This window comes from Streptomyces sp. NPDC030893 (assembly GCF_055571535.1).
On the sequence record NZ_JBVIFC010000001.1, the window covers coordinates 562,416 to 617,735 of the forward strand.

At 71.6% G+C, this 55,320-nt stretch carries 57 protein-coding genes (2 of these 57 running past the window's edge); 30 read left to right on the forward strand and 27 right to left on the reverse strand.

Annotation, left to right across the window (positions count from 1 at the left end; translation table 11 throughout):
- The 3 genes in view from ACZ434_RS02410 to ACZ434_RS02420 are tightly spaced (at most 20 nt apart) and all read left to right on the forward strand, a layout consistent with a single transcriptional unit that may run on beyond the window.
- Positions 1-51 carry the final stretch of a histidine triad nucleotide-binding protein gene (locus ACZ434_RS02410; RefSeq protein WP_468450906.1) on the forward strand. It extends 303 nt beyond the left edge of the window, so 51 of the gene's 354 nt are visible here — the last part of the coding sequence; its start codon lies off the left edge, out of view; the stop codon is at positions 49-51.
- 6 nt (positions 52-57) lie between these two features.
- Complete coding sequence (locus tag ACZ434_RS02415; RefSeq protein ID WP_468450908.1) at positions 58-963, forward strand: ribonuclease Z; 906 nt, start codon at positions 58-60, stop codon at positions 961-963.
- Positions 964-983: 20 nt separating this feature from the next.
- Positions 984-1,976, forward strand: coding sequence for an adenosine deaminase (locus ACZ434_RS02420; RefSeq protein WP_468450910.1), 993 nt, complete (start codon positions 984-986; stop codon positions 1,974-1,976).
- A gap of 424 nt (positions 1,977-2,400) precedes the next feature.
- Here ACZ434_RS02420 and ACZ434_RS02425 read toward each other — a convergent pair whose 3' ends face one another.
- Positions 2,401-3,732, reverse strand: a complete 1,332-nt coding sequence (locus ACZ434_RS02425; RefSeq protein WP_468450912.1) for an MFS transporter — start codon at positions 3,730-3,732, stop codon at positions 2,401-2,403.
- Between the two features lie 421 nt (positions 3,733-4,153).
- Between ACZ434_RS02425 and ACZ434_RS02430 the strand changes: the two genes are divergently transcribed.
- The 8 genes from ACZ434_RS02430 (at position 4,154) to era (ending at position 11,301) form a co-directional block, all read left to right on the forward strand.
- Positions 4,154-5,275 (forward strand): carbohydrate kinase family protein, encoded by a 1,122-nt coding sequence (locus tag ACZ434_RS02430; protein WP_468450914.1) that lies wholly within the window; start codon positions 4,154-4,156, stop codon positions 5,273-5,275.
- A 662-nt stretch (positions 5,276-5,937) separates the two neighbouring features.
- A complete protein-coding gene (locus tag ACZ434_RS02435) occupies positions 5,938-7,008 on the forward strand; it encodes a PhoH family protein (RefSeq protein ID WP_468450916.1) in 1,071 nt (356 codons plus the stop codon).
- 12 nt (positions 7,009-7,020) lie between these two features.
- The gene (gene ybeY, locus ACZ434_RS02440; RefSeq protein ID WP_468450918.1) at positions 7,021-7,518 is read left to right on the forward strand and encodes an rRNA maturation RNase YbeY; all 498 of its coding nucleotides are present in this window, start codon (positions 7,021-7,023) and stop codon (positions 7,516-7,518) included.
- On the forward strand, positions 7,515-8,831 hold the full coding sequence (locus tag ACZ434_RS02445; RefSeq protein ID WP_468450920.1) for a hemolysin family protein: 1,317 nt from the start codon (positions 7,515-7,517) through the stop codon (positions 8,829-8,831). The genes ybeY and ACZ434_RS02445 overlap by 4 nt, the downstream gene beginning before the upstream one ends.
- The gene (locus tag ACZ434_RS02450) at positions 8,828-9,187 is read left to right on the forward strand and encodes an MmcQ/YjbR family DNA-binding protein (protein WP_468450922.1); all 360 of its coding nucleotides are present in this window, start codon (positions 8,828-8,830) and stop codon (positions 9,185-9,187) included. Before ACZ434_RS02445 ends, ACZ434_RS02450 begins: the two co-directional genes overlap by 4 nt.
- Positions 9,188-9,218: 31 nt before the next feature.
- Positions 9,219-9,572: a cytidine deaminase gene (locus ACZ434_RS02455; RefSeq protein ID WP_468450924.1), complete on the forward strand. Its 354-nt coding sequence runs from the start codon at positions 9,219-9,221 to the stop codon at positions 9,570-9,572.
- 170 nt (positions 9,573-9,742) lie between these two features.
- Positions 9,743-10,222 (forward strand): hypothetical protein, encoded by a 480-nt coding sequence (locus tag ACZ434_RS02460; protein WP_468450926.1) that lies wholly within the window; start codon positions 9,743-9,745, stop codon positions 10,220-10,222.
- A 125-nt stretch (positions 10,223-10,347) separates the two neighbouring features.
- Positions 10,348-11,301 carry a GTPase Era gene (gene era / locus ACZ434_RS02465; RefSeq protein ID WP_468450928.1) on the forward strand — a complete coding sequence of 318 codons (954 nt, stop codon included), beginning with the start codon at positions 10,348-10,350 and terminating at the stop codon, positions 11,299-11,301.
- 133 nt (positions 11,302-11,434) lie between these two features.
- Here era and ACZ434_RS02470 read toward each other — a convergent pair whose 3' ends face one another.
- Genes ACZ434_RS02470 through ACZ434_RS02480 form a run of 3 tightly spaced genes read right to left on the reverse strand, consistent with a single transcriptional unit; the run spans position 11,435 to position 14,165 of the window.
- Positions 11,435-12,748 (reverse strand): GH1 family beta-glucosidase, encoded by a 1,314-nt coding sequence (locus ACZ434_RS02470; protein ID WP_468450930.1) that lies wholly within the window; start codon positions 12,746-12,748, stop codon positions 11,435-11,437.
- Positions 12,749-12,806: 58 nt separating this feature from the next.
- A complete protein-coding gene (locus ACZ434_RS02475; protein ID WP_468450932.1) occupies positions 12,807-13,073 on the reverse strand; it encodes a protealysin inhibitor emfourin in 267 nt (88 codons plus the stop codon).
- Between the two features lie 21 nt (positions 13,074-13,094).
- Positions 13,095-14,165, reverse strand: coding sequence for a M4 family metallopeptidase (locus tag ACZ434_RS02480; protein WP_468450934.1), 1,071 nt, complete (start codon positions 14,163-14,165; stop codon positions 13,095-13,097).
- 329 nt (positions 14,166-14,494) lie between these two features.
- On the opposite strand from ACZ434_RS02480, the gene leuA reads away from it, so the two are divergent.
- A complete protein-coding gene (gene leuA, locus ACZ434_RS02485) occupies positions 14,495-16,216 on the forward strand; it encodes a 2-isopropylmalate synthase (RefSeq protein WP_468450936.1) in 1,722 nt (573 codons plus the stop codon).
- 186 nt (positions 16,217-16,402) lie between these two features.
- Positions 16,403-17,104, forward strand: coding sequence for a TerB family tellurite resistance protein (locus tag ACZ434_RS02490; protein ID WP_468450938.1), 702 nt, complete (start codon positions 16,403-16,405; stop codon positions 17,102-17,104).
- A gap of 25 nt (positions 17,105-17,129) precedes the next feature.
- On the opposite strand, the gene ACZ434_RS02495 is transcribed toward ACZ434_RS02490, so the two are convergent.
- Positions 17,130-17,678: a GNAT family N-acetyltransferase gene (locus ACZ434_RS02495; protein WP_468450941.1), complete on the reverse strand. Its 549-nt coding sequence runs from the start codon at positions 17,676-17,678 to the stop codon at positions 17,130-17,132.
- A 335-nt stretch (positions 17,679-18,013) separates the two neighbouring features.
- Between ACZ434_RS02495 and ACZ434_RS02500 the strand changes: the two genes are divergently transcribed.
- The 6 genes from ACZ434_RS02500 (at position 18,014) to ACZ434_RS02525 (ending at position 24,836) form a co-directional block, all read left to right on the forward strand.
- The gene (locus ACZ434_RS02500; protein ID WP_468450943.1) at positions 18,014-18,766 is read left to right on the forward strand and encodes an SCO2525 family SAM-dependent methyltransferase; all 753 of its coding nucleotides are present in this window, start codon (positions 18,014-18,016) and stop codon (positions 18,764-18,766) included.
- 51 nt (positions 18,767-18,817) lie between these two features.
- Complete coding sequence (locus ACZ434_RS02505) at positions 18,818-20,662, forward strand: SCO2524 family protein (protein ID WP_468450945.1); 1,845 nt, start codon at positions 18,818-18,820, stop codon at positions 20,660-20,662.
- A gap of 3 nt (positions 20,663-20,665) precedes the next feature.
- Positions 20,666-21,583 carry an SCO2523 family variant P-loop protein gene (locus tag ACZ434_RS02510; RefSeq protein ID WP_468450947.1) on the forward strand — a complete coding sequence of 306 codons (918 nt, stop codon included), beginning with the start codon at positions 20,666-20,668 and terminating at the stop codon, positions 21,581-21,583.
- A complete protein-coding gene (locus ACZ434_RS02515) occupies positions 21,580-22,545 on the forward strand; it encodes an SCO2522 family protein (RefSeq protein ID WP_468450949.1) in 966 nt (321 codons plus the stop codon). Before ACZ434_RS02510 ends, ACZ434_RS02515 begins: the two co-directional genes overlap by 4 nt.
- Position 22,546: 1 nt before the next feature.
- On the forward strand, positions 22,547-23,548 hold the full coding sequence (locus ACZ434_RS02520; RefSeq protein WP_468450951.1) for an SCO2521 family protein: 1,002 nt from the start codon (positions 22,547-22,549) through the stop codon (positions 23,546-23,548).
- A 106-nt stretch (positions 23,549-23,654) separates the two neighbouring features.
- Complete coding sequence (locus tag ACZ434_RS02525; RefSeq protein WP_468450953.1) at positions 23,655-24,836, forward strand: hypothetical protein; 1,182 nt, start codon at positions 23,655-23,657, stop codon at positions 24,834-24,836.
- Positions 24,837-24,857: 21 nt separating this feature from the next.
- Here ACZ434_RS02525 and ACZ434_RS02530 read toward each other — a convergent pair whose 3' ends face one another.
- The 3 genes from ACZ434_RS02530 to ACZ434_RS02540 all read right to left on the reverse strand — a co-directional run bounded on the left by ACZ434_RS02530 (position 24,858) and on the right by ACZ434_RS02540 (position 26,375).
- On the reverse strand, positions 24,858-25,166 hold the full coding sequence (locus tag ACZ434_RS02530) for a hypothetical protein (protein WP_468450955.1): 309 nt from the start codon (positions 25,164-25,166) through the stop codon (positions 24,858-24,860).
- An 82-nt stretch (positions 25,167-25,248) separates the two neighbouring features.
- Positions 25,249-25,560 (reverse strand): DUF397 domain-containing protein, encoded by a 312-nt coding sequence (locus ACZ434_RS02535; RefSeq protein WP_468450957.1) that lies wholly within the window; start codon positions 25,558-25,560, stop codon positions 25,249-25,251.
- Positions 25,542-26,375, reverse strand: coding sequence for a helix-turn-helix domain-containing protein (locus ACZ434_RS02540; RefSeq protein ID WP_468450959.1), 834 nt, complete (start codon positions 26,373-26,375; stop codon positions 25,542-25,544). The genes ACZ434_RS02535 and ACZ434_RS02540 overlap by 19 nt, the downstream gene beginning before the upstream one ends.
- Before the next feature lie 116 nt (positions 26,376-26,491).
- Here ACZ434_RS02540 and ACZ434_RS02545 point away from each other — a divergent pair, with 116 nt between their 5' ends.
- From ACZ434_RS02545 to ACZ434_RS02560, 4 genes are read left to right on the forward strand one after another with little or no spacing between them, the layout of a single operon-like run.
- Complete coding sequence (locus ACZ434_RS02545; RefSeq protein ID WP_468451787.1) at positions 26,492-26,701, forward strand: hypothetical protein; 210 nt, start codon at positions 26,492-26,494, stop codon at positions 26,699-26,701.
- Positions 26,698-26,913 carry a hypothetical protein gene (locus ACZ434_RS02550; RefSeq protein WP_468450961.1) on the forward strand — a complete coding sequence of 72 codons (216 nt, stop codon included), beginning with the start codon at positions 26,698-26,700 and terminating at the stop codon, positions 26,911-26,913. The genes ACZ434_RS02545 and ACZ434_RS02550 overlap by 4 nt, the downstream gene beginning before the upstream one ends.
- A 21-nt stretch (positions 26,914-26,934) precedes the next feature.
- Entirely contained in the window at positions 26,935-27,681 is a 747-nt protein-coding gene (gene recO, locus ACZ434_RS02555; protein WP_468450963.1) for a DNA repair protein RecO, read from the forward strand.
- Positions 27,682-27,702: 21 nt separating this feature from the next.
- Positions 27,703-28,539, forward strand: a complete 837-nt coding sequence (locus tag ACZ434_RS02560) for an isoprenyl transferase (protein WP_468450965.1) — start codon at positions 27,703-27,705, stop codon at positions 28,537-28,539.
- A gap of 115 nt (positions 28,540-28,654) precedes the next feature.
- On the opposite strand, the gene ACZ434_RS02565 is transcribed toward ACZ434_RS02560, so the two are convergent.
- From ACZ434_RS02565 to ACZ434_RS02580, 4 genes are all read right to left on the reverse strand, one after another.
- Positions 28,655-29,065, reverse strand: a complete 411-nt coding sequence (locus tag ACZ434_RS02565; RefSeq protein WP_468450967.1) for a Fur family transcriptional regulator — start codon at positions 29,063-29,065, stop codon at positions 28,655-28,657.
- A 62-nt stretch (positions 29,066-29,127) separates the two neighbouring features.
- The gene (locus tag ACZ434_RS02570) at positions 29,128-30,030 is read right to left on the reverse strand and encodes a metal ABC transporter permease (protein WP_468450969.1); all 903 of its coding nucleotides are present in this window, start codon (positions 30,028-30,030) and stop codon (positions 29,128-29,130) included.
- A gap of 5 nt (positions 30,031-30,035) precedes the next feature.
- Positions 30,036-30,809 carry a metal ABC transporter ATP-binding protein gene (locus ACZ434_RS02575; protein ID WP_468450971.1) on the reverse strand — a complete coding sequence of 258 codons (774 nt, stop codon included), beginning with the start codon at positions 30,807-30,809 and terminating at the stop codon, positions 30,036-30,038.
- Between the two features lie 23 nt (positions 30,810-30,832).
- Positions 30,833-31,810, reverse strand: a complete 978-nt coding sequence (locus ACZ434_RS02580; RefSeq protein WP_468450973.1) for a metal ABC transporter substrate-binding protein — start codon at positions 31,808-31,810, stop codon at positions 30,833-30,835.
- 160 nt (positions 31,811-31,970) lie between these two features.
- Between ACZ434_RS02580 and ACZ434_RS02585 the strand changes: the two genes are divergently transcribed.
- On the forward strand, positions 31,971-33,353 hold the full coding sequence (locus ACZ434_RS02585) for a glycine--tRNA ligase (RefSeq protein ID WP_468450975.1): 1,383 nt from the start codon (positions 31,971-31,973) through the stop codon (positions 33,351-33,353).
- Positions 33,354-33,461: 108 nt separating this feature from the next.
- On the opposite strand, the gene ACZ434_RS02590 is transcribed toward ACZ434_RS02585, so the two are convergent.
- Positions 33,462-33,668 carry a hypothetical protein gene (locus ACZ434_RS02590; RefSeq protein ID WP_468450977.1) on the reverse strand — a complete coding sequence of 69 codons (207 nt, stop codon included), beginning with the start codon at positions 33,666-33,668 and terminating at the stop codon, positions 33,462-33,464.
- Positions 33,669-33,920: 252 nt separating this feature from the next.
- Positions 33,921-35,366, reverse strand: a complete 1,446-nt coding sequence (locus ACZ434_RS02595) for an MFS transporter (protein WP_468450979.1) — start codon at positions 35,364-35,366, stop codon at positions 33,921-33,923.
- Positions 35,367-35,463: 97 nt separating this feature from the next.
- On the opposite strand from ACZ434_RS02595, the gene dusB reads away from it, so the two are divergent.
- Positions 35,464-36,618: a tRNA dihydrouridine synthase DusB gene (gene dusB / locus ACZ434_RS02600; protein WP_468450981.1), complete on the forward strand. Its 1,155-nt coding sequence runs from the start codon at positions 35,464-35,466 to the stop codon at positions 36,616-36,618.
- Positions 36,619-36,981: 363 nt separating this feature from the next.
- Here the strand turns inward: dusB and ACZ434_RS02605 are convergent, their stop codons facing one another.
- Positions 36,982-38,766 (reverse strand): alkaline phosphatase family protein, encoded by a 1,785-nt coding sequence (locus ACZ434_RS02605; RefSeq protein ID WP_468450983.1) that lies wholly within the window; start codon positions 38,764-38,766, stop codon positions 36,982-36,984.
- Positions 38,767-39,313: 547 nt separating this feature from the next.
- Here ACZ434_RS02605 and ppdK point away from each other — a divergent pair.
- Together ppdK and ACZ434_RS02615 are read left to right on the forward strand one after the other, a co-directional pair.
- Positions 39,314-42,061: a pyruvate, phosphate dikinase gene (gene ppdK, locus ACZ434_RS02610; RefSeq protein ID WP_468450985.1), complete on the forward strand. Its 2,748-nt coding sequence runs from the start codon at positions 39,314-39,316 to the stop codon at positions 42,059-42,061.
- 205 nt (positions 42,062-42,266) lie between these two features.
- Positions 42,267-42,440 (forward strand): hypothetical protein, encoded by a 174-nt coding sequence (locus ACZ434_RS02615; RefSeq protein ID WP_468450987.1) that lies wholly within the window; start codon positions 42,267-42,269, stop codon positions 42,438-42,440.
- Between the two features lie 9 nt (positions 42,441-42,449).
- On the opposite strand, the gene ACZ434_RS02620 is transcribed toward ACZ434_RS02615, so the two are convergent.
- The gene (locus tag ACZ434_RS02620) at positions 42,450-42,893 is read right to left on the reverse strand and encodes a hypothetical protein (protein ID WP_468450989.1); all 444 of its coding nucleotides are present in this window, start codon (positions 42,891-42,893) and stop codon (positions 42,450-42,452) included.
- A 75-nt stretch (positions 42,894-42,968) separates the two neighbouring features.
- Here ACZ434_RS02620 and ACZ434_RS02625 point away from each other — a divergent pair, with 75 nt between their 5' ends.
- Positions 42,969-43,286, forward strand: coding sequence for a hypothetical protein (locus ACZ434_RS02625; protein WP_468450991.1), 318 nt, complete (start codon positions 42,969-42,971; stop codon positions 43,284-43,286).
- Here ACZ434_RS02625 and tgmC read toward each other — a convergent pair.
- The 5 genes from tgmC to ACZ434_RS02650 all read right to left on the reverse strand — a co-directional run bounded on the left by tgmC (position 43,273) and on the right by ACZ434_RS02650 (position 47,674).
- Positions 43,273-44,394: an ATP-grasp peptide maturase system methyltransferase gene (tgmC, locus tag ACZ434_RS02630; RefSeq protein WP_468450993.1), complete on the reverse strand. Its 1,122-nt coding sequence runs from the start codon at positions 44,392-44,394 to the stop codon at positions 43,273-43,275. The genes ACZ434_RS02625 and tgmC overlap by 14 nt on opposite strands.
- The gene (gene tgmB / locus ACZ434_RS02635; RefSeq protein WP_468450995.1) at positions 44,391-45,347 is read right to left on the reverse strand and encodes an ATP-grasp ribosomal peptide maturase; all 957 of its coding nucleotides are present in this window, start codon (positions 45,345-45,347) and stop codon (positions 44,391-44,393) included. Before tgmB ends, tgmC begins: the two co-directional genes overlap by 4 nt.
- 11 nt (positions 45,348-45,358) lie before the next feature.
- Entirely contained in the window at positions 45,359-45,631 is a 273-nt protein-coding gene (tgmA, locus tag ACZ434_RS02640) for a putative ATP-grasp-modified RiPP (protein WP_468450997.1), read from the reverse strand.
- Between the two features lie 281 nt (positions 45,632-45,912).
- Entirely contained in the window at positions 45,913-46,368 is a 456-nt protein-coding gene (locus ACZ434_RS02645) for a recombinase family protein (protein ID WP_468450999.1), read from the reverse strand.
- A 94-nt stretch (positions 46,369-46,462) separates the two neighbouring features.
- The gene (locus tag ACZ434_RS02650; protein WP_468451001.1) at positions 46,463-47,674 is read right to left on the reverse strand and encodes a helix-turn-helix domain-containing protein; all 1,212 of its coding nucleotides are present in this window, start codon (positions 47,672-47,674) and stop codon (positions 46,463-46,465) included.
- 111 nt (positions 47,675-47,785) lie between these two features.
- On the opposite strand from ACZ434_RS02650, the gene ACZ434_RS02655 reads away from it, so the two are divergent.
- Complete coding sequence (locus ACZ434_RS02655) at positions 47,786-48,454, forward strand: hypothetical protein (protein ID WP_468451003.1); 669 nt, start codon at positions 47,786-47,788, stop codon at positions 48,452-48,454.
- A 13-nt stretch (positions 48,455-48,467) separates the two neighbouring features.
- Here ACZ434_RS02655 and ACZ434_RS02660 read toward each other — a convergent pair whose 3' ends face one another.
- From ACZ434_RS02660 to ACZ434_RS02675, 4 genes are all read right to left on the reverse strand, one after another.
- The gene (locus tag ACZ434_RS02660) at positions 48,468-48,905 is read right to left on the reverse strand and encodes an excalibur calcium-binding domain-containing protein (protein WP_468451005.1); all 438 of its coding nucleotides are present in this window, start codon (positions 48,903-48,905) and stop codon (positions 48,468-48,470) included.
- Positions 48,906-49,060: 155 nt separating this feature from the next.
- Complete coding sequence (nirD, locus tag ACZ434_RS02665; protein ID WP_468451007.1) at positions 49,061-49,426, reverse strand: nitrite reductase small subunit NirD; 366 nt, start codon at positions 49,424-49,426, stop codon at positions 49,061-49,063.
- A complete protein-coding gene (nirB, locus tag ACZ434_RS02670; protein ID WP_468451009.1) occupies positions 49,423-52,038 on the reverse strand; it encodes a nitrite reductase large subunit NirB in 2,616 nt (871 codons plus the stop codon). The genes nirD and nirB overlap by 4 nt, the downstream gene beginning before the upstream one ends.
- Complete coding sequence (locus ACZ434_RS02675) at positions 52,038-53,255, reverse strand: NAD(P)/FAD-dependent oxidoreductase (protein WP_468451011.1); 1,218 nt, start codon at positions 53,253-53,255, stop codon at positions 52,038-52,040. The genes nirB and ACZ434_RS02675 overlap by 1 nt, the downstream gene beginning before the upstream one ends.
- A 174-nt stretch (positions 53,256-53,429) precedes the next feature.
- Between ACZ434_RS02675 and ACZ434_RS02680 the strand changes: the two genes are divergently transcribed.
- Entirely contained in the window at positions 53,430-54,212 is a 783-nt protein-coding gene (locus ACZ434_RS02680) for a sulfite exporter TauE/SafE family protein (protein ID WP_468451013.1), read from the forward strand.
- Between the two features lie 30 nt (positions 54,213-54,242).
- Here the strand turns inward: ACZ434_RS02680 and ACZ434_RS02685 are convergent, their stop codons facing one another.
- Together ACZ434_RS02685 and ACZ434_RS02690 are read right to left on the reverse strand one after the other, a co-directional pair.
- Positions 54,243-54,893: a class F sortase gene (locus tag ACZ434_RS02685; protein ID WP_468451015.1), complete on the reverse strand. Its 651-nt coding sequence runs from the start codon at positions 54,891-54,893 to the stop codon at positions 54,243-54,245.
- A 118-nt stretch (positions 54,894-55,011) separates the two neighbouring features.
- Positions 55,012-55,320: the 3' portion of a hypothetical protein gene (locus ACZ434_RS02690; RefSeq protein ID WP_468451017.1), read on the reverse strand. 255 nt of this gene lie beyond the right edge of the window; 309 of the gene's 564 nt are visible here — the last part of the coding sequence; its start codon lies beyond the right edge, outside the window; its stop codon occupies positions 55,012-55,014.

Sequence of the window (55,320 nt, forward strand, 5' to 3'; positions counted from 1 at the left end):
GCGCACGCCCACGTCCTGGGCGGCCGCGGCCTCGAATGGCCCCCCGGATAGGCAGCCTTGTCCGTACGCGAACTGGTGGTGCTCGGCACCGCCAGCCAGGTCCCCACCCGGCACCGCAACCACAACGGCTATCTGCTGCGCTGGGACGGCGAGGGCATCCTGTTCGACCCCGGCGAGGGCACCCAGCGCCAGATGCTGCGCGCCGGGGTCGCCGCCCACGACCTGAACCGGATCTGCGTCACCCACTTCCACGGCGACCACAGCCTCGGCCTCGCGGGCGTCATCCAGCGCGTCAACCTCGACAAGGTGCCGCACGAGATCACCGCCCACTATCCGCGCTCCGGGCAGCGCTTCTTCGAGCGACTGCGGTACGCGACCGCCTACCGCGAGACCGTCGCCCTCACCGAGGCCCCCGTCGACACCGACGGTCCCCTCGCCCGTACCCCCGGCTACACGCTGGAGGCGCGGAAGCTGTCCCACCCCGTCGAGGCGTACGGGTACCGGCTGGTCGAGCCGGACGGTCGGCGCATGCTGCCCGACCGGCTGGCCGCGCACGGCATCGAGGGCCCGGACGTCGGCCGGCTCCAGCGCGAGGGGTCGCTGGGCGGGGTGTCGCTGGAGGAGGTCAGCGAGGTGCGGCGCGGCCAGCGGTTCGCGTTCGTCATGGACACCCGGCTGTGCGAGGGGGTGTACGCGCTCGCCGACGGCTGCGACATGCTGGTCATCGAGTCGACGTTCCTCGACGAGGACGAGGCGCTCGCCGTGGAGTTCGGCCATCTGACCGCCGGGCAGGCGGCGCGGGTGGCGCGGGACGCGGGCGTACGGCACCTGGTCCTCACCCACTTCAGCCAGCGCTACACCGACCCGGAGGAGTTCGAGCGGCAGGCGCGGGCGGCCGGGTACGAGGGGGAGCTGACCGTGGCCCATGATCTGCAACGGGTGGGGCTTCCGAAGCGTCGGTGACAGGGTCGTACGATTGTCTGATGCCCGTACCGAAAGCCGAACTTCACCTTCATATCGAAGGCACGCTGGAACCCGAGCTCGCCTTCGCCCTCGCCGCGCGCAATGGCGTCGAGCTGCCCTACGCCGACACCGAGGCGCTCCGTGAGGCGTACCGCTTCCAGGACCTCCAGTCCTTCCTGGACCTGTACTACGCACTCATGGCGGTGCTGCGCACCGAGCGCGACTTCGAGGACCTCGCCGACGCCTACCTCGCCCGCGCCGCCGCGCAGGGGGTGCGGCACGCGGAGATCTTCTTCGACCCGCAGGCGCACCTCGCGCGCGGTGTCGGCATGGAGACGGTGGTCGAGGGGCTGTGGCGGGCGCTGGGCCGCAGCGTGGAGACGCACGGCGTCTCGACCCGGCTGATCATGTGTTTCCTGCGGGACGAGTCCGCCGAGTCGGCCATGGCGACGCTGGACGCCGCGAAGCCGTACCTGGACCGGATCACCGGAATCGGGCTCGACTCGGCCGAGGTCGGACATCCGCCCGTGAAGTTCCGCGAGGTGTACGAGGCCGCCGCCGCGCTGGGGCTGCGGCGCGTGGCGCACGCGGGGGAGGAGGGGCCGCCGGAGTACATCACCGAGGCACTGGACGTCCTCGGCGTGGAGCGGGTCGACCACGGGCTGCGGTGCGTGGAGGATCCGGCGCTGGTGGAGCGGCTGGTCCGGGAACGCGTGCCGCTGACGCTCTGCCCGCTGTCCAACGTGCGGCTGCGTACGGTCGACACCCTCGCCGATCATCCGCTGGCCGCGATGCTGGACGCGGGGCTGATGTGCACGGTGAACTCCGACGACCCGGCGTACTTCGGCGGCTACGCCGGGGACAACTTCGACGCGGTGGCGCTGGCGCTGGGGCTGGGGCCGGAGCGGTTGCGGGAACTGGCGCGGAACTCTTTCCTTGCGGCGTTCCTGGACGACGAGGAGGCGCTGCGCGCGCGGTACCTCGCGGAGGTGGAGGCCTACACCTTCGCCTGACGGCTCGCGAGGGGGCGGCTGGCCCCGCCACAGCCGCGGGCTCCCGCCCCGTCCTGCTGCGGGCTGCCGCCCCCGCCCGGCTGGGGGCTGCCGCCCCCGCTCCCGCCGCAGCCGCGGGCTCCCGCCCCGTCCTGCTGCGGGCTGCCGCGCCCGCTCCTGCCGCAGCCGCGGGCTGCCGCTCCCGTCCGGCTGGGGGCTGCCGCGACCGCTCCTGCCGCAGCTGCGGGCAGTCGTGCCGCTGGGGCGGCACGGGTGGGCGCAGCGGCACCCGGCGAACGCCGGTAGAGCAACTCACCCCCGGCCGAGCAGCGCAACGGTGCTGGTTGCCGGCCGGGGGGTGACTGCGCAGCCCGGCGCGGGCGGGGTGCCGTCGCGCCCACCCGTGCCGCCCTGCGGCACGACTGCCCGCGGAAGGGCGGAAGTGTCAGCGCGTGCCCGGGGCCTGGGTTGCTGCTGCTGTGTCGTACGCGCCGCGCGCAGGTGCGGGCGTGCCGTCGAGGGGGATCTCCACCACCGGCTGCTCCGGCGCCCCGACCTCGGGAACCACACCCGTCGGTGTCCCGGACCCCGCCGCGACCAGCGCCGCGGGATGCCCGCCGCGGCGACGCACCGCCCCCGGCAGCAGCGGACGCCCGCCCGTGTGCAGCGCGACCGCCGTCATCGGCACCGCGACCAGCAGCAGACCGGCGCCCAGCACCGCGCCCATCACCGGGAACCCGGCCTGCGCGGACAGCACGCTGCCGGTCAGTGGCCCCGCCGCCGTGCCGAGCGCGGACGCCGAGCCGACCAGCACGGCCCACCGCCCGCGCGGGTCCAGCGAGGCGGCCAGCCCGATCAGGTACGACAGGACCACCGGGTAGACCGTGTTCCAGGCGATCTCACCCGCGGCGAAACTCCCCAGCCCGGTCGCCGACGCGCTGAGCGCGATGCAGCCCGCGATGAGGGCCGTGCCACCGCCGATGGGCAGCGCGCGCCCCAGCCGCGCACCCAGCGCGCCCGCGCCGAGCACGCCCAGCAGTCCGGCGCCGAGCGCCACCGCGAAGACGGCACCCACGGTCGGTTCGGACAGGTGCGCCTGGCTGACCCCGATGCGTCCGCTGACCCCCCACAGCGCGTTCTGCGCGAGCGACCACAGCAGCATGGCGCCGGCCAGGACCAGCCCCGAGCGCCGGTGCGGCAGGCGGGCGGCGGCCGGGTCGGGCTCGGCGGGGCGGGGCCCCGGGGTGCCGGCGGGCAGCCGGGAGGTCAGCGGCCACACGGCCAGCGCGGTGAGGGCGATGGCGGCGAGGGTGAGCCCGTGGCCCGGCAGATGCGGCACCGTCAGGTAGACCAGGCCCGCGAGCGCGGAGACGCTCAGCAGTCCGAGGGTGGAGGCCCGGTGCGGGTCCCGTTCGGCGGCGATCCGGGTGGCGGCGACCGTGGTGGCCGTACCGGAGCCGAAGCCGCCGATCACGGCGCCGGCGACGACGGCGGGCACCGCGCTGGTGAGGGTGGCCCCGCCGTAGCCGATGACGGCCAGGACGAGACCCAGCCGGGCCAGCGTCCGCGCCCCGACCCGTTCCACGCGGGAGGCCAGCAGGAAACCGGCGGTCGCGGAGCTCAGCAGCAGCGCGCTGCCGACGGCTCCGGCCTGGGTGGCGGAGAGACCGAGCCCGCGTTCCAGCCGGCCGACGGTGGTCGGCAGCAGATAGGGGGCGAGGTACCCGGCCGTGAACAGGGCGACGAGGGGCCAGGGGGTGGTGCGAGGGGCGAACACGGGCGTTCCCAGGGCATGCGAAAGGGACGGTGCGGAAGGCAAGGAATGCAAGGAATGCAAGGAATGCAAGGAAGGGGGGAGCGACGACCGTCGATCGACAGGAGCGCGCGGGCAATTTGTATCAAGCCGGGGGACGGCAACGGGAGGGCGTCAGATGTGATCTACGCCACTGTCTGGTTTGAGGTTCGGGGAGGTCGGGTAGCAGCGTTCGTCGTCGCCTCGATCTCCGTCCGGATCCACCGCCCATCACGGCGGTTCGCCTGACGCCGGTCCTCGTCACGCACCTGGGCATCAGCCGGGTCACGCCGTCGGTGTCGCGCTGGTGCTCGCCCCCGGGGTGCGGGAGGAGTGACGGCCGTCACGTTGTCGGTGGTGTGGTGCACACTGGCCTGATCCGCACCACGTCAGGGAGCGCACCGTGATGGCGTCCACCGGGAAGGCACGCGCAGAGGGACTCGACCGCCCGTCCCCGCTCGATCCCCTCGCCGCCCTGCGCGCACCCGGCGACCCGCCCTGGGACGTCTACCTCACCGGCACGGTCTTCCTCGACATCGTCTTCACCGGGCTCGACTCCGCCCCGGTGCGCGGGACCGAGTCCTGGGCGCGCGGCATGGGGTCGAGCCCCGGCGGCGTCGCCAACATGGCCACCGCCCTGGCCCGCCTCGGACTGCGCACCTCCCTCGCGGCGGCCTTCGGAGACGACCACTACGGCGACTACTGCTGGGACACGCTGGAGCAGGGCGAGGGCATCGACCTCTCCCCGTCGCGCACCGTGCCCGGCTGGCACTCGTCGGTCACCGTCTCCATGGCGTACGAGGGCGAGCGCACGATGGTCTCCCACGGCCACGAGCCGCCGCCCGAGGAGCCCGCGCCCGACTGCCCGCCGCGTGCGCGTGCCGCCGTCGCCTCCCTCACGCCCGGCCGCAGCGCGCCGTGGATCGCGCAGGCGGCGCGGAAGGGGGCGAGGATCTTCGGTGACGTCGGCTGGGACGACAGCGGGGCGTGGGACCTGGCCCGGCTGCCCGACCTGCGGCACTGCGAGGCGTTCCTGCCGAACGCGGAGGAGGCCATGCGGTACACCGGCACGCAGTGCCCGCGCGCGGCGGCGCACGCCCTGACCGCGTACGTGCCGGTGGTGGTGGTCACCCTGGGTGCGGAGGGCGCGTACGCGGTGGACCGGCGTACGGGGGAGACGGCGTCGGTGCCGGCGATCGAGGTGGAGGCGCTGGATCCGACGGGGGCGGGGGACGTGTTCGTCGCCGGGTTCGTCACGGGGTCGCTGGCGGGGTGGCCGCTGGCCGACCGGCTCGCCTTCGCGGGGCTCACGGCGGCGCTGTCCGTGCAGGAGTTCGGGGGGTCGCTGTCGGCGCCGGGGTGGGCGGAGGTCGGGGCGTGGTGGCGCAGGGTGCAGTCGGTCGAGGGGCAGGAGCCTGCGGCGCTGCGGCGGTACGGGTTTCTGGCGGGGCTGGTGTCGGGGGAGCTGGGGCGGCCGTGGCCGTTGCGGCGGGCGGTGCCGACGATTGGCTTCCGGCGGTCGGCTTGACGCCGGTCCGCTTGACGCGGGGTCGAGGGCAGGGGGCTCGGCCCCCGGGCTCCGTTGGCGTGGGGCGCCGCCCCTGTGCCCCCTGGAGTCCGGGGGCTCCGCCCCCGGGCCCCCGCCAGGGGGCTCCCGCCCCCTGGACCCCCGGCCTATGCCCACCCACCACCCGACTCGGTCGGCTGAAAAGCTCCCCACGGGGTGGGGGCTCGGTGGGCTGGGAGGGGCCCCACGGGGTGGCGACTGGGTCGGCTGTAAGGCTCTCCGCGGGGTGGGGGCTCGGTGGGCTGTAAGGCTCTCCGCGGGGTGGGGGCTCGGTGGGCTGTAAGGCTCTCCGCGGGGTGGGGGCTCGGTGGGCTGAAAAGCTCCCCGCGGGGTGGCGACTGGGTCGGCTGAAAAGCTCCCCGCGGGGTGGCGACTGGGTCGGCTGAAAAGCTCCCCGCGGGGTGGCGACTCGGTCGGCTGAAAAGCTCTCCGCGGGATCTGGGCTCGGTCGGTTGTGAGGATTGCCGCGGGGTGAGGGTTCGGTGGGGTGGGAGGGGTGCCCGGGTTGGCGCGGGAAAAGGCCTACGGGGTTGTCCGTGGTCCGTCGTACCCTGGGAATCGCGAGGCCGCTCTCCGGTGCGCGGCCCTGACGAGGAGGATCCGCAGGCCTTCAGAGCCGGCCCATGACTCAGACACCCACAGCTCACACCCCCGCGCAGGGACAGGCGAGAGTGCAGTTCACCGTCCCCGCCCAGCACCCCATGGTGACCGTGCTGGGGTCCGGAGACTCCCTCCTGCGTGTGATCGAGAAGGCCTTCCCGGGGGCCGACATCCACGTCCGGGGCAATGAGATCAGCGCGGTCGGCGACGCCACGGAGGTCGCCCTCATTTCGCGCGTGTTCGACGAGATGATGCTGGTGCTCCGCACCGGGCAGCCGATGACGGAGGACGCAGTGGAACGCTCGATCGCCATGCTCAAGGCGAGCGAGAACGGGGAGAGCGACGGCCAGGAGACCCCGGCCGAGGTACTCACGCAGAACATCCTGTCCTCGCGCGGCCGCACGATCCGCCCCAAGACGCTCAACCAGAAGCGCTATGTGGACGCGATCGACAAGCACACCATCGTCTTCGGCATCGGCCCGGCCGGCACCGGCAAGACCTACCTCGCCATGGCCAAGGCGGTGCAGGCCCTGCAGTCCAAGCAGGTCAACCGCATCATCCTGACCCGGCCGGCGGTCGAGGCGGGGGAGCGGCTCGGATTCCTCCCGGGCACGCTCTACGAGAAGATCGACCCCTACCTGCGCCCGCTGTACGACGCGCTGCACGACATGCTCGACCCCGACTCGATCCCCCGGCTGATGGCGGCCGGCACGATCGAGGTCGCGCCGCTGGCGTACATGCGCGGCCGTACGCTGAACGACGCCTTCATCATTCTCGACGAGGCCCAGAACACCAGCCCCGAGCAGATGAAGATGTTCCTCACCCGCCTCGGCTTCGACTCGAAGATCGTCATCACGGGTGACGTGACCCAGGTCGACCTGCCGGACGGCACCAAGTCCGGGCTGCGCCAGGTGCAGGACATCCTGGAGGGCCTGGACGACGTCCACTTCTCCCGGCTGTCGTCCCACGATGTCGTCCGGCACAAGCTGGTGGGCCGTATCGTCGACGCGTACGAGCAGTACGACAGCACGCACGGCACCCAGAACGGCACCCACAAGGGCGGCCGCGGCAGGTCCGGGCACAAGGGGAAGTAGACCGAGCACCAGATGTCGATCGACGTCAACAACGAGTCCGGAACCGAGGTCGACGAGCAGTCGATCCTCGACATCGCCCGCTACGCGCTCGCGCGCATGCGCATCCACCCGCTCTCCGAGCTCTCGGTGATCGTCGTGGACGCCGGGGCGATGGAGCAGCTGCACATCCAGTGGATGGACCTGCCCGGGCCCACGGACGTCATGTCGTTCCCGATGGACGAGCTGCGACCGCCGTCCAAGGACGACGACGAGCCCCCGCAGGGGCTGCTCGGCGACATCGTGCTCTGTCCCGAGGTCGCCGCCCGGCAGGGCCAGGACGCACCCACGCGGCACACCATGGACGAGGAGCTCCAGCTGCTCACCGTCCACGGTGTGCTGCACCTGCTGGGCTACGACCACGAGGAGCCGGACGAGAAGGCCGAGATGTTCGGTCTGCAGGCCGCCATCGTGGACGGCTGGCGCGCGGAGAGGGGCCTGAGCGGCCCGTCCCCGGCCCCGACCGTGTCATGAGTCCGACCCTCGTGCTCGGCGCGATCGCCCTGGTCGTCGTCGCCTGGCTGGCCGCCTCCGCGGAGGCCGGCATCGCGCGCGTCTCCAGCTTCCGCGCCGACGAAGCCGTACGCTCCGGCCGCCGGGGCAGCGCCAGGCTCGCGCAGATCGCCGCCGACCCCACCCGCTACCTCAACGTGGCGCTGCTGGTCCGCGTCGCCTGCGAGATGGCCGCCGCCTCCCTGATCACCTACGGCTGTCTGCGCGAGTTCGACGGCACGGCCGAGGCGCTGCTGATCGCCATCGCCGTCATGGTCCTCGTGTCCTACGTCGCCGTCGGGGTCTCCCCGCGCACCATCGGCCGCCAGCACCCGCTCAACACCGCCACGGCCGCCGCGTACGTCCTGGTGCCGCTCGCGCGGATCATGGGCCCCATCCCGTCGCTGCTCATCCTCATCGGCAACGCGCTCACCCCCGGCAAGGGCTTCCGGCGCGGGCCGTTCGCCTCCGAGGCGGAGCTGCGCGCCCTGGTGGACCTCGCGGAGGCGGAGTCGCTGATCGAGGACGAGGAGCGCCGCATGGTGCACTCCGTCTTCGAGCTCGGCGACACGCTCGTGCGCGAGGTGATGGTGCCGCGCACCGACCTGGTGGTGATCGAGCGGTACAAGACCATCCGGCAGGCCCTCACCCTCGCCCTGCGCTCCGGTTTCTCCCGCATACCGGTGACCGGCGAGAGCGAGGACGACATCGTCGGGATCGTCTACCTCAAGGACCTGGCCCGCAAGACGCACATCAGCCGGGACGCCGAGAGCGAGCTGGTGTCCACGGCGATGCGCCCGGCGTTCTTCGTGCCCGACACCAAGAACGCCGGTGACCTGCTGCGCGAGATGCAGAAGGAACGCCGGCACGTCGCCGTCGCCGTCGACGAGTACGGCGGCACCGCCGGCATCGTCACCATCGAGGACATCCTGGAGGAGATCGTCGGCGAGATCACCGACGAGTACGACCGGGAGATCCCGCCGGTCGAGGAGCTGGGCGAGGACCGCTACCGGGTCACCGCCCGCCTCGACATCACCGACCTCGGCGAGCTGTACGGGTTGGAGGAGTACGACGACGAGGACGTGGAGACCGTCGGCGGACTGCTCGCCAAACACCTCGGCCGGGTGCCGATCGCGGGCGCCTCGTCCGTGGTCGAACTGCCCGACGCCCGTGAGCTGCGGCTGACCGCGGAGGCGTCGGCCGGACGCCGGAACAAGATCGTGACGGTGCTGGTGGAGCCGGTGGGCCCGGCGGACCCGCCGCGCGACGGGGAGAAGGAGGGCGGGCCGGAGTGACCCCGGGACGGCTGCGTGCCCTGTGCCTGTCCTTCAAGGCGGCGGTGGAGGACTTCCCCTTCAACCCGGAGACCTCCGTCTTCAAGGTCCGGGGCAAGATGTTCGCCCTGACGGACCTGGAGGCGCGGCCCCTCAAGGTCAACCTCAAGTGCGACCCCGACGACGCGATCCGGCTCCGCGCCGAGCACCCGGAGCTGATCGTCCCCGGCTGGCACATGAACAAGAGGCACTGGAACACGGTGACGGTGGACGGCGCCCTCCCGGACCGACTGGTCCAGGAGCTGGTCGAGGACTCCTACGACCTGGTCGTGGCCGGTCTCCCGCGCGCCGAGCGCCTCCGCCTGGACCGTCCCTGAGGCCCTGCGCGGGCCCCCGTATGCTCGGATCATGACCGACAGCAGCGCGCTCGACCCCGAGGACCGCAAGATCGTCACCCTGGCCCGTTCCGCGCGGGCCCGCAACGGTGTGCCCGAGGGGGCCGCCGTACGCGACGAGACCGGGCGGACGTATGTCGCGGGCACCGTGGCCCTGGACTCCCTCGCGCTGAGCGCCCTGCGGACGGCGGTGGCGATGGCCGTGGCGTCGGGCGCGAAGTCGCTGGAGGCGGCGGCCGTGGTGACCGGGGCGGACGCGCTGCCCGCGGAGGACCTGGCAGCCGTACGGGACCTCGGCGGGCCCGGCACCCCGGTGCTGCTGGCCGGCCCGGACGGAACGGTCCGGGAGACGCTCACCGCGGGCTGATCCGGCGTGGTCGGGCCCTGTCGTGTTACCGCGTCACCGCGTTACCGCCGGTAAATAGGCCAGATATCAACCTTGTCGCGCCCTGCCTCGCGCGCATCAATGGACACCGTTCCCCCCACGGAATTCCCCCCACGGAGTTCCCCCCCACACGGAAAGGGAGCCGGAATCCCATGAGAGGCAAGCGATTCGGAACAGGTGTGTCCCTGGCGGCCGGCGCGCTCGCGGTCTGCGGGCTCGCCTTCGCCCCCGCCGCCGCGGCCGTCGCCCCCGGTGCGGCGACCGTCAACGCCGACTGCGGGACGTGGGGCGGCGGCGACGCCACCCTCACCGCGACCCAGAGCGGCACGTCCGCCACCATCACCCTCAACACCTCCGCGGTCACCGCGCCCGTCGCGCTCGGCCAGGACTCGCTGGTGTCCGAGCTGACGATGGTGAAGGCCGGCGGCGGCACCACCGTCTTCAAGGGCACCAAGAACCCGGCCATGGCGACCGGCGACGCCCTCGAGGTCGGCCCGCTCACCGGCACCGTCGCCTCCGGCGACAGCCTGGAGGCCTTCGGCGGCACCCTGAAGGTGACGGCCTTCGGCTTCATCACCATCACCTGCACGGCGACCGCACCCCAGGCACCGGGCCCGTTCGTCTTCGACTGATCCCGTCTCCGGGCTGACCGGGAGGTCCCGGAGGGCCACCGTCCCCCGGGAACTCCCGCTCCTCCCGCCCTCCCGGCACCCGACGCTGGTGCGGCGGGCTCCGGGGATCAGGGAGAATGGGCGGCATGAGCGTTCGTACCCAGTCATCCGAGCAGCCGGCCGAGGCCGTCCACAGGGCCGGTTTCGCCTGCTTCGTGGGCCGCCCCAACGCGGGCAAGTCCACCCTCACGAACGCTCTGGTCGGGCAGAAGGTGGCGATCACCTCCAACCGGCCGCAGACGACCCGGCACACCGTGCGCGGCATCGTGCACCGCCCGGACGCGCAGCTGATCCTGGTGGACACCCCCGGCCTGCACAAGCCGCGCACCCTGCTCGGCGAGCGGCTGAACGACGTGGTGCGCACCACGTGGGCGGAGGTCGACGTGATCGGCTTCTGCCTGCCCGCGGACCAGAAGATCGGCCCCGGCGACCGGTTCATCGCCAAGGAGCTGGCGGGGATCAAGAAGACCCCGAAGGTCGCGATCGTCACCAAGACGGACCTGGTGGACGGCAAGACGCTGGCCGAACAGCTGATCGCCGTTGACCAGCTCGGCCAGGAGCTGGGCATCACCTGGGCCGAGATCATCCCGGTGTCGGCGACCGGGAACAAGCAGGTCGACCTGCTGGCCGACCTCCTGATCCCGCTGATGCCGGAGGGCCCCGCCCTCTACCCCGAGGGCGACCTCACCGACGAGCCCGAGCAGGTCATGGTCGCGGAGCTGATCCGCGAGGCGGCCCTGGAGGGCGTCCGCGACGAGCTGCCGCACTCCATCGCCGTGGTCGTCGAGGAGATGCTCCCGCGCCAGGACCGCCCCGCCGACAAGCCCCTCCTCGACATCCACGCCAACCTGTTCATCGAGCGCCCCAGCCAGAAGGGCATCGTCATCGGCCCCAAGGGCAAGCGCCTGAAGGACGTCGGCATCAAGTCCCGCAAACAGATCGAGGCACTCCTGGGCACACCCGTGTTCCTGGACCTGCACGTGAAGGTGGCCAAGGACTGGCAGCGGGATCCGAAGCAGTTGCGGCGGCTGGGCTTTTGATGGTTCCTGGCACACCGGCCGCGCGGCGGTAGCCGCATATCGGTACAGCCTGGACCTGCACGTCAAGGTCGCCAAGGACTGGCAGCGGGATCCGAAGCAGTTGCGGCGGCTGGGGTTCTGAGCGGAGGCCGGGTCAGCGGCGGCGCTGGTCGCGGAGCAGCTCCCTGAACCAGCCGTACGACGCCTTCGGGGTCCGCTCCTGCGTGGCGAAGTCGACGTGGACCAGCCCGAAGCGGCGGGCGTAGCCCTCCGCCCACTCGAAGTTGTCCATCAGGGACCACACGAAGTAGCCGCGCACGTCCACGCCCGCCTCCACCGCCCGGTGCAGCGCGCGGATGTGGCCGTCGAGGTAGGCGATGCGGTCCCGGTCGTCCAGGCCCTCGTAGGCGCAGCCGTTCTCCGTGACGACCACCGGCGGGAGACGGTCGCCGTAGCGGGCGCGGAAGGCGGTGAGGACCTCCGTCAGCGCCTCCGGGACCACCGGCCAGCCGAAGTCCGTCACCGGGCGCCCCTCGATCTCCCGTACGGTGAAGGGCAGTTCGGCCGGCATGCGCACCCCGCCGAAGTCGATCTCGGTGCCCTGCGGGGCGCCCACGCGGGTCGGCGCGTAGTAGTTGATCCCGTACCAGTCCAACGGCTCGGCGATCACCGGCAGATCGGCCTCGGCATCGCCCGGCATCAGCTCGCCGATGCCCTCCGGGTAGCGGCCGAGCAGCAGCGGGTCGGCGAACATCCGGTTCAGCAGGGTGTCGTAGAGGTCCGCCGCCGTCACGTCCGCCTCGTCCCGGGAGGCCGGCCACGTCGGGGCGTGCGAGTTCGCGATCCCGATGTCGCCCGCCCCCGCCGCCCGCAGCGCCCGCACCGCGAGGCCGTGCGCGAGCAGTTGGTGATGCGCCACCGGCAGCGCGTCGAAGAGCAGTTTCCGGCCGGGCGCGTGCACCCCCAACGCGTGCCCCAGCAAGGTGTGTTCGGCGGGCTCGTTGAGCGTGATCCACTTCTTCACCCGGTCGCCGAGCCGCCCGGCGACCTCCGTCACGTACTCAGCGAACCGCTCGGCGGTCTCCCGCTCCAGCCAGTCGAGGCCGGCCGGCAGGTCCCAGTGGAACAGCGTCGGCACCGGCCGCACACCCGCCGCGCACAGGTCGTCGACCAGCCGGTCGTAGAAGTCCAGGCCGCCCTTGGCCAGCACCCTCGGCCAGGAGACCGAGAAGCGGTACGCGTCCACGCCCAGGCCGGCCAGCAGCGCCACGTCCTCCGCGTGCCGGTGGACGTGGTCGCAGGCGACCGCCGCCGTCGAACCGTCCCGCACCCGCCCCGGCTCCGCCGAGAACACGTCCCACACGGACGGCTCGCGTTCGTCCGCCGCCCCCTCGATCTGGTGCGCCGAGGTCGACACACCCCACAGGAAACCGTCCGGGAAGCGGGGCACCGGGTTCGTCGTCGCCATGGCCCGGATCATCCGCACCGCCGACCGGCCACGTCAACGCCCCCGCAGGGAAAGGCTGTTACGCGCCCTCCTTCAGCACTCTCCGGATCAGCGCCCGCTGCTCCTGCGTCAGCCGGGGGTCCGCGCAGTACACCGACCTGCCGTCCACCGTGATCCGGTAGCTGAAGCCGTCCGGGACCCCGGCCGGCGGGGTGGCCCGGCCGGCGGACAGGGCCCGCTCGGCCAGGGTGTGCCATTCCGCCGCGTCGGGGCGGCCCGAGGTGTCCACCTCGGCCCGCCGCTCGATGCCCGCGAATCCACCCGTGCGTGTCACCTGAATGCGCATGGGTCCGTGTCTAGTACGGAACTACAGCGTCCGCACCCCCACCCGCTCCCATGCCTTGGTCACCGCCTGGAGTTCGTCCCCGTCGCCGTACCGGGCGCGGGCCGCCTTCACCGTCAGCGTGGCGAAGTCCGTGAACTTCGCGTCCTGCTCCAGGTCGCCGCCGGTGAGCACGTCGTACCAGACCTGCCCGGCCCGCTCCCAGGCGTGTCCGCCGAGGGTGGTCGCCGCCAGGTAGAAGGCGTGGTTGGGGATGCCGGAGTTGATGTGCACCCCGCCGTTGTCCCGGCCGGTGCGGACGTAGTCGTCCATCGTCGCGGGCTGCGGGTCCTTGCCGAGCACGTCGTCGTCGTACGCCGTGCCCGGCTCCTTCATGGAGCGCAGCGCCTTGCCCGTGACGTCCGGGGCGAGCAGCCCGGCCCCGATCAGCCAGTCGGCCTGGTCGGCGGTCTGGCCGAGCGTGTACTGCTTGATGAGCGCGCCGATGACGTCCGAGACCGACTCGTTGAGCGCGCCCGGCTGCCCGTAGTAGGTCAGGTTGGCGGTGTACTGCGTGACGCCGTGGGCGAGTTCGTGGCCGATGACGTCGATGGCGTTGGTGAAGTCGAGGAAGATCTCCCCGTCCCCGTCGCCGAACACCATCTGCTCGCCGTTCCAGAAGGCGTTGTTGTAGTCCTCGTCGTAGTGCACGGTCGCGTCCATCGGCAGTCCGTTGCCATCGATGGAGTCGCGTCCGTACGCCTTGAGCAGCAGTTCGAACGTGGCGCCGAGACCGGCGTAGGCGCGGTTGACGGTGGCGTCCTGGCCGGGCTCGTCGCCCTCGCCGCGCACCTTCGTGCCCGGCAGGTCGGTGCCGTGCTCGGCGTCGTAGACGGTGCGGTGGGGCTTGCCGGGCTCGGCGTCGGCGAGCAGGGCGACGGCCGGCGCGCCGGCCACCGTGGTCAGATGACGCCGGGTGCGCTCGAAGGCGTCGCGCTGGATGGTGCGGCGGGCCCGCCCGGAGCGCGCGGGGTCGTCCGACTGGGCCAGCCGGTCGAGGACGTGCGGCGGGATGATCGTGCAGAAGACGGGCTCGAAGCCCCCGTTCCTGGTCATGTCCGGAACCATCGCACTCTGTCACCGCGGTGTCACCCCCCGCAACCATGATTGATGAAATCCCCCGCCACTCCGCCTCCGGCGGCGCCGGGAAGTGGTATACGGCACTTTTTGTCCCCTTCATTCCGGCGGTCCCGCATACTGATACGGACCCTCGTACGGCGGGCGACTCGGTTAAGCTGCGGAGCATCATGCGTTTCGGGCTGCTCCTCCTTAGCTGCCGCGGCGAGGGCCTGTACTAGAGGCCGACCCCCTCCCCGCGGAGTTTGGCGCTGCGCCGTCGGCCGTCCCTCAGGACACCCCGCGGACCACCGAGGAGCCCACGCACCATGGCGAACCGTCAGCAGCCCAGCCCCATGCCGATCCGGAAGTACGGTCGTTACGAGCAGGTCGACATCCCCGACCGCACCTGGCCGCAGGAGCGGATCACCACCGCCCCCCGCTGGCTCTCCACCGACCTGCGCGACGGCAACCAGGCCCTGATCGACCCGATGTCGCCCGCCCGCAAGCGCGCCATGTTCGACCTGCTGGTCAGGATGGGCTACAAGGAGATCGAGGTCGGCTTCCCCGCCTCCGGCCAGACCGACTTCGACTTCGTCCGCTCGATCATCGAGGACCCGGACGCGATCCCGGACGACGTGACGATCTCCGTGCTGACCCAGGCCCGCGAGGACCTGATCGAGCGGACGGTGGAGTCCCTGAAGGGCGCCAGGCGCGCCACCGTCCACCTGTACAACGCCACCGCGCCGGTCTTCCGCCGCGTGGTCTTCCGCGGCTCCAGGGACGACATCAAGCAGATCGCCGTCGACGGCACCCGGCTGGTCATGGAGTACGCCGAGAAGCTGCTGGGCGACGAGACCGTCTTCGGCTACCAGTACAGCCCGGAGATCTTCACCGACACCGAGCTGGACTTCGCGCTGGAGGTCTGCGAGGCGGTGATGGACACCTACCAGCCCGGTCCCGGCCGCGAGATCATCCTCAACCTGCCCGCCACCGTCGAGCGCTCCACGCCCTCCACCCACGCCGACCGCTTCGAGTGGATGGGCCGCAACCTGTCCCGCCGCGAGTACGTCTGCCTGTCGGTCCACCCCCACAACGACCGCGGTACGGCCGTGGCGGCGGCCGAGCTGGCCCTGATGGCCGGCGCCGACCGCGTCGAGGGCTGCCTGTTCGGACAGGGCGAGCGCACCGGCAACGTCGACCTGGTCACCCTGGGCATGAACCTGTTCTCCCAGGGCGTCGACCCGCAGATCGACTTCTCCGACATCGACGAGATCCGCCGTACGTGGGAGTACTGCAACCAGATGGAGGTCCACCCGCGCCACCCGTACGTGGGCGACCTGGTCTACACGTCCTTCTCCGGCTCCCACCAGGACGCCATCAAGAAGGGCTTCGACGCGATGGAGGCCGACGCGAAGGCCAGGGGCGTCACGGTCGACGACATCGAATGGGCGGTGCCGTACCTGCCGATCGACCCCAAGGACGTCGGCCGCTCCTACGAGGCCGTCATCCGGGTGAACTCGCAGTCCGGCAAGGGCGGTATCGCCTACGTGCTGAAGAACGACCACAAGCTGGACCTGCCGCGCCGGATGCAGATCGAGTTCTCGAAGATCATCCAGGCGAAGACGGACGCCGAGGGCGGCGAGGTCACCGGCGCCGACATCTGGTCGGTCTTCCAGGACGAGTACCTGCCCAACCCGGACAACCCCTGGGGCCGCATCCAGGTCGCCAACGGCCAGTCCACCACCGACCGCGACGGCGTGGACACCCTCACCGTCGAGGCCACCGTCGACGGCGAGCGGACCACCCTGACCGGCTCCGGCAACGGCCCGATCTCGGCCTTCTTCGACGCGCTGGGCGCCGTCGGCATCGACGTACGCCTGCTCGACTACCAGGAGCACACCATGAGCGAGGGCGCCTCCGCGCAGGCCGCCTCGTACATCGAGTGCGCGATCGGCGACAAGGTTCTGTGGGGCATCGGGATCGACGCGAACACCACGCGGGCCTCGCTGAAGGCGGTCGTCTCCGCCGTCAACCGCGCCGCGCGCTGAACAGCCGTTTCGAGGGGTTTGAGGGGCTCCGCCCGCCGTTCCCGGCGGGCGGAGCCCCCGTCGTTTACCGGCCAATCGACGTGGAGGTCACGGAAAGGTCTCTTCAGGGTGCTGACTCGGGCTCACGGATGTGGCTAACATCACGCAAGCGCGGCGACGGTGCTGTGGCGTTGACGGAGGTGCGACGTGCTGCCAGAACGGGGACCCAACGGTCATGCGGCTGCTGCCGGACTGTCGCGCCTGCTGGGCACCCGCACCGCGTGGACGGCCGTCGGCGACGGGGAGTTCTTCTGCCCCGGCTGCGGCGGCGACCGCAACTACCAGCGGCTGACCGGACGCCGCCGCTTCACCCTGCTCGGCGTGCCCGTGCTGCCGCGCGGGGAGTCCGCGCCGACCGTGGAGTGCGCCGCCTGCCGCCGCCACTTCGGCACCGACGTGCTGGACCACCCCACCACCACCCGCTTCTCCGCGATGCTCCGCGACGCCGTCCACACGGTCGCCCTCGCGGTCCTCACCGCGGGCGGCATCGGCTCCCGCGCCGCCCTGGAGACGGCCGCGGTCGGGGTGCGCGCGGCCGGCGTCGACGACTGCACGGAGGAGCAGCTCGCCGCGCTCGTCGAGGCCCTGGAGGCGGACACCGGCCGCTTCACCGGTGAGCCCTGCACGGCGGGCCTCGCCATCGAACTCCACGAGGCCCTGGACCCCCTCGCCCCCCATCTCGCGGCCCCCGGCCGGGAGTCGATCCTCCTCCAGGGCGCCCGTATCGCCCTCGCCGACGGCCCCTACACCCCCGCCGAACGCGACGCCCTCGCCACGGTCGGCGCGGCCCTCACCATCTGCTCCACCGACGTGACCCGGCTGCTGGCGGCGGCCCGGACGCCGTCCTGAGACGCGCTCCGGGGGCGGTGACGGCTCAGTGGTCCGGGGGCAGCCGCAGGAGCAGGATCTGGCGGTCCTGGCCGGGTCCGAAGTAGTCGCGGCGCAGACCGTCGTCGGGGGGCTCGGGAGCGAAGCCCAGGGAGCGGTAGAGCAGGATCGCCGGACGGTTGGCGGGCTCCACGGTCAGCCGCACCCGTTCGATCCCGTCCCTGCGCAGCCGGGCCAGGACCTCCGACATCAGCTCCCGGCCCAGTCCGTGGCGGCGGCGGCTGCGGGTCACGCAGAGACCGAGGATCCAGCTGTCCTTGCTGAGCGCCGTGGTGGCGGCCAGCACGTAGCCGTGCAGCCGGCCCTCGCCCTCGTCGAGCACGAGCAGGTGGTCCGCGTACATGTCGTAGAGCTGGCGCAGCAGGAAGGCCGGATAGGCGACCTCCTGGAAGACCTCCTCGTCGAGCCGGCGCAGTTCGGGCAGGTCGGACTCCCGTGCCGCCCGTAGGGACGGACTCCCGGGCCCCGGGAACCCGGCGGGTTCCACGAGGTGCCCGTCGTGGTCCAGGGTGCGCTCCAGCGGTTCGGCGGTCATGCCACCCCCAGTCGGGACGTGCGGACGTCAACGCGACGCACCGGCCGTTCACACGGGAGGGATGGGAGCTTCCCGGTGGCGGCCGGTGGCTTCTTCTGGCTAGAGTGAGCTTCCAACTCACCGCGTGCAAGGGCGAGTTCAGGGGTGCACAGAGGTACTGCGTGCGCCTGCCGTGCGCCCGTCACCGAGGACTGGCGTGTTTCCTGGCTGTCCACGCGTTCCCCGGCGGCCTACCGTGCGAGAACCGGAGACGCAGTTTCGCCTGCCGGCGTCCACCGGGACGCGCGGACAGGGCACACGGTCTCGTCCGACACTGAATGGAACGCGGCAGGGTGATGATGGACCGAAACGCCGACGCCCCGTGGTCGAAGTTCGATCCAGAGGCCTACGTCGACCTCAACTACCGCAACCCGCTCGAGGTCGACCTGCTGATCGTGCGCCTGATGCGCGACCACTTCAGCGGCTGCTTCGCGCACGGTGTCCCGGACGCGGTGCGGGGCGTCGACGTGGGCGCCGGCGCGAACCTCTACCCGGCCCTGTCCATGCTGCCCTGGTGCGAGAAGGTCCTGCTGCTCGAGTACGCCCGGCCCAACGTCGAGTACCTGGAGAAGCAGGCCTCTCCCGCCGGGTACGACGTGGTCTGGGACCCCTTCTGGGACGTGCTCCGCGACGCCCCCGCCTACCGCCGCGTCGAGCCGAGGAACCGGTTCGCCGAGATCGTCCGCGTGGAGCGGGCCAACCTCCTCGACCTCGACGGGCAGCGGCGCTGGGACCTGGGCACCATGTTCTTCGTCGCCGACTCCATGTCCGAGTGCCCCGACGAGTTCCGGCGCGGCGTGGCCTGCTTCATGGGCGCGCTGAACGAGGGCGCCCCGTTCGCCACCGCGTTCATGAAGGAGTCGGAGGGCTACCGCGTCGGGGACCACCGCTACCCGGCCTACCGGGTCAACGAGGACCGGGTCCGCGAGAGCCTGGAGGGCTTCGCCGACGCCCTGGAGATCCACGACCTGGACCACATGGTGCGGCCGGGACACGAGGGAATCATCCTGGCCCTGGGACGGCGGAAGTCGGAGATTGCCACGACGTAGGAACGGGGACCATGTCTGCACGGCAACCGGATCTGTGCGAGGGGTAGGGGGATGCAGATCAAGCCACGCCAGCATCTGCTGGACATCTGGCGGGCCGCGGCCCGCCACTCGTTCGACGACGGCAAACTCGTCTGGGGGGACACCGACGGGCTGAGCAGCGTCGCCGACGCGGAACGGCTGCTCTGCCTGCTCTACCCCGCCACCGAGATCCCCGCCTTCCGCCTGGACCAGCCGGACACCACCGAACGGGACGTGCTGCGCGCGCTGGAACAGGTCGGCAGCCGGCTGGAGATCCCCCCGAACCTGATCACCGCGCTGACCCAGTTCATGCGCACCTACACCGGGCCCGACGACAGCCCCACCTTCGCCGGCGGACCGTACTTCAAACCCGACGACCCGAACGAGGAACTCACCTACGAACAGGGCAAGCTGGGTGTCGTCGACTCCTACTCCATGTCCGTCACGCTCTGTCTGGCCACCCTCGGCTTCCTCAAGGTCTACGAGAGCAGCACCACCCGCCCCGACGTGCGCAAGGCGCTCGGCGAACTGAGGGACGCCACCAACACACGGCTGACCGCCGCGATGATCAGCCTGCTGCGCTCCTTCACCGTCAACGTCTTCGACGCCGAGTCCGAACAGGGCCGGCGGCTGATCCAGGTCATCGGCCAGAACAGACACTCCGACCGGGCGGTGCTCCAGCAGTTCTCCCGCCGCTTCCGCCCGCTGCGCGCCACCATCATCGAAAGCCTCAGCCGCGGCATCCAGGTCGACGAGAGCATCCGCGACGAGACCCAGCTCTTCGAGTGCGGCTGGGCCTGGGGCGTGGTCAAGGACGCGCCTCGGATCACCGACCTGAACGTCCAGGTGACCGGCCAGCCCGACGGCATCGCCGACCGGCTGCCCTACGTGTACTTCACCGTGGTCGCCCTGGACGGTATCCAGGACCTCTTCTCCGACCGCACGCTCACCCTGGGGCTGCTCGACGCCGACCAGCAGAAACTCGCCGAGGCGCTCCGGCTGCGCTGGGAGCTCAGCCAGCAGTACTGGTCGGCCGTCGCCCGCTTCGGCAGTGACCGCTGGCCCCTGGAGGACCTCCCCTGGCAGACCACCGGGCTGCGCCTGGAGTCGGAGTACTTCTCCCTCACCGTCGCGGCCATCCTCGTCCACGACCTGGTCCGCCGGAAGGCCACCGACGACGACCTCACCCGCACCGTCGCCATCATGGAGCGCCTCGCCGACCGCGGCCGCGTCACCAGCAGAATGACCCGGAACGACCCCGTGGCCCGGCTGCACGACCCGGGCGTGCTGATGCCGCTCGCCGGCTCCGAACGCTCCGGCTCGCTCCTCCAGTGGCGGATGACCGACTTCTCGGCCCAGCTCCTCAAGCGGACCGTGCAGCTCGCCGAACTCTCCCGGAACATCGACGCCCAGGACCGGCTGCTGCGCCTCGCCGAGCAGACCTTCGAACACCTGTGGAACCGCAGGATCCAGGAAGGCCCCGGCGCCGGCCTCTGGGACAACGTGCGAGCCGTCTACCCGACCGCGCACGGCGTCAACCGCCGCCTGTCCTGGAGCGTCACCGAACGCGTCACCGAGTGCCTGGTCGCCGCCCGCAACCTGTACGAGCAGCAGCCCATCCGCAGCCCGGAACTGGCCGAGCTCGCCCGGGACCTGCTCAGCGAGGCCACCCACCTGTTCGGCAAGGAGCAGCTGGAGGCGACCGCCACCGCCGACGGCAGCCGCGGACGCGCCATGCGGAGCATAGAGAGCCGCCTGGACCACGCCCGCGGTCTGCTCGACGACCGGCCCGCCACCGCCTTCGCCCTCGCCCTGCCGGTGCTCCAGGAACTCGACACCCTGGCCCAGGCCCGGGACGCCGCAGGGCAGGAGGGCTGAGCCGTGCTCGTCTTCGCCGCCTCCGACAAGGGAGGCACCGGCCGCTCGGTCACCAGCGCCAACCTGGCCTACCAGCGCGCCCTCACCGGCGACCATGTCGCCTACGTGGACTTCGACTTCGGGTCGCCGACCGCCGCCGCCGTCTTCGACGTCCCCAGCGCGATGCGCGGCACCGGGGAACGGGGCCTGCACTCCTACCTCGACGGCGAGGTCGCCGAGCCGGTCGGCATCGACATCTGGCGGCAGACCGAACACCCCGTGCTGCGCGCCCGGCAGAACCAGTCCGGCCGCCTGGTCCTCTACCCCGGCGACGTCGGCGGCGGCGAATTCGCCATCGGCGAGGAGGCGCTGGAGCGGTGCATCGACCTCCTCCTGCGGCTGAACGGCGAGTTCGACCTCGTCGTGGTCGACCTCAGCGCCGGCCGCAGCTACGCCGTCGACCTGGTCCTGGCGGCGACCGCGCACCCCCGGATGCGCAACGTCGCCTACCGCTGGCTCGTCTTCCACCGCTGGACCCACCAGCACGTCATCGCCGCCGCCGGCCTCGTCCACAAGGAGAACGGCATCGTCCGCAGCGGCGTGGACCGCGGACACGACGAGGAGACCCTCCAGGGCAACATCCGCTTCGTGCGCGCCGCCGTACCCGACCCCGAGTCGCCCCTGTGGTCCCAGGTGTCCCACGCCCAGGAGGCGTGGATGCAGTCCTGCAACAAGGCACTGCGCCGGCTCGCCGCCGACCAGCGCATCGGCGACAGCGTGGTCCTCGGCACCGTACCGCTGGAACCCATCCTGCAGTGGCGCGAGCAGCTCATCACCGAGGACGACGTACTCGCCACCCAGATCGCCAACAAGGAGACGCTGGAGGCGCTCGAGGAGATCGCCCGGCGGCTCACCGACGACTCCCACTGGGGGCGGCCATGACGGAAGCGGTGTTCCGCGAAACCACCGCCGAACCACGCACCCAGTCGGTGCCGCTGGCCCATCTCTCCCTGGAGCTGGGCCACTTCTACATGGAGGACTTCGAAGCCGGCCCCGAGCACCTGCGCCGCCACTTCGCACGGGTACGCCCCTGGGCGGACGCGGCACGCGCCGCCGCGGCCGGCCGGGCCGGCGGCGCCCGCCCCCGGATCAGCACCTGCTTCCTCGTCGACGACTACTTCACCCGCTTCTCCAGCCCCGCCGAACTCGTCCCGCTGCTGCTCGCGGAGGCCGACCGCGCCGGGCTGACCGTCGACTACCTGGCCCGCGAGTCCGGCTGCGCGACCACCGGCAAGATCCCCGTCGCGGAGGCGGTCGCCGGGCGCATCGTCGAGGAACCGCCCCCCGGCAGCTACGGCAACCGGCCCCCGGCCGCGCAGACCGGCTGGCTCGCCAACGGGGTGCGCAGCCCCGCCGGGCGCACCCCCCAGGCCATGCGGAAGGCCACCGCCTGGCAGCCGCCCACGGAGACCGCGGCCCGCCGCCACTCCGTCTTCCTGGACGTCGAACTCTGGAACGACACCCCCGACGGGCAGCGCCTCTGGTCCTGTCCCTTCCTCGCCGCCGTGTGGCAGCTCGCCCGCCTCGGGCTGCTGCGCCACCGGGGCGACGCCGTCCTCGACCCGCACCCGCACACCGGCCCGTCCTTCCCCGACGACTGGGACGAACTGCCCGCACTGGTACGGCTCAACCCGCGCGCCGACCCCTTCGCCGCCTACCGGACCTGCTCGGTGCTGCCCAACCGCTTCCTGCCCGTCGAGCACGCCGTCCGGGTCATCCTCGACCAGACCGACGTGGACCCCGAGGCGCTGCGCCAGGTCGCCGAACGCTCCGCCCGCGAGGCCGTGCCCGTACCCGCCTCGGTGGCCGACCGCGTCTCCTACCTCTTCTACGAGGGGTCCTGACATGAGCCCGCAGGAGACCGCACCGCGTGCCGTGCTCGCCTGCGGCGAGATCCGCACCTGCCTGCTGCCGGCCGGGCAGGCCCTCGACAGCCGCGCCGCCGCCCGACTGCTGAGCCTGCGCGCCGACGAGCGGGTCCTGGTCTCCGAACGCCCCAACCTGTACGGGCGTTCCCCCGACGTCCTCACCGGAGTCGACTGCCCCCTGCCCAGCTCCAACGGCGCCAGGGTCCGCGCGGTCGGCACGGTCGCCGCACGGGCCGCCCTCACCGAGGGACGGGTGTTACAGACCTCCGCGTACTTCCGCGTCCCCGCCACCGGCCCCGACCACCGCCGGCCCTGGGGCCACTACCTGGTACGGCCCGGAGTGGTCGAACCGTTCGGCAAGCTGCCCCGCGACGCGGTCGCCGAGGGCCTCCTCGGGGCCGGGCGCCACGGCGACCTCGACGTCGGGCTGATCGCCGCCGGACTGCAGACGCGGCTGCTGCGGCACCCGCTGCTCGACCAGCGGCCGCCCCTCAGGTCCCGGCCGACCCGGCTGCGCTGGGTGGCCCTGCCCGCGTGGGACGGCGAAGGCCCCTCCCTCGAACGGTTCACCCTCGCCGAGGACGAGCTGCGCACCGTGCGGCTGCGGGTCCCCGACGGCACCCGCAGCGCCGACATCGCCGGGCTCTGCGACGATCTCGCCCTGCACGACTGGCTGCTGACGACCCTGGTCCGCGTCCTCGACGGCATCCGCCTGGGCCCCGGCGAACCCCGGCCCCGGCCGGGCCCGGCCGACGATCCGCCCGCCGTGGTCGGGGCACTGCGGCCCGCCGTCGACCACCTGCTGCACCTGTGGATGCCACGGGCCCGCGTGACCGGGGAACTGGCCGCGCTCTGGGACGTACTGGAGGAACAGCCCGGCTTCACCCGGCAGTGGCTGGCCCTGGTGCAGCGCGTCCGCGACCAGCTGACGTTGCACGCGATCCGCCCGGCGTACCGGGAGGTGGAGCCGACGCCCTGATCCGACACCGGGACGCCACCGGCCGTGAGCTGAGCCGTCCCGACCGGGCCCCACGCACCTGTCCGCACCTCGAACCGACGCGTTTCCCGACGGGGGGAGAAGCGAGATGAGCACGGCACAGTCACCGCAGCCCGAAGACACGGCCGGCCCGCCGGGCACCGTGGGCACACCCGACCGGCCGCCCGGCCGCCCGGTACCGCCCCGCACCCGGCACGCCCCGGAGGGGCCACCGGCCGCCCCCGCGGCGGACACCCACGCCATCCCCTGGCCGCGCACGCTGCTCGTCGGCCTCGTCGCCGGCCTGCTCACCTGGGGCGTCGCCGCGTTACTCAGCCCGGAGGACGGTACGGCACGGCAGCTCGCCGCCGCCGCCCTCTGCGCCGCCGCCGCGATCGCCGCCCAGCACCTCCTCCCCGTCCCGGACCGCACCGCGGAGGAACGGGCCCGGCGGGCCGAGCGCCTGCTGACCGAGACCGCCGCCACCGTACGGGACGCGCTGCGGCGCCACGACGAGCTGCAGAGCGGGCTGACCCGGCACACCGAGGACATGAAGCAGCTCGTCGAGACCCGCCTGCTCGCCCCGGCCCGCCCCGCCGAGCCGAAGCCCGAACCGCCACCGGTCCGGGTGCGCATCGAGTCCGTTCCCGACCTGGCCACCAACTTCGCCGAGGTGCTGTCCCCGGGCCCGCCGATCCTCACCGCCTTCGTCCGCCTGGAGATGCAGCGGGTGATCGGGCACATGACCGATCTGACCACCCTCACCGCGGAGTGCCCCGGCGAGAACCACGACTGGATGCTCACCCTCACCCGGGCCGCCGAGCACTCCATCTGCGCCACCAGCACCTCCGTCGACCGGGAGTTCTGGAACAGCGAACCCGCCAGCCGCTATCTGCACGCCCAGCGGGAGGCGATCGAGCACGGCATCCCGGTGCGGCGGCTGTTCCTGCTGGAGAGCGCGCGGGAGCTGGACGACCGGCTGCTGCGGCTCTGCGAGGAGCAGCAGGTCCTGCACATCGAGGTGCGCGTGGCCGTGCTGCCGGAACTGCCGCCGCATCTGCTGCGCGGCACCACCAACGATTTCATCGTCTACGACGAAGCGGTCTCCTTCGAGATCGACCAGGACCTGCGCGACGTCAACATCAGGACCCGGCTCATCGCCCGCCAGGACCACGTCCAGCACCGCATGAAGCGCTTCCGGGAACTCTGGGACGCGGGCATGAGCCTGCGCGAGCTGGAGGTGCGGGTCGACGACGAGGAGGACGGCACCTGGATGGTCGACCGGGGCTGAGGGCGCGCCGGCCCCGGCGGCTCACAGGGTGTGGTGCAGCCAGCGCTGGATGGTGGTGTTGATGCTGCCGGACAGCGCGCTCAGGCTCTCGATGGCCTCGCGGTCCTCGGGGCGCGGCGGGATGCCGGCGGCGGTCAGCGCGGCGTGCAGCCCCAGCCGCCGGCGGTCACGCGGGTCGAGGGCGGTGTCGAGGCGCTCGGCCGGGTTCGGCGGGGCCAGCAGGTAGTCGCCCTCCGGCTGCCCGGCCGCCGCGGGCCACCAGGCGCCGCCGGCGCCGTCCGCGGCGGTGGGGGCCTGGTTCCGGCCGTACTCGAAAGCGGTCGCGGTCATGTCGGTCTCCTCACCCAAAGGTGTCGGTTCTGCAGGAGAGGAGCCGGGACGCGGGCGGTCCGGTTGCGCCCGGGGCGAAACGTCACACCGACGGAGCCTTCGGCAGTTCATCGTCCGGTCGGACGGTATGGACGAACGCGGTCCATGCCGCTGACCCGAGGACGATCACCGGACTGTCGACGCTCAGCTTGCTGTCCCGCACGGGGACGACGCCGGGGAGTCCGGCGGCGACTTCGACGCAGTCCTCGCCGCCGTCGCCGCCGCTGTAGGTGCTCTTGCGCCAGCGGGCGGCGCCGGGGAAGTCGTATGCGACTTCGACGCACTCCTCGCCGCCGCTGCCGCCGCTGTAACTGCTCCTGCGCCAGCGTGCGTTGGTCAGGTTGTACCCGCGCATCGTCTGAAGTCCTCCGCTGCCGCTTCGATCATGGTCAGGGACGCGTCCAGTGACAGAGCTGCGGCCCGCAAAAGATCGTAATCCGCGCGTGCACGTTTCACTACCGCCGGATCGTCCAGCAGATTGCCGGACAACACGCCCTCTGTATAGACGGTCGGCGGGGCGTCATCGAACTCCAAGATCCTCATGATCTTGCCCATCTGTGGATGTGCCCCGGCCGAGAGCGGCAGTACCTGGACGAGGGCCTTGCGGCCGCGCGCCGCCTGCGCGATGTGGTCCAGTTGCTGGGCCATCACAGAGGTGGAGCCAACCGGCACGCGCAGCACCGCCTCGTGGAGGATCACCCAATACACCGGCCGTGTAGCGTCCTTGAGGAGTTGCGCACGGCCGATACGGAGATCGACCATCTCCTCGATGTATTCGTCCGCGACGAGCGGGTTGCTCGCCAGGTAGATCGCGCGAGCATATGCGGGTGTCTGGAGGAGGCCCGGGATCACGGCCGGCGCCCAGTCGCAGATGCTTGTGGCCAGCCGCTCCAACTCCGCCGCATGCGCGAAGTATTCGGCGTAGCGCTGTTCCTTGATGAGCTTGCGCCAAAGGCGTTCGAAAAAGCCACCGGTTTGCAGTGTCTCGTCGATCCGCTGCGCCACATCCAATTGCGGCTTGCGGATGGCCTGTTCGAACTGGCCGATGTAGCCGCCGGAGACGAACACCCGCGTCCCCAGCTCCACCTGCGTGAACCCCGCGTCCTCCCGCCTTCGCTTCAGCTCCGCTCCGAAGAACTCCCATGCCGCCTGGCGCGAACCGTTGGCCATTGATCAACCCCTTTGTGCAGCCCCGCACTTGTAGAGCGCAAACCCCTTCCGAGTGTAGACACTCAGCGTCACTCTTGGGATACGAAGAGTGAAAGTCGAAGGTGAAGGGAATCAGCGTGACGGCACGACACGCGGCGCTCTGCGTCGAGGAAGCGGAGGAAGTGGTGAAGGAATTGCGGGCGGCACTCGCGAAGGCCGGAATTTCCCTGCCGACACTGGGGCTGGACCCGGTGAGTCTCGCGCGGGAGGCGCCCTGTCCGCTCATCGAATTGGGTCGGTGTTCCGTGGAGACCGCGCGGCGGATCGCGGCGGCGGTGTCGCGGTGAAGCCGCCCCTCGGCGCGTACGTCGTGGACACCGGGACGGAGCGGATCGGCATCGTCATGGGGCACGAGGGACCCTACGTCCAGCTGAGACCGTTCGGCGGCGGCCGGGAGTGGGACGCGGACCCCGAGGTCGTACGGCAGGCGACCCCCGCCGAGCGGCTGCGCGCGGCGACGGCGTACGCCAATGCCCGCAGCCGCGGTGAGGTGCCCTGAACGTGGGCGACAATGGATGCCATGAGTCTGTTCCGCGACGACGGCATCGTGCTGCGCACCCAGAAGCTGGGTGAGGCGGACCGGATCATCACCTTGCTCACGCGGGGTCACGGTCGGGTACGCGCCGTGGCGAGAGGGGTGCGCCGGACGAAGTCGAAGTTCGGCGCGCGCCTCGAACCGTTCTCGCACGTGGACGTGCAGTTCTTCTCCAGGGGCAGCGAGCTGGTCGGGCGCGGCCTGCCGCTGTGCACGCAGAGCGAGACGATCGCGCCGTACGGCGGCGGGATCGTGACGGACTACGCGCGCTACACCGCCGGGACGGCCATGCTGGAGACGGCCGAGCGGTTCACCGACCACGAGGGCGAGCCGGCGGTGCAGCAGTACCTGCTGCTGGTGGGCGCGCTGCGGACCCTCGCGCGGGGCGAGCACGCGCCGCATCTCGTGCTCGACGCGTTCCTGCTGCGCTCCCTCGCCGTCAACGGGTACGCGCCCAGTTTCACCGACTGCGCGAAGTGCGGGATGCCCGGTCCGAACCGGTTCTTCTCGGTCGCGTCGGGCGGTTCCCTCTGCCCCGACTGCCGGGTGCCCGGCAGCGTCGTACCCTCGCCGCAGGCCCTGGAGCTCCTGGGTGCGCTGCTTACGGGAGACTGGGAGACCGCGGACGCGTGCGAGGCGCGGTACGTCCGGGAGGGGAGCGGGCTGGTGTCCGCGTACCTGCACTGGCACCTGGAGCGCGGGCTGCGTTCGCTGAGGTACGTAGAGAAGTAAGTACGAGGAGACGAGAGACACATGGCCGTACGCGGTTTCCTGGGGCGTCAGCGCCGGGAGTACAGGACGCCGGAACCGCACCCGTCGGGCGCGAGGCCGCCGAAGCTCCCCGGCGAGCTGGTCCCCAACCATGTGGCCATCGTCATGGACGGCAACGGGCGCTGGGCGAAGGAACGCGGTCTGCCGCGCACGGAAGGGCACAAGGTCGGCGCGGAGCGGGTGCTGGACGTGCTCCAGGGCGCGGTCGAGATGGGTGTGGGGGCGATCTCGCTGTACGCCTTCTCCACCGAGAACTGGAAGCGCTCGCCGGACGAGGTGCGCTTCCTGATGAACTTCAACCGGGACTTCATCCGCAAGACCCGTGACCAGCTCGACGAGCTGGGGATCCGGGTGCGGTGGGTCGGGCGGATGCCCAAGCTGTGGAAGTCGGTGGCCAAGGAGCTCCAGGTCGCGCAGGAGCAGACCAAGGACAACGACCGGCTGACCCTGTACTTCTGCATGAACTACGGCGGGCGTGCGGAGATCGCCGATGCCGCGCAGGCGCTGGCGGAGGATGTGCGGGCGGGGCGGCTCGATCCGTCGAAGGTGAACGAGAAGACCTTCGAGAAGTACCTGTACTACCCGGACATGCCGGACGTGGACCTGTTCCTGCGGCCGAGCGGGGAGCAGCGCACGTCCAACTACCTGCTGTGGCAGAGCGCGTACGCGGAGATGGTGTTCCAGGACGTGCTGTGGCCGGACTTCGACCGGCGTGACCTGTGGCGGGCCTGTCTGGAATTCGCGTCCCGGGACCGGCGGTTCGGTGGGGCGATCCCGAACGAGGAGCTGTTGGCGATGGAGGGGCGTCAGGAGTCCTGACGTGCGCTGAGGAGTGGGCGGCGGCGCCCCAGGGGCGCGGGGAACTGCGCGACCAGCCCCGACGCACCGGACGTCGCCGACGCACCCCAGCCCGCGCGGCGGAACCGCGCCCGGCTCACCCTGCGGCGCACTCCGCACAGGTGCCGAAGATCTCCACCGTGTGGGCCACGTTGACGTAGCCGTGTTCCGCCGCGACGGCTTCGGCCCACTTCTCCACGGCCGGGCCCTCGACCTCGACCGCCTTGCCGCAGGTGCGGCAGACCAGGTGGTGGTGATGGTCGTCGGTGGAGCAGCGGCGGTAGACGGACTCGCCGTCCGCGGTGCGCAGGACGTCGACCTCGCCCGCGTCGGCCAGCGACTGCAGGGTGCGGTAGACCGTGGTGAGTCCGACCGAGTCGCCCTTGTGCTTGAGCATGTCGTGCAGTTCCTGGGCGCTGCGGAACTCGTCGACCTCCTGAAGGCAAGCCGCCACGGCGGCGCGCTGCCGAGTGGCGCGGCCCTTCACGGGCGGTCCTGCGGTCGTCACGGGATTGCCTCCTCACATCCGGCGTCTGCCCGGGCCATTGTGCCAGCCCGGGCAGCGGAGAGTCAGGCGCCGGTGTTCCGGCCGGCCGCCCGGCTGGCCGGAATCGCGCACTCCGCCGGATCGCCGCCCGGTTGCGCGGCGGCCAGCGCCCGGGCGCGGCGGCGGGCCAGCGGGGTGGCCAGCGCGGTCAGCACGATGAACGCGGCGATGGTCAGCAGCACGATCGTCGCGCCGGGCGGCACATCCTGGTGGTACGAGGTGACCGTGCCGCCGATGGTGACGCCCACGCCGATCGCGACGGCGATGGCGAACGTGGCGGCGAAGCTCCGGGTGAGCTGCTGGGCCGCGGCGACCGGCACCACCATGAGCGCGCTCACCAGCAGCAGGCCCACCACGCGCATCGCGACGGAGACCGTCACGGCGGCCGTGACCGCCGTCAGCAGGTTCAGGAACCGCACCGGCAGACCCGTCACCCGGGCGAACTCCTCGTCCTGGCTGACGGCGAAGAGCTGCTTGCGCAGTCCGACGGTGACGAGCACCACGAAGGCGGCCAGCAGGCAGATCGCGGTCACGTCGGACTCGGAGACCGTGGACAGGGAGCCGAAGAGGAACGAGGAGAGGTTGCCGGTGGAGCCGCCGGGGGCGAGGTTGATGAGCATCACGCCGCCGGCCATACCGCCGTAGAAGAGCATCGCGAGGGCGATGTCGCCGCGGGTCTTGGCGTACCAGCGGACCAGTTCCATGAGGACGGCGCCGAGGACGGAGACCAGGGCGGCCATCCACACGGGGGACCAGCTGAGCAGGAAGCCGAGGCCGACGCCGGTCATGGCGACATGGCCGATGCCGTCGCCCATGAGGGCCTGGCGGCGCTGGACCAGGTAGATGCCGACGGCGGGGGCGGTGATGCCGACCAGGACGGCGGCGAGCAGCGCCCGCTGCATGAAGGCGTAGTCGAGGATCTCCATGGGAATCAGCTCAGCAGTCCTGTGCGGATCGGTTCGGCGCCGGCGGGCGCGTGCGGGTGGACGTGGTCGTGGCCGGGCAGGGCGTGCTGGCCGACGGCCTTCGGGGGCGGGCCGTCGTGCGTGACGCAGCCCTCGCGCAGGACGACCGCCCGGTCGATCAGGGGCTCCAGCGGGCCCAGTTCGTGCAGGACGAGGAGGACGGTGGCGCCCTCGGAGACCTGGTGCCTCAGGGTGTCGGCGAGGACCTCCTGGCTGGCCAGGTCGACGCCCGCCATCGGCTCGTCCATGATCAGCAGTTCGGGGGCGGCGGCGAGCGCGCGGGCGATCAGGACCCGCTGGTGCTGGCCGCCGGAGAGGGCGTCGACGGAGTCCTTGGCGCGGTCCGCCATGCCGACGAGGTCCAGGGCGTGCCGTACGGCCTCGCGGTCGGCCTTGCGGAAGAGGCCGAAGCGGGTGCGGGCGAGGCGGCCGGAGGAGACGACCTCGGCGACCGTGGCGGGCACGCCCGAGGCGGCGGTGGTGCGCTGCGGGACGTAGCCGACGCGGGCCCAGTCGCGGAACCGGTGCCGCGGGGTGCCGAACAGCTCGATCTCGCCGGCGGTGACCGGCACCTGGCCGATGATCCCGCGCACGGCCGTCGACTTGCCGGAGCCGTTGGCGCCGAGCAGGGCGACCACCTCACCGCGGCGCACGGTGAGGTCGATGCCGCGCAGCACGGGGCGCGAGCCCAGCTCGGCGCGGACGCCGCGCAGGGAGATGACGGGGTCGGTGGTGGTCATGCCGTCCTCCGGTGGTGTGCCGCTCACTGGGCGCCCAGGGCCTTTCGCAGGGCGTCGAGGTTGGCTTCCATGACCTGGAAGTAGTCGTCGCCGCGGGAGGTGTCGGTGATGCCCTCGAGGGGGTCGAGGACGTCGGTCTTCAGTCCGGCGTCGGCGGCGAGGGTCCTGGCGGTCCGGTCGCTGACGAGCGTCTCGTAGAAGACGGTGGTGACGCCGTCGGCCTTCGCGGTCTTCTGGAGTTCCTTCACGCGTGCGCCGCTGGGCTCGGACTCGGGGCTGAGGCCGCTGATGGCCTCCTCGGTCAGGCCGTAGCGCTCGGCGAGGTGGCCGAAGGCGGCGTGCGTGGTGATGAAGACGCCGGTCTTCCGGTCCGCGAGGCCGGTCTCGAACTTCTCGTCCAGGGCGTTCAGCTTGCCGACCAGCGCCTCGGTGTTCTTCTCGTAGTCGGCGGCGTGGTCCGGGTCGGCCTTCTCGAAGGCCTTGCCGACTCCCTCGGCGACCTCGGCGTACTTGACCGGGTCGAGCCAGACGTGGGGGTCGGAGCCCTCCTCGTGCTCGTGGTCGTGGCCGTGCTCGTCCTCCGCGTGGCCGTGCTCCTCCTCGTGGCCGCCGGCTTCGGTGCCGTGCGCCTCCACGGAGGTCAGGGTGGCCGCGTCGATCTTCGTCGCGACCTCGGACTGGCCGATGGCCTCGTCGACGGTGGGCTGGAGTCCCTTGAGGTAGAGGGCCGCGTCGGACTCCTGGAGCCGCGCGGTCTGCTTGGCGCTGATCTCCAGGTCGTGCGGCTCCTGGCCGGGCTCGGTCAGACTGGTGACGTTGACGTGCTCGCCGCCTATCTGCTCGGCGAGGAAGGCCATCGGGTAGAACGACGCGACGACGTCGAACTTGTCGGTGTTGCCCGCGGCGGCGCTGTCGGAGGAGCAGGCGGTCAGGGTGCCGAGGCCGAGGGCGGTGACCGCGGCCAGGGCGGCCGCGGGTATGTGGCGTCGTCGTACGTTCATGACACTCATTTTCAACAATGATGGAAACCGTTGTCAACAACGCACGTGAGGGCCGGTAAGGGGCACCGAATTGGTCGCGGGGCAGGGCCCGCCGGTAGCCTGAGTGCTTCGCTGGAAGCAATCTCGCTTCGTCGCCCGTCGTCGTAATGAAGAGAGCACCGTGGCCGCCGACAAGATCGACACCATCGTCAGCCTGAGCAAGCGCCGTGGCTTCGTATTCCCCAGTAGTGAGATCTACGGCGGCACCAAGGCCGCCTGGGACTACGGACCGCTGGGTGTCGAGCTCAAGGAGAACCTGAAGCGCCAGTGGTGGCGCTACATGGTCACCTCCCGCGAGGACGTGGTCGGTATCGACTCGTCCGTGATCCTGGCTCCGGACGTGTGGGTCGCCTCCGGGCACGTCGCGACCTTCACGGACCCGCTGACCGAGTGCACCTCCTGCCACAAGCGGTTCCGCGCGGACCACCTGGAGGAGGCGTACGAGGAGAAGAAGGGCCACGCCCCGGAGAACGGCCTCGCCGACCTCAACTGCCCCAACTGCGGCAACAAGGGCACCTTCACCGAGCCCAAGCAGTTCTCGGGTCTGCTCTCCACCCACCTCGGCCCGACGCAGGACTCCGGCTCCGTCGCCTACCTGCGCCCCGAGACCGCCCAGGGCATCTTCACCAACTTCGCCCAGGTGCAGACCGCTTCGCGCCGCAAGCCGCCGTTCGGCATCGCCCAGATGGGCAAGTCCTTCCGCAACGAGATCACGCCCGGCAACTTCATCTTCCGCACCCGCGAGTTCGAGCAGATGGAGATGGAGTTCTTCGTCAAGCCGGGCGAGGACGAGAAGTGGCAGGAGTACTGGATGGAGCAGCGCTGGAACTGGTACACCGGTCTCGGCCTGCGCGAGGAGAACATGCGGTGGTACGAGCACCCGAAGGAGAAGCTCTCCCACTACTCCAAGCGCACCGCTGACATCGAGTACCGCTTCCAGTTCGGCGGCAGCGAGTGGGGCGAGCTGGAGGGCGTCGCCAACCGCACCGACTACGACCTCGGCGCCCACTCCAAGGCCTCCGGCCAGGACCTCTCCTACTTCGACCAGGAGGCCGGCGAGCGCTGGACGCCGTACGTCATCGAGCCGGCGGCCGGTGTCGGCCGCGCGATGCTCGCCTTCCTGCTCGACGCCTACGTCGAGGACGAGGCGCCCAACGCCAAGGGCAAGATGGAGAAGCGGACCGTGCTGCGGCTCGACCACCGCCTCGCCCCGGTGAAGGTGGCCGTGCTCCCGCTCTCCCGCAACCCGGAGCTGTCGCCGAAGGCGAAGGGGCTCGCGCAGGCGCTGCGGCAGAACTGGAACATCGAGTTCGACGACGCCGGTGCGATCGGCCGCCGTTACCGCCGCCAGGACGAGATCGGTACGCCGTTCTGCGTCACCGTCGACTTCGACACGCTGGACGACAACGCGGTGACCGTGCGTGAGCGCGACACGATGAAGCAGGAGCGCGTGTCGCTGGACCAGATCGAGGGGTACCTCGCGGCGCGGCTGATCGGCTGCTGACGGTCCTCGCACATGCCGTACCGGGGGGCTCCGCCCCCTGGACCCCGGCCTTCGCCCACCCCCCAACCCGACTCGGCCGGGTTGGGGGGTGGGCGTTTTTCCGACCGCTCAGGCGGCGGTCGGGTCCACCGTCGCCTGGTGGGCCTCCGTCAGGTGCTCCTCCGCCTTCAGCCACGGCAGGAACTGGGCGCCTCTGCGCCAGCCGCACGTGTCGCACCTGATCGTGCGCTGCACGCCGGTGCGTTGGACGCGGACGACGTGCTCTCGGCCGTGCAGGTCCCAGCGGCTGACCTTGCTGGTGTCCAGCTGCGACATGGTGCCTCCGGCGGTCGGCGGGTCGGGTGGTGCCGTACGTGTGCCCCCGTTCGAGGCCGACAAGGAGTGTGCAGCAAGAGCAACATCAACAGGTGGTCCCGCGAGGGGAGTTCGGCGACGGAACCTACCGGGGGACGGTTTCGCCGCCCACGCCATGGTGCTCCGCTCGCTGCGCGAGAAGCACCCTCGGCAGCGGTGTCCACGTCCGCCGCCGGCTGCCCGGCTGCCCGGCTGCACCAGCGCCGCGTCCCCTTACGTGCCCGCCCCTGTCGTCTGCCGGATCTCCGCCGACTTCAGGCGTTCCGCCGTGCGTTCCGCCGTTCTCCGGGCCCAGGGGCCCGAGGTCAGGGCGCCGACCAGGAGGACGGTCAGCGCGCAGCCGGTGAGGATCCACCAGCCGGGGCGTGCCGCCGGGACGAACGCGTCCGCGTACGACGACGTGCCCACGCCCGCCGCCAGGACCGCGCCGACCACCGCCACGCCCAGGGCCTGCCCCAGCTGACGGCTGGTGGACGCGACCGCCGCGGCGACCCCCGCCTGCGCCCTCGGCATGCCGGAGACGGCCGTGTTGGTGATCGGCGCGTTCACGAAGCCGAAGCCGACGCCGAAGAGGACGTACCCGATGAAGAGGGTCACGTTGGAGGTCTCGGCCTCGAAGAGGGCGAAGAGGAGCCCGCTCGCCGTCATCGCGCCGCCCGCGATCAGCAGCGGCAGACGCGGCCCCCGACTGCCGATCAGCCGTCCGGACAGCGGGGCGCACAGGAAGGTCGGGACGGCCATCGGGAGCATCCACAGGCCCGCGTCCAGCGCGCTCAGCCCGCGGACGTTCTGCAGGTACAGCGTGGACAGGAAGAGGAAACCGCCGAGCGCCGCGAACGCGCTCACCGCTGTCACCGTGGCCCCGCTGAACGGAGCCGAGCGGAAGAAGCGCAGGTCGATGAGGGGTTCGCGGCGGCGGGGCTCGTAGCGGAGAAGGGCGAGGAAGGCGGTCAGGGCGAGTACGGCGAAGGGGGCGATCGCCGGGAGGGAGGCGTGCGGGGCCTCGATGATCGCGTACGTGAGGGAGCCGAACAGGACGATGACCAGGAGCTGGCCGACCGGATCGGGACGGCGCGCCTTCGGGGCGCGGGACTCCGGGACGAAACGCCAGGTGAGCAGGAGCGCGGCCAGGCCCACCGGGAGGTTGATCCAGAAGATGGAGCGCCAGCCGACCGAGTCCACCAGCACGCCCCCGACCAGGGGGCCCGCGGCCATCGAGAGGCCGACGACCGCGCCCCACACCCCGATCGCGCGGGCGCGCTCGCGCGGGTCGGTGAAGGTGTTGGTGATGATCGACATGGCGACCGGGTTCAGCATGGAGCCGCCCACCGCCTGCACCATCCGGAACACCACCAGCCAGGACAGGTCCGGTGCCAGCGAGCACAGCACCGATCCGAGGGTGAAGATCACCAGGCCGGTCTTGAACACCCGTCTGCGGCCGATCCGGTCCGCCGTGGAACCGGCGAGCATCAGCAGCGAGGCGAGGACCAGGGTGTACGCGTCGATGGTCCACTGAAGCCCCGAGGTGCTCGCGTCGAACTCCCGTTGCAGGGAGGGCAGGGCGACGTTCAGGACCGTGTTGTCCAGGCTCACGATCAGCAGGCTCATGCAGCAGATCGCGAGCACCAGCATGCGTCGGCCGTGGCTGAGCTCGGGCATGGGGGTCATCGTACGCGTGTGTCGATAGTGCGGCTAACTAATGACCGTTACACGATCATCGTGTCGAGTACCCCGTGTCATGCGGGACAATGGGGGAATGCCCACGCCCTCGCCGACCGTGAACACCGTCCTGCCCATCGGCCCGCACGCGGTGCGGCCGCCCGTCGTGCTCGCCCCCATGGCCGGGATCACCAACGCGCCCTTCCGCACCCTGTGCCGGGAGTGGAGCGGTGGCAAGGGCCTGTTCGTCAGCGAGATGATCACCACCCGGGCGCTGGTCGAGCGCAACGAGAAGACCATGCAGCTGATCCGGTTCGACGCCACCGAGCAGCCGCGCTCCATCCAGCTCTACGGCGTCGACCCGGCGACCGTCGGCAAGGCCGTCCGCATGATCGCCGAGGAGGACCTCGCCGATCACATCGACCTCAACTTCGGCTGCCCGGTCCCCAAGGTGACCCGCAAGGGCGGCGGTTCGGCCCTCCCGTACAAGCGGAACCTGCTGCGGGCCATCCTGCGCGAGGCCGTGAGCGGCGCCGGGGACCTGCCGGTCACGATGAAGATGCGCAAGGGCATCGACGACGACCACCTGACCTACCTGGACGCCGGCCGGATCGCCGTCGAGGAGGGCGTGACCGCGATCGCGCTGCACGGCCGCACCGCCGCACAGCACTACGGCGGCACCGCCGACTGGGACGCCATCGCCCGGCTCAAGGAGCACGTGCCGGAGATCCCGGTGCTCGGCAACGGCGACATCTGGTCGGCGGAGGACGCGCTGCGGATGGTGCGCGAGACCGGCTGCGACGGGGTGGTCGTGGGCCGGGGGTGCCTGGGCAGGCCGTGGCTGTTCGCGGACCTGGTGGCCGCGTTCGAGGGGCGTACCGACGACTACGTACGGCCCACGCTGCGCGAGGTCGCCGAGGTCATGGTGCGGCACGCCACGCTGCTGGGGGAGTGGATCGGTGACGAGTCCCGTGGCGTGATCGACTTCCGCAAGCACGTCGCCTGGTACCTGAAGGGCTTCGCGGTCGGTTCCGAGATGCGTAAGCGGCTCGCGATCACCTCCTCGCTGGAGGAGCTGCGGTCCGGGCTCGACGAGCTGGACCTCGACCAGCCCTGGCCGGTGGGCGCCGACGGCCCCCGCGGCCGTACGTCCGGCAACAACAGGGTGGTGCTGCCGGACGGCTGGCTGAAGGACCCGTACGACTGCGCGGGCGTCGGCGAGGAAGCAGAACTGGACACCTCCGGCGGCTGAGCCGCTCCGACGCTCCCGCCGCCGCTGGGCCGGCCGGCGCCCATGCCGCTGGGCCGGTCGGCGCCCTGGCGGCTGGGCTGGTCGGGGCATCCGGCGGTCGGGTCGATCCGGCATTGCGCCGTTGGGCTGGTCATGGCACGGCACCCATGCCGCTGGGCTGGTCGGGTACTTCCGGCCGCTGGGCCGGTCGGGGGTGCTCGCGGTTGGGCTGGTCGGGCTCTTCCGACGGTTGGGTCGAACCGGCATTGCGCCGTTGGGCTGGTCCGGCACCGCCGCCGCTGGGCCGGTCGGTGCCCCGGGGGCTGGGTTGGGTCGGCGTGGCCACGTGGCTGGGCTGGTTCGGTGTCGTCCTTGGGCGGTCGGTCAGTGTCCGGTGGGGTGGGGGATGGAGCCGTAGGCGGTCAGGAAGCGGTTGCGGAAGGTGTCCATCTTCCATACCGGCGCGTCCTTCGCCGGGCGGAGTCCCGCGGTCCAGTTCCAGTCGGCGATCTTCTCCAGCACCTCCGGGTCCTTGGCGACCACCGTCACCGGCACGTCCCGGCTCGCGCCGTGGCCGCTCACCTGGGCGATGGGCTGGTGGTCGCCGAGGAAGACCAGCACCGTGTCGTCGGTGCCGTAGCGCTCCAGCCACTCGGTGAGGCTGCCGACCGAGTACTCGATCGACCTGCCGTACTGCCGCCGGGACTCGGTGGCGTCGGCGATGACGTCGGCGGACCTCTTCCCCGCCTTCTCCACGGCGTCGAAGAGCGAACCGTCGCCGAGGGCGTCCCAGTCGACCAGCTCGGGGAGCGGCGCCCAGGGCTGGTGGCTGGAGGTGAGGATGACTTCCGACATCAGCGGCCGGTCGCGCTCCCTGCCGTGCTCCAGCCGCTCGAACGCCTCCAGGGCGTACTGGTCCGGCATGGGCGACCAGCTGAACTTCGGCCCCCTGTACCCCAGGTCGAAGGCGTCGTAGACCTTGTCGAGGCCGTACCACTTCCCCTCCGGCCAGGCCTTCTGCACACCGGGCATGATGCCGACCGTGTCCCAGGCGCCGGTCTTCCGGAACGCCTTGGTGAGGGTGAGGCGGTCGCTGCTGGTGACGGTGCGGTAGCGCTGCTGGTTCTCGATCCACAGGCCGGACAGGGCCGTTGAGTGGCCGAGCCAGCTGCTGCCGCCGAACGTCGCCGAGGTGAGCCAGCCGCTGCGCGCCCGATAGCCGGCCTTCGCGAGCGCGGCGGCGCGGGTGTCGAGGGTGCTGGTGACGCCGGGCGCGATCAGCGGGTCCTCCAGGGCGGTGCGGCCGTAGCTCTCGATGAAGGCGATGACGACGTCCTTGCCGCGCAGGTCGGGGACGAGCTGGTCGGGGGGAGTGGCGCCGAAGGCGTCCGTCCGCGCCTCCTTGGCGAACGCCGCCTCGTCGCGCAGGGTGTCCACCACGCGCCGGGTCTGGCCCTTCACCGCCTGCGCGGCCCGGTCGGAGGCGACCGGCAGCCCCGCGACCTGCACACCCAGCGCCGTGCAGGTGATCCACACGGTGCCCGCGATCAGCGCGCCCCGGGTGGCGCGGGCGCGGTGCCGGGCCAGCAGGTTGCCCAGCCGCACGGTGGCCAGCGCCGTCACGGTCACGAGGAGCAGGGCGAGGAGGACGGCGCCGACGGCCGCGGCGGTGGCCGCCGTGCCGCCCATCGAGTCCTCCAGGTAGGCCTGGGCGTCGTCGAGCAGCCCCCAGTCGAGGACGAGGTTGAAGCCGCGGCCCAGATACTCGGTGAACCCCATGTCCAGCAGGTTCAGCACGGTCAGGACGCCGATGCCCGCCCCGTACAGCGCGGCCACGGCGATGCGCGGCCGGCGGGGCAGGGCGAGCAGCAGGACGGCCCCGACGATCGCCTCGGCGGGGATGCGCGCGAAGCGGTCGGCGCGCATCGCCGGGGCGGTGTTCGGCATCAGGAGCGCGCCGACGACCAGGACGGCGGCCAGGACGTGCACGGCCCACCGCAGGGTGCGGGCGGCGGTGGGGTGCGCGTCGCGGGCCGCGCGCAGGCGTGCGAGGACCCGCGGGCGCCGCGTGAGGACGTGCGGGCGCCGCGTGAGGACCCGCGGGCGGGCGGGCAGACGCGGGCGGGGGAGGGCGCGCAGGCGCGCGAGGACACGTGTGAAGGCGGGCAACCCGGAGGTTCCTTCCGTACCGAGGCCGGTGAGGAGGCGGACCCGGCGTGGGGGTCCGGGTCCGCCTGCCGTTCCGTACGGGCGGGCCCGCCGGTGCGTTCAGCTGACCGGGGATTTCACGGCGAAAGGGGTCGGTCCGGGACGGGGCCGGCCAGGTGCCGGGCCCGGTCCGCATGGTGAAATCCGGAGCCGCGTGGCAGCGTGATTCTCGCCACCCTTGATAAGGGTTGCGCTCAGATGAGCGGATCTTGAGCGGCTGCACTTCTCAAAGGGTGGCACTCAGTGCCACCCTTTGATCGTTCATCGAGCGAAATCAAACGTGGCCATTGCCGCTCATGTGAGCAGCCAAGGGCCCGGTTGGCGAGGTGATGCGTTCAAGAAGTGAAAACACTCGACCGTCGGCGCTTGCCAAGCTTTGACTTTCAATCCGCTGGCGCACGAGTGGTTACAGGCGCATGACGCACAAGTGGACGTACCCAGACGCCTTTGATCTGGGTACATTCCTCGCCGTCAGGGCAGCCACCGCGTCCTCGAGGAGTCGAGACCCGTGTCGGAAAACAAAGATCCCCATGTAGCTCAGCCGGGTGCGAGCGTTGAGGGCGTGAAGTTCGTCTACGACTTCACCGAGGGCAACAAGGACCTCAAGGACCTGCTCGGCGGCAAAGGTGCCAACCTCGCCGAGATGACCAACCTGGGCCTTCCCGTCCCGCCCGGCTTCACCATCACCACCGAGGCCTGCAAGACCTACCTCGACAGTGGCGAGGAGCCGGCGGCACTGCGTGACGAGGTGAGTGCGCACCTCGACGCCCTCGAAGAGAAGATGGGCAAGAAGCTCGGCCAGGCCGACGACCCCCTCCTCGTGTCGGTCCGCTCCGGGGCCAAGTTCTCCATGCCGGGCATGATGGACACCGTCCTCAACATCGGCCTGTCCGACAAGTCCGTGCAGGGCCTGGCCAAGCAGGCCGGCGACGACCGGTTCGCCTGGGACTCCTACCGGCGCCTGATCCAGATGTTCGGCAAGACCGTCCTCGGCGTCGACGGCGAGCTGTTCGAGGACGCGCTGGACGCGGCGAAGGCGGCCAAGAAGGTCACCGTCGACACCGAGCTGGAGGCCGCCGACCTCAAGAAGCTCGTCACCAAGTTCAAGAAGATCGTCAAGACCGAGTGCGGACGGGACTTCCCGCAGGACCCGCGCGAGCAGATGGACCTCGCCATCAAGGCCGTCTTCGACTCCTGGAACGGCGACCGCGCCAAGCTCTACCGCCGCCAGGAGCGCATCCCGCACGACCTGGGCACGGCCGTCAACGTCTGCTCCATGGTCTTCGGCAACCTCGGCCCGGACTCCGGCACCGGTGTCGCCTTCACCCGCGACCCCGCCTCCGGCCACCAGGGCGTCTACGGCGACTACCTGCAGAACGCGCAGGGCGAGGACGTGGTCGCGGGCATCCGCAACACCGTGCCGCTCGCCGAGCTGGAGTCGATCGACAAGAAGTCGTACGACCAGCTCATGCAGATCATGGAGACCCTGGAGAACCACTACAAGGACCTCTGCGACATCGAGTTCACCATCGAGCGCGGTGTGCTGTGGATGCTCCAGACCCGCGTCGGCAAGCGGACGGCCGGGGCGGCCTTCCGGATCGCCACGCAACTCGTGGACCAGGGCCTGATCGACGAGGCCGAGGCGCTCACCCGCGTCAACGGCGCCCAGCTCGCCCAGCTGATGTTCCCGCGCTTCGACGAGGACGCCAAGGTCGAGCAGGTCGGCCGGGGCATCGCGGCCTCCCCGGGCGCGGCGGTCGGCAAGGCGGTCTTCGACTCCTACACCGCCGTCAAGTGGTCGCGCTCCGGCGAGAAGGTCATCCTGATCCGCCGCGAGACCAACCCCGACGACCTCGACGGCATGATCGCGGCCGAGGGCATCCTCACCTCGCGCGGCGGCAAGACCTCCCACGCGGCCGTGGTCGCGCGCGGTATGGGCAAGACCTGCGTCTGCGGCGCGGAGGAGCTGGAGGTCGACACCAAGCGCCGCCGGATGACCGTCCCGGGCGGGCACGTGGTGGAGGAGGGCGACGTCGTCTCCATCGACGGTTCCACGGGCAAGGTCTACCTCGGTGAGGTCCCGGTCGTCCCGTCCCCGGTCGTGGAGTACTTCGAGGGCCGGATGCACCCGGGCGCCGACGACGCCGACGAGCTGGTCGAGGCCGTGCACCGGATGATGGCCTTCGCCGACCGCAAGCGCCGGCTGCGGGTGCGCGCCAACGCCGACAACGCCGAGGACGCGCTGCGCGCCCGCCGCTTCGGCGCCCAGGGCATCGGTCTGTGCCGCACCGAGCACATGTTCCTCGGCGACCGCCGTGAACTGGTCGAGCGCCTGATCCTCGCCGACACCGAGGCCGAGCGCGAGGAGTCGCTCAAGGCCCTGCTGCCGCTCCAGAAGCGGGACTTCGTGGAGCTGTTCGAGGCGATGGACGGCCTCCCGGTCACCATCCGCCTGCTCGACCCGCCGCTGCACGAGTTCCTGCCCGACATCACCGAACTGTCGGTCCGGGTCGCCCTCGCCGAGTCCCGGCAGGAGCCGCACGAGAACGAACTGCGCCTGCTCCAGGCCGTGCACCGGCTGCACGAGCAGAACCCGATGCTGGGTCTGCGCGGTGTCCGCCTCGGTCTGGTCATCCCCGGCCTGTTCACCATGCAGGTACGGGCCATCGCGGAGGCCGCCGCCGAACGCAGGGCCGCCAAGGGCGACCCGCGCGCGGAGATCATGATCCCGCTGGTCGGCACGGTCCAGGAGCTGGAGATCGTCCGCGAGGAGGCCGACCAGGTCATCGCCGAGGTCGAGGAGGCCTCCGGCACCTCGCTCAAGCTCTCCATCGGCACGATGATCGAGCTCCCGCGCGCCGCGCTGACCGCCGGCCAGATCGCGGAGGCGGCCGAGTTCTTCTCCTTCGGCACGAACGACCTCACCCAGACGGTGTGGGGCTTCTCCCGGGACGACGTGGAGGCCTCGTTCTTCACCGCGTACCTGGAGAAGGGCATCTTCGGGGTGTCGCCGTTCGAGACGATCGACAAGGACGGCGTCGGCTCCCTGGTGAAGCTCGCCGCCAAGGCCGGCCGCGCCACCCGCCCCGACCTCAAGCTCGGTGTCTGCGGCGAGCACGGCGGCGACCCGGAGTCCGTCCACTTCTTCCACGAGGTCGGCCTGGACTACGTCTCCTGCTCCCCGTTCCGCATCCCGGTCGCCCGGCTGGAGGCCGGCCGCGCGGCGGTCACCTCGGCGGGCAGCGACCACCGCTGAGCCCCGGAGCCGCTGTCTGTCACCCGACCACCCTCACCGATCGGCAACGGCTCCGGATCACGAAGAAGGGCGGGCCCCTGTGCGGGGGGCCCGCCCTTCGCCATGCCACGGCGCCCGAATCCCTCCCCATATCGCTTATGGCGGTGCGTTCCCGGCCAAGAAGAGGTCAGCCGGTGTGCCGGATGCCGCTCAGGGGGAGGGCCCGATGAGCTGGAGCGAGGTGGTGGTCAGCTATCCGTTCGTCTCCGCCATCACCGAGTGGCTGAACAAGGAGGACGGCGACGCGCTGGACGCGATAGCCGAGTACGTCGCGGCGGCGACACCCACGGTGCTGGAGAAGATGGACCGGCACCTGCGCGACACGACCGTCAACGAGTGACGGGAAGAATCACGGCACGTTGGTGACGCCGACGCCGACGCCGACGCCGACGCCGACGCCGACGCCGACGCCGACGCCGACGCCGGTCAGCGCCGCGGCGACCACGCTCCTGCCGTTGCCCTTGCCGTCGCGGACCGTCAGCCGGTGTGTCTCGACCGGCAAGGGGCCGAGGCGCCGGAGCTCGGCCTCCACGGAGAAGTCGCAGGACCACAGCTCGGTGTGCGCCACGCCGAACGGCATGGGCAGCGGCAGCTGGAACCTCACGCCCCACGTGGTGACCACCACGGTGGCCACCCGGGCTGTCAGCAGCCCGAGCGACCTCTCGGGCTGCCACACCAGCAGCAACTCCTCGCCGCGTTCGGTGGAATACAGATGGCGTACGGCGTCCAGTTCCGCCGGGGAGAGCGCCGACGCGTCCCGGAACGGCCCCGGACCGAGGTCCGGTCGGCGCACCACGACTTCCCGCCGTCCGCACCACCGGCACGGAAGCAGCCGCGCAACTGGGTCGTCATCACCTCGGCCGTCGCCGTGATCGCCGCGGTCATCGGTACCGGCCTGTTCGTCGTCAACTCCCGTGGCGACGAGAGCAAGCCGGACGCCACCGCCGCCGCATCCGGCGCTCCGGACGAGGACGCCGTGCCCGCCGTGGAGGAGCCGGAGCCGGAGCCGGTGTACGCCGATGTGGATGCCGACAGCTTCGACATCGAGCTGCACGGTGTCCGTGAAGATCACGGACGTTACGACCCGGGGATACTGAGATCGCGTGAGCGGCAGGTCGGCGAGCGCGTCGGGCGGTTGCCGCCGCCCCTCCGCGAGGGGCGCCGGCCTCTCGTCACGCCCAGGTGAGGCGTTGCCCGGCGGGGCCGACGTACAGCCGCAAGCGGTCGGCGGACGGGCGGCCGTCGGCCTGCCACTGCGTCAGGCGCTCGGTGATCCTGTCCCACAGGCGCACCGCGCCGCCCTGCCGCACCATCCATCGCGAGCCGTCCTGGAAAACGGCCGCCCATGCCTCGGCATCCACGTCGATCACGACGTGCTCCGTCCGACCGTCACGGCCCAGCGTGAGCCGCTGTGCGCGCGGCGCGGCGAACTGCGCGACGAACCGGGCCGTCCAGTCGTCGAGTACGTCCGCGCCCAGCTCCGTAGGCACGGCCTCACCCTCGCCGAGGTTCGGCAGGACGCCCAGCGGGGGTGGAAGGTGGGGGCGGGCCGGCATGAACGAGACCTGTCCGCCGAGCACCGGGCCGTCGGCCGTGCCGTCGTCGGCGACCGTGAGCCGGACGAGTTCGGACGCGTGCATCCATCCGCCGACGGTGACCAGGATCTCACCACCGGGGCGTGTCTGCCCGAGCCAGTCGGCGGGCACTGTATGGACGCTGCACGTAGCGATGACGCGGTCGTACGGGCCGCCCTCCTTGTAGCCCATCAACCCGTCACCGACCACGCGGTCAGGCCGGTGTCCGGCGTTCGCGAGCGCCATTCCGGCACGGGCCGACACCTCGGCGTCCACCTCGACCGAGGTCACGTTGTCCTCGCCGACGACATGGCAGAGCAGCGCGGTCGAGTAGCCCGTCCCGGTGCCGATCTCAAGGACGCGCGTCCCCTCGGTCGCCCGCAGGTCCTCGAGCATCCGCACGACCAGACTCGGCAGGGTGGACGACGAGGAGGGGACCGCGGCGATGCGCCCCTCGACCTGGTCGGGGAAGACGGCCCCGGCGACCTGTGTCACGAGGGTGTCGTCCTCGTAGATCCGTGCGAGTTCATCCGGGGAGCCCCCGGCCGCGGGCCGGTACCAGCCGCCGTCCTCGTACTCGAACCAGCCGCGCGCGAGGAACGCCTCGCGGGGCACCGATGTGACGGCCGCTTCCCATTCGGGGCTGCGCAGGGTGCCGGACGCGGACAGACGCCGCGCGAGGTCGGCCCGTAGGCGTTTCGAACGCAGGGGGTCAGTCATGCGGGGGTCGCTCCGTTCTCCAACAGGTCGGCGATTGCGGGTGTGATCGGTAGTCCGGCCGCGTCTTCGAGCCACGCCCATTGGCCGTTGGGGTTGCACTCCAGGAACCACCATGTGCCGTCCGCGGTCACGGCGAAGTCGAAGGCGCCGAAGTTCAGACCGAAGCCGGCGAGGAACCGTGCCAGGGCCCGGCGGATCACGTTCGGGCAGGAGACCCGCTCATAGGTGAGGCTCTGGTACTCGGATCTCCAGTCCACGACCCCGGGCGGTGCGGTGATCCGGGCGCTGAACACCTGCTGGCCGACGACGACCGCCCGCACGTCGGCCACCTTGGGCACCTGGGCCTGGAACAGGTGCGCGCTGTGGCTCACCGCGTTGTCGATTTCCTCCGCCGCGACGGGGGCGGCCCAGATCCCGGCGGGTTCGCCCTCGACCTCGTACGCTCCCGCATGCAACGGCTTGTAGATCGTGGGCCCTTCGGCACAGAACCGCTTGGCCTTCCCCGGATCGTTCGTGATGAGGGTGGCCGGAACCCTGAACCCCGCGCGGGTCGCGGCGGCCAACTGTGCGGGCTTGTACTCGGCCCGTGCGATGGCCTGCGGGTGACTCAGGTACAGGCATCCCGGCAGTGCGCCCAGCACACCGCTCAGGCCGCGCCGGTTCTCCTGTGCGGCGAACCGGGCCGCCTGCTCGCCGTTGCCCGTCGGGTACGAACTCGGCCGACGGTGGTACAGGGCGCGTACGGCGGAAAGTCCGGCCGTACGGTCCCCGACCGCCAGCTGCCCGTCCCAACCCCCCTTCCCGGTGCGCGCGGTGAGCGCCACGGACGTCGGGAAGTCGCACCCCGGATCGAACCGGAGGACGGGCACCCGGCGCCGGTTCAGTTCCGCGATGACCAGATCGGCGGTCGGATCCTCGTACTCCGTACAGACCAGCACCGGGCGTCCGCCCATGGCGTCGTCCCCTAGTCCTGTGTCGCGTCGTGGCCGGAGTCGGCGTCCACCTTGCCGTCCTTGCCGACCTGAGTGGGCGGGTAGGTGTTCACGCTCGTCCCGTGCTTGCCGAGTTCGGCCGGCGTCATCGCTCCGTCCTCCCCGACCCACCGGCCGGTCTGTGTGGCCGGGTCGATGCCCGCGTACCGCCACGGTGAGGGAGAACCGTTCCGCAGCGGAGCCATACGGCGCAGCCCCCACGGGGCCGGAGCAGCCGTCTTCCCGGGGGTGAGGCTCGTTCGCAAGTCTCCTCCTCGATCGCTTCGTTCTGTCGTGTCGTGCGGGATTCCGTCACGGGCGTGCACCTGGACGCGTGCCATGTGGTCGAGCTCCGCGACGCAGGGGCCGCACGCGTACACGTCACCCGTCGCACCTGGCGTGGTCACGGAGCCGACCCACAGCACGCGTACGCCCTCTCGTCGGCAGTACAGCCAGCAGGCCCCGGTCACCCACTGGTTGCCGTCATCCGCCTGCGCGACGAGCGGCCATACGTCGCGCCACGGGCGCGTGACGGCCGGGGCGAAGGTCACGGCGTGCGTCCGGCCGCGTCCTTGTTGTGCAGGAAGCCCCCTGCCCTTTCGATCTCGCGCGCCACTTCGTCGTACTCGTGCGGAACGGGTGAGATCATCGAGCGCCACGCCGTGAGCACGGCACCGGCCTCGCCGTTCCCGACGAGCTCGACGGCTCGCCTCAGACCGTCGCGCCCCTGCGGCGGCAGCAGACCCGCGCGTTCCTCGATCACGTCCGCGATCTCCCACCCGAACACGTTCGCGTACTCGGTGCACTCCTTGCGGGGGCTCTCGATGTCCGTGTGGAGAGCGCCGCACAGGTAGATCACGCAGCGGAACCGCTCGGTCCTTGCGGTCTTGGCCGGCGTGTTGCCGACCGCCGCGTCCGCCAGTGCCCGACGCCGCCTCAGGTCGCCCTCGGTCCGGTGAGGCCGAGCCTGCTCCTGCGGCTGCTCATTCTTGAAACTGGCCATGCATCAAGTGTGCTCGCGTGGTCACGCAGGGTGAAGTGATGTGGCGTGCGACCGGAAGGGATTGCTCAATCCGCACTCCTACGGTCCGTAGGACTCACGCGATCAAGGGCACGCCGATGAGCTCGCTGATGCTGCGCACGCGTGCCGTGGATACTTTCGCGAGACGTTTTCCGATGACACCGGGCAGTGCTTGATGCCTGACCCATTCGGGGGCGTCGAGTCCTACCTCGATCAGGGTGTCGGCGGCCCGGTCGTACAGTTTTGCCTCGCACTGGGCCAGGGCGACGTCGAGTTTGTAGCGGTTGCGGGCCACCTTCGACATGGACCTGGGAAGCTTGGTCATGTCGGGGTGGCTGGCGAGGGTGAGGGCGCGCCCGTAGTTCTTCAGGGCGACATGGATGCCCACGGCCTCGGTCTTCGCCGCCGTAGGGCCGAAGCTGGTTCCGTACAGCTTCTCGTCCCGGCCCAGTCTTGCCGCTGCGGCGTGCGCCTGGGAGAGGTAGTCGTCGGCCGTCCTCTCGTCCTCGCGCCTCGACGCCGCCACGGCTGCGGAGATCATCAGCCGCCCGTACGCGAGCAGTTGCGGGCGGGATCCGCCGCTGAACGACGGTTCGATCGCCAGTGCCGCCCGCTCGGCCACGTCCAGGGCGCGCGGCAGCTTGGCGCTGCGCAGGTGGATCCACGAGAGCGTGGACTCGAGCAGTGCCGTCAGCACGGGGTCGTCGACTTCCTTCGCAAGGCGCTTCGCCGACGTGAGTGCGCTCAATGCGAGGTCACGCTGCCCGAAACCGTTCGAGCACGACGCGGCCACCCGGTACGTGCTCGCCAGGATCGATCCGAGCCGTTCGCGCTCGCTGCCGGTGGTACTGGCGTACCTGACCTGTCCTTCCATGAGGACCTTCGAGGTGTAGCCGCTCACCTTCGTGGTGTCGCTCGCCCAGTAGGCCTCCCACGCGCGGTCGCGGGCAATGCTCAGTTCGTCGACAGTGCTCGGGTCGTCGATGCCCTCCCACTCGCCGAGGGCGCTTTCATGAACGGCGTCGGACAGTTGGCGCAGCGCGGCGCGGTCACCCTGGTCCATCCCCCGGCGCGGCGCCTGCTGCCCCAGGATCACCGACACGTCCGTGTTGAGCGCGTGGGCGAGTTTGAGAAGGGAACCGATGGACAACTCGCCCCGGTCCTGTTCGGCCTTCTGCACCAGGGACAGGGACAGCCCCGCCGCGTCGGCGAGTCCCTGCTGGGTCAGGTCGGAACCTCGGAGGTGCTTGATGCGCTTGCCGTTCGTCAGGTCGGCCCAGTTGCTCACGGTCACCCCAGTGCGTTTGCTCAGGCTGCTGTCCTTCGATGGTAGGTCCCGATGTAGTGTCCCGTGCCGGACTCACGGAGCCGCCGTGGCGGGGGAGCACAGGGAGCAGCAGTGCCACTGGGAATACGCAGGAGCAGCATCAGGCCGCTGAGTGCCATGGGCGGGCACGCCGTCGATCCCTGGCGGTCGTTCCGGCGTACGGTCGGGGTGGTGTTCTTCGGGTGGGGCGCCGCGGCCGTCACCGCGGGGGTGTCCTATCTGGCGCTGCGCCTGGTGTGGGTGCCCATCGCCGTCGGGGTCGTGCTGTGTCTGGCGTTCGTCGTCCTGCTGATGCTTCTGCACCGTGCGGGGTGGATCGCCCTGCTGTCGCTCGTGCCCGGACTGTTCATCCTCGTCGGGGCCGTCCAGTACGCGCCCGAGGCGGCGCTGGAGCTGCGCGGGGTGCGCGAGAGCGTGGTGATCGTCGCGGACGGTGCGACCGGGACGGACGGCAAGAACCACCGGTACACGCTGCGCACGGCGGACGGTGAGGAACTGGCGGAGCGGCTCACCTACAACGGTGACGCCTGGGCTCCGGAGGTGGGTGACCGGCTCGACGTCCTCCGGGACCCGGAGGGCGTGGTGCCCATGGAGCGGGCGGACGAGGTGGACGCCGCGGGGCGGCTGAGCGGTCTGGTCGGCGGGCTCGTGGCGTGGACGCTGATGGCGGTCCTCGCCGGGCGGCGCGGGCATGTGCGCCGCCGGCAAGGGAAGACCGACTCCCTGCTGCTGTCCCTGTAGTCCGGGGAGGACGTCAGTCGGAGTCGCCGCGGCGCTTGCGGGCCGCGATCATGAAGCCGCCGCCCAGCAGCACGACGGCCGCGCCGCCGGCCGCGATGTACGGGGTGGTGTCGCTGCCGCCGGTCTCGGCGAGGTCGGTGCCGCCGCCGCTCTGCTCCTTGGCGCCGGTGTTCTCCGCCTCCGTGTCGGAGCCCGTGCCGTCGTCGGTGTCGGTCTCCTCGCGCGGCTCGAAGCCCGCCGGGGGCTTGTCGCAGCCGACGCCGTCGTTGTCCCGGTCGAGGTGCTTGCCGTAGTGGTCGTCGCCCTTGGCGATGTTGCTGTACCCGTTCTCGTAGGCCTCGGTGCAGTTCTTGAACGGGTGATTGCCGTCGTGGGCCACGGCGGTGGCCGGTACGGCGGCCAGAGCGAGGGCGGCGAGGACCGCGGCGGCGGAGGTACGGAACGGGTTCATGGTGAGGAGCCCCCCAGATCGGGCGTATACGTGTGCTTGGTACGAGGGTGCCGAAGCTACTGGGGCGCGGAGGATGTGGCGGGGATATGAAGGTCCTGTGATACGAACGTGACGTGACCGGAGAGTAGCTCTCCGCTGTGGCGGGTCGCGGCCGGTCACGCCGCCTTCGCCTCGTACGCCTTCGCCTCGTACGCCGTCACCCGTACCGTCTCGTCGTCCAGGCACTGGCCCGACTCCAGGTCGAAGCGCTGCTTGAGGAGCGGTGAGGCGACGAACGGGCGGCCCCGGTGGGTGCCGGTCAGGCCCCGGGAGAGGACCGCCGCGCCGGTGAAGGGGTCGCGGTTGTCGATGGCGTAGAGCCGGCCGGTGCGGTCGGCGAAGACGGCGGCCTGACGGCCGTCGGGGAGCAGGGCGGCCACCCCGCGGCCCGGCAGCAGGGTGCTCAGGTCGCAGACGGTGAACCAGTCGTCCGTCAGGCGGAGCCGGACCTGCAGGTCGGTGGTCTCCAGTGCCAGGGTCATCGCGTCGCGGTTCCTTCCAGGAGGTCGTCGGCGGGGCGCAGGCCGATGGCCAGCAGCGGCAGGTCGGGCTTCATCTGGTCGCGCTCGGGAACGAAGGCGACCACCGGGTCGGGGATGTCGGGCGCGTTCACGAAGGACACGAACCGGGCCAGCTTCTCCGGGTCGTTGATGGTCTCGGCCCACTCGTCGCGGTAGTGGGCGACATGCGCGGCCATCAGGCCCTCCAGCTCGTCGCAGATGCCGAGCGAGTCGTGCACCACGACGTCCCGTACGTGGTCGAGGCCGCCGGGGATCCGGTCCAGCCACACGCTGGTGCGCTCCAGGCGGTCGGCGGTGCGGATGTAGAACATCAGGAACCGGTCGACGAGGCGGATCAGTTCGGCGTCCGAGAGGTCCTGCGCGAGCAGGTCCGCGTGGCGCGGGGTGGCGCCGCCGTTGCCGCCGACGTAGAGGTTCCAGCCGTTCGCCGTGGCGATGACGCCGAAGTCCTTCGACCGGGCCTCCGCGCACTCCCGCTGGCAGCCGGAGACCGCCGACTTGAGCTTGTGCGGGGAGCGCAGCCCCCGGTAGCGCAGCTCCAGGTCGATCGCCATCCGTACGGAGTCCTGGACGCCGTACCGGCACCAGGTCTGCCCCACACAGGACTTCACCGTACGCAGCGACTTGCCGTAGGCGTGCCCCGACTCGAACCCGGCGTCGACCAACCGGGCCCAGATGACGGGCAGTTGCTCGACCCGGGCGCCGAACATGTCGATCCGCTGACCGCCGGTGATCTTCGTGTAGAGGCCGAAGTCGCGGGCGATCTCGCCGATGACGATCAGTTTCTCCGGCGCGATCTCGCCGCCCGGGATGCGCGGCACGACCGAGTACGAGCCGTTCTTCTGCAGGTTGGCCAGGAAGTGGTCGTTGGTGTCCTGGAGGGCGGCCTGTTCGCCGTCGAGGACGTGGGTGCCGGCGCCGATCGTCGGGGCGAGGGAGGCGATGATCGAGCCGACCGCCGGCTTGCAGACCTCGCAGCCGTCACCGCCCCGGGCGGCCTCGCGGCCGTGCCGGTCGAGCAGGTCCCGGTAGGACGTGACGCGCAGGGCCAGGACGATCTCGTACAGCTCCTCGCGGGTCTGGGAGAAGCAGGCGCACAGGCCCTTGTCGACCTCGACGCCGCTCGCCTCCAGCTCCGCGTTGACGAGCTGGCCGAGAACCTTGACGCAACTGCCGCACGTCGTACCGGCCTTGGTGCACTTCTTCACTTCCGGCACGGTGGTGCACCGGTGCTCGGTGACGGCCTCGCGGATCGTGCCCTTGCGCACGTTGTTGCAGGAGCAGATGATCGCGTCGTCCGGCAGCGCGGTGGGGCCGAGCTGCACGGGCGCGCCGGCGCCGGCCGGCAGCACCAGCGACTCGGGCGGCACGGGCGGCACCGAGCCGGTGAACGCCTTCAGCGTGCCGTACGCCTCCGCGTCGCCGACCAGGATGCCGCCGAGCAGCGTGCCGTCCGGGCCGATGACCAGCTTCTTGTACAGGCCGGACCGGGAGTCGGAGTAGACGACGTCCAGGCAGTCCCCGGCGGTGCCGTGCGCGTCGCCGAAGGACGCCACGTCCACACCGAGCAGCTTCAGCTTGGTGGACAGGTCCGCGCCGGTGAACGCCGACTCGTCCCCGGCGATCGTCGCGGCGGCCGTCTCCGCCTGCTCGTAACCGGGCGCCACCAGGCCGTACACCCGGCCGTCGGCGGCCAGCGCGCACTCACCGATCGCGAACACGCGCGGGTCGGCGACGCTGCGGCACTGCTCGTCGACCGCGATGCCGCCGCGCTCGCCGACGGTGAGACCGCAGTCGCGGGCCAGCTGGTCGCGCGGGCGGACACCGGCGGAGAACACGACCAGGTCGGTGGCGAGTTCGGAGCCGTCGGAGAGCCGCATGCCGGTGACGGCACCGTCCTCACCGACCACGACCTCCTGCGTACCGACCCCCGTGTGCACGCTCAGGCCCATCTCCTCGATGGTGCGCAGCAGCGCCGCGCCGCCGCCCTCGTCGACCTGCACCGGCATCAGGCGCGGCGCGAACTCCACGATGTGCGCGGTCAGTCCGAGGCCCTTGAGCGCGCCCGCCGCCTCCAGTCCCAGCAGGCCGCCGCCGACCACCGCACCGGTCGTCGACCCCTTCGCGTACTCCTCGATGGCGAGCAGGTCCTCGATCGTGCGGTAGACGAAGCAGCCCTCGGCGTCCTTGTTCGGCACCGGCGGCACGAACGGGTAGGAGCCGGTGGCCAGCACCAGGACGTCGTAGCCGACGACCAGTCCGGAACGGGCGGTCACCTCGCGCGCCTCCCGGTCGACGGCCACCGCCGGGTCGCCGACCCGCAGCTCGATGCCGTGCGCCTGGAGGAACGCCGGATCCGTCAGGGACAGCTCCTCGGGCGTCCTCCCCGAGAAGTACGAGGTCAGCTGCACCCGGTCGTACGCGGGACGCGGCTCCTCGCACAGCACGACCACGCGGTGCGTGGCGGTCAGGCCGCGCTCGGCGAGCGCCTCGAGGAAACGCTGGCCGACCATGCCGTGGCCGATGAGCACGATGGTCGGGCGGGTCCGGTCGGAAAGAACCGTCGTGGACATCAGGAGCCTCCGTCAGTGGTGAGCAGGTGGAGCAGCGGCCCGCCGCCGGAGGGGAGCGGCTCTGCTCCCTCCCAGGCGCGCGCGAGGGCGCCGACGGTGCCGAGTTCGCCGACCAGGACTCCACCGACCAGCCGGTCGTCGCGGACGACGACCTTGCGGTAGGTGCCCCGGGTGGCGTCGGTGAGCTGCACGACGTCGTCGCCCGGCAGGGCCTCGGTCTCCCCGAACGCGGCGAGGTCGAAGGGCCCCGGGAGTCCGGTGAGGGTGAGCCGGGTCAGCGAGCGGGTGCCGGTGTAGCGGGCGCCGGTGTCCCCGGCGAGCAGCGCGGCGAGCGCGTCGGCCTGTTCCAGGGCCGGGGCGGCGAGCCCGTACACCGTGCCGGCGTGCTGGGCGCAGTCGCCGACCGCGTGGATGTACGGGTCGGAGGTGCGCAGCTCGTCGTCGACGACGACACCCTTGCCGACCTCCAGTCCCGCGGCCCGCGCGAGCCCGGTGCGCGGGTGCACCCCGCAGGCCAGGACGACGAGGTCGGCGTCGAGGGCGTACCCGTCGGCCAGCTCCACCGCGCGGACCGCCCCGCCGGCGCAGCGCACGTCCCGCACCCGGCACTCGGTGTGCACCTCCACGCCGAGGCCGGTCAGGTGCCGCCGGACGAGCGCGGAGGCGGCCGGGTCGAGCTGGCGCTCCATGAGCCGCTGGGACTGCTGGGCGAGGACGACCTGCGCGCCGCGCACGGCGAGCGCGCGGGCCGCGGACACGCCGAGCAGCCCGCCGCCGATCACCACCGCCCGCACCCCGGGCCGTACCGCCTCGGCCAGGCCCAGGCAGTCGTCCATGGTGCGGAAGGCGTGCACGCCCTCGGGCAGCTCGTGGCCGGCGGTGAACAGTCCGCGCAGCGGGGGCAGCACCGGGTTGGAGCCGGTGGCCAGGACCAGCCGGCCGTATCCGGTCACCGAGCCGTCCGCGCAGGTGACGGTGCGGGCCGCGCGGTCGATACCGGTGACCCGGGCCCGGGTGAGCCGCGCGGGCGCGGGCAGGGCGATCACCTCGGGGCTGTAGCGCCCGGCCAGCACCTCGGCGAGCAGCACCCTGTTGTACGGGCGGTGCTCCTCCTCGCCGATCAGCGTCACGGGCGTGCCGAGCTCGCCGAGCCGCCGGGCGAGTCGTACGCCCGCGAGGCCGGAGCCGATCACCACCACACGGTCGTTCGAGGTCATGCCCTTGAGCGTGCGGTGCGGGTGTTACCCGTCGGCATCCCCGCTGTTTCCCGCGCGGAACGCTGCCCTCAGCGGGGGAGCGCGGCCCGTGTGAGGAGGCCGACCCCGGCGGCAACCTCAACAAACGCTCATCTTGATGGACGTAGCATCTACCCCGTCCCTAGGCTCGCGGCCATGCCCGACATCTCGCTGACCACGGTCGTTCTGCTCTGTCTGGCCGCCCTCGCCGCCGGCTGGATCGACGCCGTCGTCGGCGGAGGCGGGCTGCTGCTCCTGCCCGCCCTGCTGCTGGGCCTGCCCGCCGGCACCCCGGCCGCGCACGCCCTGGGCACCAACAAGGCGGTCGCGATCGTCGGCACCACGGGCGCCGCGGTGACCTACGCCCGCAAGGCACCCGTCGACGTGAAGACCGCCGTACGCATCGGCCTCGCGGCCCTCGCCGGATCGTCGGCCGGGGCGTTCTTCGCGGCCGGGATGAGCACCGAGGTCCTGAAGCCGCTGATCATGGTGGTGCTGCTCGCCGTGGCCGCCTTTGTGATCCTGCGCCCCGCCTTCGGCACGGCCCCCGCCACCGGCCCGGCCACCCGCCGCCAGGTACTCGCCGCGATCGGCCTGGCCGGCCTCGGCATCGGCTTCTACGACGGTCTCGTCGGCCCCGGCACCGGTACGTTCCTCGTCCTGGCGCTCACCGCCCTGCTCCACCTCGACCTGGTCACCGCCTCCGCCACCGCCAAGATCGTCAACTGCTGCACCAACGCCGGCGCCCTCGCCACGTTCGCCTGGCAGGGCGCGGTGCTGTGGCAACTGGCGGCGCTGATGGCGGTCTTCAACCTGGCGGGCGGCACCCTCGGCGCCCACACGGCCCTGAAGAAGGGCAGCGGCTTCGTCCGCGTCGTCCTCCTCACGGTCGTCTTCGCCCTGGTGGCGAACCTGGCGTACGAGCAGTGGCTGGCGTAGCAGTGGCCGGGGCGACATGCGGCGGGCGGCTCAGCGGGCGGCCGTCAGGTGGGCGTAGACGACCACGTTGGCCTGGTAGCCGGTGGTGCGGGACCAGCCGCCGCCGCAGGTGATGACGCGCAGCTCGGGGCGGTCCGCCGGGCCGTACACCTTCCGGTCGGGGAAGTCCTCAGCGTCGTACACCTCGACCGCGTCCACCGTGAACACGGCCACCGTGCCGTCCCGCCGGTCCACCTCGATGGTGCTGCCCTTGCGCAGCGCGCCGAGGGAGTAGAAGACGGCGGGGCCGTCGGCGTTGTCGACGTGGCCCGCGACGATCGCGGTGCCCCGCTCGCCGGGGGTGGTGCCGGCCTCGTACCAGCCGGCCAGGTTCTCGTCGTCGGCGGGCGGGACGTCGAGGCTGCCGGTGCTCGTCAGGCCGAGGCCCGTCAGGGGAGCGTCCACGTCGATCGCGGGGATGCGGACCCGCTCCGGCGGGGAGGGCGGCAGGGCGGGGGCGGAGGACCGGTCCGCGCCGCGGTCGTCGGCTCCGGTGTGCGCCTGGGCGGCGGAGGGCTGCGGCGGGGCGTGCGTCCCGGTCCCGTCGCGCAGCAGCCACGCCCCCGCGCACAGCGCGACCACCGTGACGGCGGCTATCGCTGCGTTGCCCGGGCCCCCGGCCCGGCGGAACCTGCGGCGCATCACGGACTGACCTCCTCTCGAGTCGGCCCCGTACCCCCCTCCGGGCCGCGAGGGGCGTCGGACCCGGAGGGGGAGGGGACTTGCGGTACCGGCGGGGACGGGCAGCGGAGGGTGCCCGTCAGATCCCGTCGCCTCTCGCCCGGCGATGCAGGAGCCAGGTACCGCCCGCGGCGGCGACGGCGAGAGCCGTCACACCGGCCGCGGTCTGTACGGGGTCGGGGCCCAGCGCGCCACCGACCCCCGTCTTCACACCTCCCCGGGGATGCGCCGGCTGCGCCTCGGGCGTCAGCGTGACCATCAGGTCGCCGGCCACCCGCCGGCCGCTCCCGGCACACGTCGCGACGATCTCGTACGTCCCCGGCTGCGCGCTCGGCGGCACCTGGAACTGCCCGATCGCGTCCCGATCGTGGGTGCTCGGCGCGAGGGT

Coding starts and splice junctions, on each gene's coding strand:
- ACZ434_RS02420 (WP_468450910.1), top strand. CDS start 984: ATGCCCGTACCGAAAGCCGAACTTCACCTTCATATCGAAGGCACGCTG.
- ACZ434_RS02430 (WP_468450914.1), top strand. CDS start 4,154: ATGGCGTCCACCGGGAAGGCACGCGCAGAGGGACTCGACCGCCCGTCC.
- ACZ434_RS02435 (WP_468450916.1), top strand. CDS start 5,938: ATGACTCAGACACCCACAGCTCACACCCCCGCGCAGGGACAGGCGAGA.
- ybeY (WP_468450918.1), top strand. CDS start 7,021: ATGTCGATCGACGTCAACAACGAGTCCGGAACCGAGGTCGACGAGCAG.
- ACZ434_RS02445 (WP_468450920.1), top strand. CDS start 7,515: ATGAGTCCGACCCTCGTGCTCGGCGCGATCGCCCTGGTCGTCGTCGCC.
- ACZ434_RS02455 (WP_468450924.1), top strand. CDS start 9,219: ATGACCGACAGCAGCGCGCTCGACCCCGAGGACCGCAAGATCGTCACC.
- ACZ434_RS02460 (WP_468450926.1), top strand. CDS start 9,743: ATGAGAGGCAAGCGATTCGGAACAGGTGTGTCCCTGGCGGCCGGCGCG.
- era (WP_468450928.1), top strand. CDS start 10,348: ATGAGCGTTCGTACCCAGTCATCCGAGCAGCCGGCCGAGGCCGTCCAC.
- ACZ434_RS02470 (WP_468450930.1), bottom strand. CDS start 12,748: ATGGCGACGACGAACCCGGTGCCCCGCTTCCCGGACGGTTTCCTGTGG.
- ACZ434_RS02475 (WP_468450932.1), bottom strand. CDS start 13,073: ATGCGCATTCAGGTGACACGCACGGGTGGATTCGCGGGCATCGAGCGG.
- ACZ434_RS02480 (WP_468450934.1), bottom strand. CDS start 14,165: ATGACCAGGAACGGGGGCTTCGAGCCCGTCTTCTGCACGATCATCCCG.
- leuA (WP_468450936.1), top strand. CDS start 14,495: ATGGCGAACCGTCAGCAGCCCAGCCCCATGCCGATCCGGAAGTACGGT.
- ACZ434_RS02495 (WP_468450941.1), bottom strand. CDS start 17,678: ATGACCGCCGAACCGCTGGAGCGCACCCTGGACCACGACGGGCACCTC.
- ACZ434_RS02500 (WP_468450943.1), top strand. CDS start 18,014: ATGATGGACCGAAACGCCGACGCCCCGTGGTCGAAGTTCGATCCAGAG.
- ACZ434_RS02505 (WP_468450945.1), top strand. CDS start 18,818: ATGCAGATCAAGCCACGCCAGCATCTGCTGGACATCTGGCGGGCCGCG.
- ACZ434_RS02515 (WP_468450949.1), top strand. CDS start 21,580: ATGACGGAAGCGGTGTTCCGCGAAACCACCGCCGAACCACGCACCCAG.
- ACZ434_RS02520 (WP_468450951.1), top strand. CDS start 22,547: ATGAGCCCGCAGGAGACCGCACCGCGTGCCGTGCTCGCCTGCGGCGAG.
- ACZ434_RS02525 (WP_468450953.1), top strand. CDS start 23,655: ATGAGCACGGCACAGTCACCGCAGCCCGAAGACACGGCCGGCCCGCCG.
- ACZ434_RS02530 (WP_468450955.1), bottom strand. CDS start 25,166: ATGACCGCGACCGCTTTCGAGTACGGCCGGAACCAGGCCCCCACCGCC.
- ACZ434_RS02535 (WP_468450957.1), bottom strand. CDS start 25,560: ATGCGCGGGTACAACCTGACCAACGCACGCTGGCGCAGGAGCAGTTAC.
- ACZ434_RS02540 (WP_468450959.1), bottom strand. CDS start 26,375: ATGGCCAACGGTTCGCGCCAGGCGGCATGGGAGTTCTTCGGAGCGGAG.
- recO (WP_468450963.1), top strand. CDS start 26,935: ATGAGTCTGTTCCGCGACGACGGCATCGTGCTGCGCACCCAGAAGCTG.
- ACZ434_RS02560 (WP_468450965.1), top strand. CDS start 27,703: ATGGCCGTACGCGGTTTCCTGGGGCGTCAGCGCCGGGAGTACAGGACG.
- ACZ434_RS02570 (WP_468450969.1), bottom strand. CDS start 30,030: ATGGAGATCCTCGACTACGCCTTCATGCAGCGGGCGCTGCTCGCCGCC.
- ACZ434_RS02575 (WP_468450971.1), bottom strand. CDS start 30,809: ATGACCACCACCGACCCCGTCATCTCCCTGCGCGGCGTCCGCGCCGAG.
- ACZ434_RS02580 (WP_468450973.1), bottom strand. CDS start 31,810: ATGAACGTACGACGACGCCACATACCCGCGGCCGCCCTGGCCGCGGTC.
- ACZ434_RS02590 (WP_468450977.1), bottom strand. CDS start 33,668: ATGTCGCAGCTGGACACCAGCAAGGTCAGCCGCTGGGACCTGCACGGC.
- ACZ434_RS02595 (WP_468450979.1), bottom strand. CDS start 35,366: ATGCCCGAGCTCAGCCACGGCCGACGCATGCTGGTGCTCGCGATCTGC.
- dusB (WP_468450981.1), top strand. CDS start 35,464: ATGCCCACGCCCTCGCCGACCGTGAACACCGTCCTGCCCATCGGCCCG.
- ACZ434_RS02615 (WP_468450987.1), top strand. CDS start 42,267: ATGAGCTGGAGCGAGGTGGTGGTCAGCTATCCGTTCGTCTCCGCCATC.
- tgmC (WP_468450993.1), bottom strand. CDS start 44,394: ATGACTGACCCCCTGCGTTCGAAACGCCTACGGGCCGACCTCGCGCGG.
- tgmB (WP_468450995.1), bottom strand. CDS start 45,347: ATGGGCGGACGCCCGGTGCTGGTCTGTACGGAGTACGAGGATCCGACC.
- ACZ434_RS02645 (WP_468450999.1), bottom strand. CDS start 46,368: ATGGCCAGTTTCAAGAATGAGCAGCCGCAGGAGCAGGCTCGGCCTCAC.
- ACZ434_RS02660 (WP_468451005.1), bottom strand. CDS start 48,905: ATGAACCCGTTCCGTACCTCCGCCGCCGCGGTCCTCGCCGCCCTCGCT.
- nirD (WP_468451007.1), bottom strand. CDS start 49,426: ATGACCCTGGCACTGGAGACCACCGACCTGCAGGTCCGGCTCCGCCTG.
- nirB (WP_468451009.1), bottom strand. CDS start 52,038: ATGTCCACGACGGTTCTTTCCGACCGGACCCGCCCGACCATCGTGCTC.
- ACZ434_RS02675 (WP_468451011.1), bottom strand. CDS start 53,255: ATGACCTCGAACGACCGTGTGGTGGTGATCGGCTCCGGCCTCGCGGGC.
- ACZ434_RS02680 (WP_468451013.1), top strand. CDS start 53,430: ATGCCCGACATCTCGCTGACCACGGTCGTTCTGCTCTGTCTGGCCGCC.
- ACZ434_RS02685 (WP_468451015.1), bottom strand. CDS start 54,893: ATGCGCCGCAGGTTCCGCCGGGCCGGGGGCCCGGGCAACGCAGCGATA.